The following is a 51,331-nucleotide window of genomic DNA, read 5'->3' as shown; positions in this document are numbered from 1 at the left end:
GGAACTCCGGAGGGTGTGGCGAGGGCATGGGGACATCCTTCCTGATGATCAAGGGTGACCTCAGGTCAAGTGTCCGGAGAACGGGGGGAAGCTCAAACCGAGGCCCGCGACTTCTCGCGATGGATCCAGATCACCGACAAGCCTGCACACTCCGGCGGCGCAGCGATGGCCTCACCGAATCCGGTGACGGGCAAGTCCAAGCCGGGCCGCAAGTACGCGCCGACCACCCGCGGCCACAGCGAGAGCGTGCTGCGTGGCTTCTACGACTTCCACCGCGACGCGGGCTCGGGTCCGATGGTCAATCCGTTTCCCCTCGTCCGGCCGGGTGGCCGCGCGCATGCGCATCACAATCCGATGGACCCTTTCCGCAAGGAACGCACGGGGCTGTATCGGCCCAGGATCGTGCAGCGGGTGCCGCGCAGTATCCCGGACGAGCGCTTCAACGACTTGTTCGCTCAGCTGGGCTCGCATCGTGACCGGGCGTTGGTGGCCTTCTGGGTGTCGTCGGGAGCCCGGGCCTCGGAACTGCTCGGTGCCCGCTACGCCGACGCCGACGCCGGTCAGCAACTGATCACCGTGGTCAGAAAGGGCACCCGGGCCACCCAGCAGCTGCCGGCGTCCCCCGATGCGTTCGTGTGGCTGCGGCTCTATCAGGCTCAACTCCACGGCCTGGTGCCCACCGGCCGGGACGACCCCTTGTGGTGGACCCTACGCCGACCGTTCCGGCAGCTCAGCTACCACGCCGCTTACCGGATGTTCCAGCGGGCCAACGCCGCGCTGGGCACCAACTGGTCCCTGCATGACCTGCGACATACCGCCGCCTACCGCATGGCGCGCGACCCTGATATACCGCTCACCGACGTGCAATGGGTCCTCGGCCACGCTCACCTCAGCACCACCGAGATCTATCTGACGCCCGTCCCTCCGGAAGTGATCGCAGGCGTGCTCGCGCACTTCACCCGCCGATCGCAAGAGACGGCATCGCCACGCCAACCCGACCCCGGCTCCTACCGGCCCGAAACGCTCAACATCCTGTTCGGCGAGGGCACCGCATGAGCTCCACCCCCTCCACCGCAGCCCGATCCCGCCGCGAACGCCGCCTCAGCTCGGCGGCGGCAGCCTTGTTGGAGCAGTTCCCGCCCCGACCCGGCGCAATCAACTGGCCAGGGGCGGAGCAACCTCAGGAGGTGATCCTGGACCGGCTGCTCAAGGCTCCGTTCGTCCTGAAAGCGGAAAGCACCCAGTCCAAACGCAGGGTCGGCCTGCGTAAGATCCTTGCCTGGCTGGAACAGCACCCCGGCGATACCTGGCAAGACCGCTGGATCGCCAGCGGCGCCGACGCCGCCGGCAACATCGCCTGGCGGCACCTCGCGATGACGTGGCTGCAGTCCACCGGCTGGGCCTATCGAACCCCGAAGAACGACTTCAACGCCCTCGGCAGCGGGCTGCTGCCGTTGATCAGCGGCGACGTGATCAGACCTAGCCTGTCCTGGCTCCTGACGCCCGGCACGGTGCAGATGCTGACCGCGGAAATGGCACGCAGCCGAGACCCCGACGGATTCGCCGCACTGGCCGCACTCTGCCAGGACGACCCGGCCAACCATCAAACCAAGGAAGGCGCCTTGCACAGGATCGCCACCCTGATCGCGGCCAAAGGCGGCCGGGTGCGTGACATCACTGTCGGCGACTGCGTGGAGCTGGCCGCCGTGCTCCCCCTTGCGGGCAGGGCCGACACCAGCGCGTACTTCTACCAGCTGCTGCACGCCCTGGGCATCTTCCCTGCAACAGCGCCGCCCTCGGTGCGCTTATTCACCGGCAACACCAGAGGACAGGTCAGCATTGAGCAGATGATCGACCAATACCAGTTGTCCCATCGCCCGATGCGGGACCTCCTGGTCGACTATCTGCGCGAACGGCAGATGTCCATCGACTACACCTCGCTGCGCGCCCTGGCCTTCGCCCTGGGCAAGCTGTTCTGGAAGGACCTGGAGACCCACCATCCGGGCATCGACTCACTGCGCCTGACCCCCGACGTCGCGGCCGCCTGGAAACAACGGATCGCCCTGAAGAAGAGGCGCATCACGACGCCCACCGGCGAGATCGCTGAGACGGCGACGCCGCGCGCCGACCGCGGCCTCAACTACCTGGCCATCGTGCGGGCCTTCTACCTCGACCTGGCCGAATGGGCCATGGACGACCCGACCCGGTGGGGCATCTGGGCATCCCCCTGCCCCATCCGCGAAGAGGAAATGTCCCGCAGAAAGGAACACGCCAGCCGCAAGTCCCGCATGGACCAGCGCACCCGAGAACGCCTCCTCGTGCTGCCAACCCTGGTGCGCACCGTCGATGAGCACCGCCGCCAAGCCGCCGAACGGCTGCACGCCGCGCAAGCAGCCGCCCCCGGCAGCCGGTTCACCGCGGCCGGACAGACCTGGTGCCGGTCGGTCACCAAGAACCCCGCGGCCAAGGTCTGGGCCGACGACCCCGACACCGACCACCGCCGCGATCTCACCATGGAGGAGCACAAAGCGTTCTGGGCCTGGGCGATCGTCGAAACCCTCCGCCACACCGGCATCCGGGTCGAGGAACTGACCGAACTGTCGCATCACAGCCTGGTCCAATACCGGCTGCCCGGCACCGGCGAACTCATCCCGCTCCTGCACATCGCGCCATCCAAGACCGACGCCGAAAGGCTGCTGGTCATCAGCCCCGAGCTGGCCGACGTGCTCAGCACCATCATCTGCCGCGTCCGGGACTCCAGCGGCGCCGTCCCGCTCGTGGTCTCCTACGACTTCCACGAGCGCGTATGGAATCCACCCATGCCTCTGCTGTTTCAGCGGCCCGTCGGGGTGGAGAATCGGCCGATCCCCATCTCCGGCATCCGGATTCTGCTCAACGAGGCCCTGGCCCGCACTGGCCTCACCAACGTCAGCAACCAGCCGCTGACGTTCACCCCACACGACTTCCGGCGGCTGTTCATCACCGACGCGATCATGAACGGGATGCCGCCGCACATTGCCCAGCTCGTGGTCGGTCATCGCGACATCAACACCACGATGGGCTACAAGGCCGTCTATCCGGAGGAGGTCTTCACGGTCACCGCGCCTTCATCACCCGCCGCCGCGCAACCCGCCCCAGTGAGGAATACCGCACCCCCACCGACCAGGAATGGGAGGAGTTTCTCGGCCACTTCGAGCGTCGGCGCGTCGCGCTGGGCGACTGCGGCCGCGCCTATGGCACCGGGTGCGTTCACGAGCACAGTTGTTTACGCTGCAGCCTCCTTCGGCCGGACCCGGGGCAGCGTCAGCGCATCGTGGAGATCCGTGACAACCTGCTCGCCCGCATCGCCGAAGCCGAACGTGGGAACTGGCTGGGCGAAGTCGAAGGACTCAAGGTCAGCCTCGCCGGAGCGGAACAGAAACTCGCCCAGCTCGACGAGCGCGCCCGCCGCGCCGCCACCGTGAACCTCGGCATCCCGACATTCCGTGAAATCGCGAGCGAAACGATCATCGGGAACGAACGCCCAAGCCCTTGACCCGGCTCAGCCGGGTTCCGGTGGGGTCTACTCAGGACACCGATCGCGTGTCACGCATACGGCCGCCCCGTGAGCCGCCTCTTACTCCCACCGGTTCGGTCCGGAGACCTCGGGCGCCCCGGCAGCGCCTGTTGACGGGACATCCTGATCCTTGCACGGGTGCCCCCAAGGCAGCGAACTGATTCTCCGACCAAGATCAGACTGAAGTTCAGAGAACACCATGACGAGCGAGGCCTGCAAGACCCGAAGACACAGGGCGGTCATCTCCACCTCATCGCGCCGATTGGTGGAAATCTCGCCCCCGCGGGCGTAGCAGATCACCGAGTTGGCGCGATTCCACGCCTCGACCACGTTGAGCCCTTCCTCGATCTCCCGCTGCAGGTCGCGGTCATACAAGTAGCGGGCGACGAACGTGGTGCGCGCCGCACGGCCGATCTCCAGCATCGCCTGATAGGCCGGGTGCGAGGCGGTACGGGTGAAGCGCGACAAGATGGCCTCGGTGGAGGCGGTGCGGGTGCGGATCGCGGTGGCGTACTTGACGACCTGGTCGTAGTTCTTGGCGATGATGTCCCACCGGACCGGCCTGGTCATCGCCGGCGCCAGGTTCGTATACCGGGCCAGGTCTCCGTAATCGGCCTGGTGAAGCTTGACCCGGTTGATCTGCTTGATGCGCGGCAGCAGGTCCACATTCAGCAACCGGGTGACTCCGAAACCAGGCTCCGACTCCCCATGCGAGTCCACGTAGTTGCCCTCGACCTTCATGGTGGTGCCGTGCCGGATGGCACCCTCCGCCATGGCGGCCACCTCGGAGGCCGACGCCTTCAGCGTCTGCGAGTGCACGACCACCGACCCGCGTTCGACGTGCCAGTACACCAAGATTCCCCGGCCGCCGTAGCGGGAGTGCCACTCGGTGAACAGGTTCTGATCCCACGCGCGGAAGTGGGTGGAGTCGGAGGCGACCGCAGTTGAGCCCTGCCCCCACAGGCCGGTGTCGCGGGCGGTGAAGGTGGCGTTGGCGATCTCGACCGCGATGGTACGCGCCACCTCCGGGGTCAGGTAGCGCCGACGAACGTAGCGCAGGTCCTCCTCGCCGTGAGCGTGCGCGCCGGAGATCATCTGCCGGATGCCGCAGTTGGTGCCGTAGGCGTAGATGACCAGCATGAGCTGTTCGGCGAGCACCTCGGGGCTCATGTGGCCTGTGCCGGTCGCCGCGGTCACCTTGGCCAGGCAGCCGGTGCGCAGGATCGCTTCCTTGAGGATGTCGATCAGCGGGACGGCGCTCCAGCGGCGGGCCACCTCGTTCTTGATCCGGCGCAGGTTGCGCGGCTCGGGGGCGGCCTCGATCGGGGTTAGCTTGATCGCTCCCGCCTTGCGGTCGCTGATCTGGACCCAGTCCAGGGAGGGCAAGGCGTCGTTCAGCTTCGCCAGGGCGCTGGTCATCTCCTCGCGCAGGTTGTCGCAGAACTCGGTCGGGTCCAGGGGCTTGCGCAGCTCGCGGTAGTGCTCGGCGCGGCGGGACTCGAAGTCGGTGGGCCGGTCCTCGTCCGGGTTGCGCCACCGGTCGGCGCCGACGACCCAGATCTCCTTGCAGCGCAGCTGCTCGCGCAGGGTCTGGAAGGTGGCCACCTCGTACACCATGCGCGCCACCCGGCGCCGGCCGCGGGTGTCGGTGCGATAGACCAGGTCGGCCCAGTCCTTGAGGGTGCCCTTGTGCTCGGGCGTGGTCTCGCCGAGCGGGTAGTAGGTGGTGTTGCCGGCCTTGGCGTAGCGCATGACCAGCTTGAGAGCGTCGATGACGGGCTGGTGGGCGGTGTTGTTGGAGCGAAACTCCAGCACCTGAAGCAGCTCGATCAGGCCGCGCCGGTAGTGGTTGGTGTAGGAGGCCTTCAATGTGGACTGCACGGTGCGCCGGTAGACCGGGCCCTTGGTCTTGAACTCGTGCACCAGCTCGCGCAGCGTCTGCTCGCCGCCCCGCACCGCGGGGAAGACGACCTCACGGCACCGTGCCGTCCGGCGCAGCCAGCGCGGCGTCGGCGATGGTGAACAACAGGTTCTCCTTGCCTGAGACCCGCTTGAAGGCGTTGATGAGCTCCTCGGTGACCTTGCGCTCAGCACGCGCGCCCACCCGGCGCACCGTGGCGATCAGCAGGTCGACCAGGGCGTCGGTGACCTCCCGCTCCCGCTCCACCAGCAGCACGGCCAGTAAGGTGACCGTCGCCTCCGGTGCGTTGCGGGCCCGCCGGCGCAGGTGCGAGGGAGACTCCACCGCGGCGCGGAAGCGCCACTCGCCCAGCACCTTCGGCGCCACGTCGGCGAACAAAGCGGCCGGTAGTTCGATGGCCCGGATCGCGTTCAGCTTGCGGATCTCCGTCAGCATCGAGTCCAGGCTCACGTTGCCCGGCATCGCCTTGATCAGCGACAGGACGGAGCCCTCATCCTCGTCCAGATCGTCATTGCTTCCCTCGGTCTCCGCCGCGGTGGTGTCGGCGGCCACCAGGGCGAGCACCCGGGCCGCCGTCGCCGCATTCAGCCGTGCGGCGATCCGGTGAAACCAGGTTTGCTCCGCGTTGTGCAGTGCCGACCGTACGATCCGAGTGATCCGCCCCGGCGAGGGCGGCTCGATCCGCTCCTGGTGGCACTGCTTGAGCAGTTCCTCGCGGACCCGGTCGGGCCCCCGTTCGACGTGCGCGACGTTCACGGCCAGCCAGTCGGTCAGCTTGTCCGCGTCGGCGACCGAGCACTCCCGGAAGCCGAGATGATCGCGGATCTCGCCGCGATGACGCTCGATCGTCCGGCCTGACTAGTCATACAGGCCCAAACTGCTGGCCGGCGTCTTGGTCTGCTTCGCTACGTAGTCGACCACCTCGTCAGGAAACTCCGCCCGCCCGCGCGGGAAGCGCCCGTGCTGCGTGAAGTACTTCAGCAGCAGCGCGAAGGCCAGACGGGTACCTTCCTGCTTCGCACTGACCAGGCCGACCTCATCGTTCAGCACGGTCCAGCGCTCGATGAGTTCATCCATGCCGAGCGGCGGACGTTCCATACTCATAGATCCGTGCCGGGCCCTTCGGTATTACAGAAGGTCAGGCCAAGGATCTTCGAGGTTTGGCGGCCTATGACAAGTTGGTTAACGGCACCCCAAGACGGACAACCGGCAAGGTGCACACCGGTAACGGCTCGGCCAGCATGGATGCAGAGGGGTTGGCCGATGCTGCGCCGAGCCCGGTGTTCCTTGACGGCTGGGGCGTTATGATCTGCGGTCAGGCCTTCGGCAGGGTGAGGCCCAAGGCGACCATAGCCGGCGATGGCGGTCCGCCTTCGGAGCGCTCGGTCTTGTGACCCGGTGTGCCGGGTCCCAGTGTCCGCGGGTCGACTGACTCCAGGGGGGCTCCTGTGCTGTACTCCCCATCAGGCAGGGTGTCGCGGTCGTGGGGGGCGAGCCAGAAGACCCGGCGGTGGAAAGTGCCGGAAGCAGGGGCGGCTTTGGCCGTCCGGCCGAGTACGGCATAGCCGACCATGCGGCCGTCGCGGTGGTAGGCGGGTTTGCCTCGGCGGGTGGGGAGTCGGTCGAGGCTTTGCCGGACGTAGTCGAGACCGCTGATGTCTTCCAGCCACACCAGTTCGACTTCGTGGCTGAGGCTGGATTCGTTGATCAGGCTCATCGACGAGGCTCCTCGCCATGGAATTCGGAGCGCAGGCCGATGCCCGGATAGAACTTGCGCGAGTTGGACAGAATCATATCCTTCGGCGATGCCATCTTCAGTGTGTCCCGGATGCGTGCTGCGAAGTTACGCGCTGAGACGGGGGTGGCACCTTCGGAACCGCACCAGCGCATGTAGGCCGCGTACAGACTCGTCTGTTCGGCACGCAGGCCTGCTTCCAGTACACAAGCGTCGCCGATGAAACGCCCCACCACATCCTCCGTCGCTTCGTAGGCATCTGTCGCTAGACGTACCCGTTGAGGGCCCGACAAGTCCTTTTCTCCCGCGAGATATCGGCGAGCTCCGTCGACCAACCAGGCGAGGATTCCAGGTCCCTCCTCATCCACCAAGATGCGCGCCAGGTTGTCAATCTTATGTTCTTCGGCCACCACGCGTTCGAAGGGGATAAGCCGAAGCCGTCGCCAGAAGGCGAAACCACCGGTGCTCACTTCGGGGCGGTGGTTGCCCAGCAGCCACAGATGGTGGGTGGGGTCGAAGCTGAAGAAGTCCTGGCGCATCCGCCGCGCCTTGATCTTGTCTCCGCCGGTGAGGAGCTTGACGCGGGCCTCGTCGAAGCGGTCACCGGGTTTGAGCTCGGAGCAGACGATGACCCGGCGGCCGTGTAGTTCGGCCAGGTCGGTGGGATGCCCGTCGAAGGATTTGGCCATCAGGAATCCGGGTGGGGCCGCGTCGGCATAGTCGCCGAGCAGTTGCAGCATGACCTCCAGCAGGACAGACTTGCCGTTCTTTCCTGCGCCGAACAGGAACGGCAGGACCTGGGCGCCGACGTCTCCGGAGATGGAGTAGCCGAGCAGCAGATGCAGGAAGTCGATGGTCTCCTTGCCGTCCGCGTCGTCGCCGAAGGTGTCGGTGAGGAAGCGCTCCCAGCGCGGGACCGGGGCCGTCTGGGGGGCCAGAGTGGTGGAGCGGGAGTGCAGGTGATGTTCGGGATTGGGCGCGGCGATGAGGCCGGTGCGCAGGTCGACCACTCCGGCGGGGGTGCACATGGCGTAGGGGTCGGCGTCCAGCATGGCAGCGTTGAGTGCCATGCCCGGGGCCGCTTTGGCCTGCACCAGCATCGCATGGATACCGGAGGTTGACAGTGCTCGTTTTTTATGTCGGCGTAGGTCGGCGGCGGAGTGGCGGTGGTAGGGGTCGAAGCCGGCGAGTTGGTCGGCCATCTCACCGGCAGCCCACAGGACCGCGTCGCTCTCGTCGGGGATCCAGCGATATTCGTCCCACCGGTACCAGCCGAGGCCGGGCACGTGTTTGAAGTCGCGGCTGTACATACTCACAAACAATTTGGCGTTGCCGCGGTCTGTCAGCGACTCGGGCAGCAGCCCATCGCTGGTCGCGGGCGGGGGCGGCTGCGCGGGGGCGGCTGGAGAGAGTTCGGCGAGCTCGAGCATCTGCTGGGCGGCGGCTTGGGCGTTGAAGCCGCCGAATGATGGCCCGGATGTCATGGGCGCTCCTGAAGGTGCAGAGGGCGGGCGGCGCCTCGGCTCAGCCCACTGCTGATGATCTTATGGGAGCGGTGGTCCTGGCCAGGCCGGGCATGATCGGCAGCTTGGGCCAGCTTGGTCTGAGCTTCGTGCACGGACAGGTATCCTCCTGCGACCAGGCCTCCAGCTGTGTATGCCGCTCGATTGAGCTTGGCTGTGAAGCCAGCCCCCTGCGGCACGGTGGAGCATTCTTCGACCTCATCCAGGAGACGGCGCAGGAGACGTTCGGCTGAGCTGCGACCGCCGCCGGCCTGGATGACGGCCTGACGGGCTCGTGGCGGGACTGGGGCTGCGGGCTGAAGGCCGCTTGCGCGGGCGGGGGGCGGCGTGTGTCCGGTGCGGGCGAGGTCTTGGGCCAGCCAGCGCGGGAGCACAGCCGGGACCCGACAGTCCCCCACGAGCGTGTAGGCGCCGTCCTTGGTACGGGTTCCGGGGGCGACAATGTAGCCGCCGTGGGCGCGTACGTCGACCTGCCAGGCCAGGGCGCGGGTGGGGCTGGAGCCGGTGGAGCACAGGAATGTGTGGCCGGGCTCTGGGCGGTACCAGACGTGCAGGCCGCCCGAGGGCGTCCGGACTCGCAGCGTCGAGACGTCCTCGGCCGGATGGGGGGCGCCGCGGAACGCGGCCAGCAATGCCAAGGTGTCGAAACCGGTGGCGAGTCCAGTCAGGTCAATCCTGGCGTCGATGGGGATGCCGGGCAGCAGACGCTGCCGGTCAGGTAGGGGCGTGGGATGGATGTCGATGTCGATGACCACGAGGTGGGCTGGGCCGCAAGCCACGCCCACGCCGAAGCCGGGGCGCTCGCTCCACCAGGTGTCGATCCGGGCCGGGTCGACGGTCGCTGCGTGGAAGCCGTGGCACCAGCGACCCTGGCGCAGGCACGCACATCCGTCGGCGTTGTGGGAGGGCTCGTGGCAGGCGTCGCAATTGCGCGCCGGGGTCTTTCTACCGGGAGTCAGCGGGTGGACAGGCCAGCCCTGCGAGGCACACCAGTGGGCGATCTCAGCCGGCTGGGAAGGCCAAGGTGGGCAGGGGTGGGTTTCCTCGAGAGGGGCGTGCAGAGTCACGTTGTCCCTTCTCGTCAAGCGACTCGGGCAGGCGGGCGGCGGGGTGGGGTGCTTGCTTGTCGCGGCGCGGCGGCGGGGCTGAGCGACTGAAGCGACCGAGCCTTGAACATGGCACAACAGGCTAGCGGACCTTGAGCCGCTTGCGGGGGATGGTTCCCGCGTGGCGGAAAAAGGCGGCGGGAATCGGCTGGCCCCTGCGAAGACAGCGACCGAAGCGACTCTACTGAGCGCTTATGACCATGGCACAGCGGAGTGCGTTACGACAACATATGCTGGAGGGAAAGTCGCTTCGGTCGCTGCTTTGGCCAGGCGTATGGGCCTCACCTGCGGTTTCAGGCGACGACGCAATCAGCGACTGATGGCTGTGGTGGGTCGCTCCGCGCGCGACCGGCCCTATTGACCTCTCACAGACCATGAAACGCGGAGCGACCGAAGGCTAGTGCGCCACTTGCACGCCCGCGATGAGCGACTGAAGCGACGATGACGTGAACACGCTCCAGCAAGCGATACCTGCATAGGGGAGTCATGTCTCGAGGTTCGGTCGCTTGGGTCGCTTGGGTCGTTTCCGCCCCCCAACGACCGAGGACTTCCTCGCCTCGCCAGCCCAGCCCGGAGCGCGACCCAAGCGCCCGTCAGGACTGCTGGAAGAAATGGCGTGATCGCCCCGCGCGAGGAGCCGCGGTGCCTGTTGCGGCTCGCTGGCGTGGCCGGCCCTCGACTGACGTCCCCCACTGGGTCTTGACTGCGCCTTCAAGCTCCCTGCGGACAGAAACTGAGGGCAGTAAGCAACAGCTGCCTCACCCCTCTGCTGACGTCTCCCCGCCGCGCGGCGGGGAGACCACCCCAGCCCGTGTGTCGCTTGAGTCGCTGCGCTGTCGGGTTGCGGTGTTCTCGCCCTGTCAGCAATCAAGGGGAGCCCCCAGCAGGGCGATCGCCCTGAATCCACGCCCGTTGCCAGTCGAGGACTGGCAATGACGAAAGCGACCAGGCTCAGTACAAGAGCCTCGCCGCCCGTGACGCCTACGGTGCGCTGTTGTGGGTACGAGGTGGGCACCGGGCGTTTTCGCGGTGTCGCAGCATCGAACTCTTGCGCTGCAGTCAGTCGCTTGAGTCGCTGCGGGAAGTCAATCGCGCCCCGAAACCATTAGCTCTGGCTCCACTTCTGTTTTGACGCCCTGCTGGACGTCCACAAGTGCAGCGGGGTCCCGTTGCCCTGGTGGCCTTGCCATTGGTTTCGACGCATTTGTGAGCTGCCAGTTAGACCAGGTCGTAAGAGCTGTTCAGCACGAAGTGCTGGCTGCCGCCGCCGTTACAGGTGGAGAGTTGGGTGGCGGCGCCGTGGGCGGACGAGCCGCTGGCGAGTTGCGTGCACAGGCCGAGAAATCGTACGGTCCCGTCCGGCACAGGATCGCTGTGGCGTCAGAACTTCACGGACAGGTGGAAGAGCCCCCTCCGATGTGACCGCCGGTGTTTGGCGTTGTCTTCCCCCTGGACGAGTAAGTCCTAAGTCGGATTAGTGGTCGTAGGCGATCAGTGATCGGGTGACGGGCTGGCCGGTGTGGCGGTTGTGCCAGATGGCGGCGGTCAGGGCCAGGATGCGCTGGGCGATGCGGTGGCCAACCCCGGTGACGGTCCTGGCGCCGTGGAGTTCCAGGTCGAGCTGGCCTTTGAGGGTGTCGTTTACGGATTCGATGAGCTGGCGGATCGGCTTCAGCAGGTGTTCGCCGCGGCGTGGGGTGTGGTTGCGGTAGGAGGGGCGCAGCAGCTGCACGCCGTGCTCGGCCAGAAAGGCGTCCAGTTCCGCGGAGACGTAGCCCTTGTCAGCGATGATCAGCAGTCCGGGCCGGTCGGCGGTGAGGTGTGGGTCGTGCTCGCAGATGGCCATCAGCACTTGGCGTTCGTCGATGTTCGGGGTGGCCAGGGCCCAGGTAATCGGTAAGCCTGCGGGCGTGCAGATCAGGTGCAGCCGCAGGCCCCAGAAGTAGCGGGAGTGGGAGCGGCAGTAGCCGTAGCCGGCCCAGCCGGCCAGGTTCGAGCGTTGGGTGGTGGGCCGGGAGCGGCCGCACTCGATCGGGGTGGAGTCGGCCACCCACACGGGGTCGGCCCACAGGTCGGTGTCTTGCGCCAGCGCCCGGATGGCCCGTTTGAGTAGTGGCAGGGCCTTGTGTAGGCGCTTGTTGTAGCCGGACTGGCCGGGTAGGTAGGGGAAGGCGCCGGGCAGATGTTCGGGGACGTAGCGCAGCCAGCGCGCCTCGGAGTGGATGCCGAGCAGTACCTGGGCCACCGCCAGAGTGAGCAGCTCGGCGTCGGTCAGCTTCGGTTTGCGTCCCAGACGTGGCCGGTGCCCGAGCCAGTTGTCGATGCTGACGTACAGTGCCGTGAGAAGGGTGTTGAGGTCTGTCTTCACAAACCGATCGTCAACACCCTTCGTTACGTCCACACTCCACTCTGCAGGGACTTAGGACTTACTCGTCTAGGCCCGCAGCAGGGGTCTTCCTACCCGTCTTCGGTGCGGGACGACGAGGCCGGTGTCGAGGTGGGCGCCGTCGATCAGGTCCGTGATATCGCCTGCGACGCCGCGAGGGCGGGGCGTTCACGTATGGCACGGACCAGGGGTGAAGTGAAGACTGAGACGGTCGCTTCCCGACTTGCCTGTGATCGTTTCCCGGGCTCGGAGGCACTTTCCAGGCTCCCCTGGCGATTGTATGGCGTCTCCCAACCGAGCGGCACAACGTCGATCAGGAACGTCGGTGCTCGCTGGAAGCGTGACGTCCGCACCGTCGAACACAGCTACCACCGATCGAGTGAGGCCATTCGTGACACGTGCGACAACGCAGGATTGCCTGTGGTGGGAGGAGTTCCGAAGCAGCCTTGGCGTCTCGGGGTTCTGCTTCACCCTTGTTGCCGGCTTGCAGCCCGCGCAGGTGTTGGAGCGCCTCGCGGTCAAACCGGACGAACCTCTACAGGCAGAAGGCTACATCGAGGTGGGCCCTGCTCGACACGAATCCTGGAGCGTGCTGTGACCGCCGGGCTGCTGCGAGTCGGGGCCGGCAGCGAACCGACTCCCCCATGTGCTCATGGCCATGCGCACGATGAATCGGCTGGGGCAGATGCATGAAACGGCGCGCGCCGCGCTCCCCCCGCTGGCCGCCGCAGCCCCCGACTGGCTGCTGGCCCAGGCCGAACCCGGATGGTTCGAGCGTTACGAGGCCCACGTTGAGGACTATCAACTGCCCAAGAACAGGGCCAAGCGCATCCAGCTCGGCCACGAGATCGGCGCCGACGGGAACGTATCCTGCGCGCGGTCTACTTGCCGGCCGCTCCTGGCTGGCTGCGCAACATCCCCGCGGTGCAGGCCCTACGCCACGTATGGATCAGCAGTACGTCCCCATCGACGATCAACTGCGCTGGCGAACCCCGGACGAGCAGCCGCCGGGCATGATCCGCCAGAGCTCGCCCTACGACGGCGACGCGCGAGCCGGAACCAAGCGCGACTCGCACTGGGACGGCTACAAGGTGCACCTCACCGAGACCTGCGACACCGACGCGCCACATTTGATCACCAACGTGGTCACCGCCCCGTCGCCCGGCAGCGACCAAGAGGCCACTGACCTGGTTCAGGAGGCCGTGGCGGCGCGTGGACTGACGCCGGCGGTGCATCCGGCCGACAAGGGCTACATGAGCGCGCACAACCTCACGCGCGCCGATCGCCGCGGCATCGAACTGCTGGGACCGATGATGCCCGACAACGCCTGGCAAAGCGCCGAGGGCAACAGCTTCGCCGTCAGCGACTGCACCATCGACTGGGACAACCGCGTCATGACCTGTCCCACCGGAGCCACGAGCTTGCCCTGGGCCAACGAAATCGATCAAGGCGGAACTCCGGTCGTCCGCGTGCGCTTTTCCATGCGTAGCTGCAAGGACTGTCCCAGCCGGGACCTGTGCACCTGCGGGGCCAAAGGCCGGGGCGTCACCCTGCGTCCGCAGGAGGAGCATGAAGCTCTGCAACGCGCACGAGCGAGGCAAAGCACCGACGAGTGGCAGCAACGCTATGCCCACAGGGCAGGCGTGGAGGGCACCATCGCCAAGGCGTCAAAGGCTTTGGCCTGCGCAAATCCCGCTACCGCGGGACCACCAAGACCCATCTCCAGCACCTGCTCATCGCCGCGGCTGAACCTCACCAGGCTCGATGCCTGGCTGACAGGGACCCTTCTGGCTCCAACCCGCACTTCGCAGCCTTACACCCTGCGGCATGACCGAATGGTCGGCGTAGCAGAAGTGCAGCGGTTCACTCTTACGATGAGCGCCGCAAACCAGGAGAATCGGTACCCGACATGATCTTTCAGCGGGTTGGTGCTCGTGGTGGTGGATGCTGTTGTGAGCACGTTCGGTTGATCAATCACTCCAAATTCGTTGGACGTCTGTCGGACATTCCTGCGACCATCCGTACGGTGACAGATGAAGCCGATCGCCAGACGTCGTTCCCCACCAGTTCGAAGCATGTGCGCTTTGTCGAGTTGTCGAGCACTGCGATGTCTGCTCTGCTCGATGGGGATCTTCCCACCGCCAGCAACACGGCTGGGGTCGCTCTGACTGAATACTTTGTGACAGACAGCGCACGGTGGCTGTGGCGGTTTCGGATCGACCAGATGGCCGCCGATCCCGGCCACGCACGGTGGATGGTGCGGCAGGTGGTAACCGGGCCTGAAGGTGTCGTCATCGGTCATGCCGGGTTTCACGGACCGCCCGATGAGGCGGGCATGGTCGAGATCGGCTACTCGGTTGCTCCTGACTTCCGTCGCCAGGGGTATGGCCGAGCCATCCTGATCGAGTTGCTGCGTCGGGCCGCGGCCGAACCGGCGGTCAAGACCGTACGGGCGACGATTGGTCCCGATAATGTGGCGTCCCTGGCCACGATCGCCGGCTTCGGCTTCGTCGAGGTCGGAGAACAGTGGGACGAAGAGGACGGTCTCGAACTCATCTTTGAAGTCCCTGCCAACCGCAGCTGCTAGGTGCAACCAACCCGGTGAAGGTACCGGTCACAGCATTAGCAGCCAAGGGTTGGCATTGGCGGCGGACCCGCCTGGGCTTGTCGTTGATCAGTACTGCTGTGCATGGTGGAAGCCGGCCTCGGTGTCGGGATCATCCCGTCCCTGGCGGCGAGCATGTTGTCCGAGCCCCTCACCCTGATCCCTCTGCGACGCGCCTGGAACGCCGGCTTGTCCTGACCGGCCCGACCGGCCGACCCTGGCACCCGAACGTGACCGCGATCCGGGATCTGTGCGAGAAGCACCCCACCGGCCCTTCGTCCCCTGCGGCAAGCCTGCGGTAGAACCAGCCCCAGCGGGCTTGCCTTTGCCGGGGCACGCGTCCAGCTGCGCGGTCACGCGGGTGCCACCGGCCGGGTCGTCCTCGGGGATCTCCCGGAGCAGCGCGGCCTGCGGTCAGAACAGCGCGATGGGCGGCGGCGGAGCAAAGATCGGCGTCGGGTCCCGGATCGCCCAGCGCATCCTGGCCCCGACTGCCGTCATCTGGCACAACCGCACCGCCGGTCGGCCCATTTACTCGTCCGGCACGCAAGCCGTGGCGGCCGGGCGCGATCCGGGCGGATACGCGTCGCCAGGTCCGGCCCGGCCGACTCCCGGATCAGACGAAGGAGACCGAACCGGTGTCGTGGGCGTCGTGGAGGACGCAGGCCAGTTCGTCGGCCAGGTCGGGGGTGGCGGCCACGACACCGCTCCAGCGTCTGGTGAGGTCGGTGTCCAGCTCGACGGCGCGCCCGAACACATCCCTGATCGCGCCGCCGGCCACGTCGGCCAGCACGACCGCGGCTGCGATGTCCATCAGGCGATGTGTGTCGGTGGCGGCGTCGGCGAAGGCATCGGTCGCGCCCTGCGCCACGAGCGCCGCCTCCAGGCAGCTCGTGGACAGGATCCGCACGCGGGCCACCCGCCGTGCCACCGCCCACCAGGCCGCGGTCGCCCGGGGATTGGCCGGGTGGGGCCGCAGGAGGGAGACGGCCGCGCCGTCGAGCGTCCGGCGGCCGCTCGTACGCAGCGGCGACGGCACCCCGGACCGAGCCCACCAGCTCCGGCCCGTGTCCAGCCAGACGGTCAGCGCCTCGGTGAAGACGCCGTCCTCGGCCACGGCCGCCGAGAAGGCCGACAGCGGGACCCCGGCCGCGGCGTTGGCCGAGCCGTCCACCGGGTCCATGACCAGGGTCAGCGCCGACCCGCGGTCCACCCAGCCGCTCTCCTCGGTCAAGACGTTGACCGGATGTCGTGACAGCGCGGCCAGGATGGCGTCCTCCACGAGCACGTCGATGCGCATGGTGGGGGTGCCGTCCGCCCCGTCCGCGACGATGGCCGCCAGACTGGCGCGGTCGTGCTCGGCGGTGGCGACGGTGTACGCCTCCAGCGCGGCCGCCGCTGCGGCGGCGAGGGCCGGATGCGTCTCCGCCGGCACCCCCTGCCCGCTCTGCCGCACCGTCATCGTCCGACCCCCGCGAGCAGCACCGGGTCACCTGCCGCGACGGTCATGCGCACGGTCGGCCACCCCCGTTCGACGGTCACCACGGTCAGATCCCCGCGCTGCCCTTCGACCAGGGCGCCCCGGTCCGTCAGCCCGGCCACGGCGGCCGGGCCCGAGGTGACCAGCGCCACCGCCCCCGGCAGCGGCACGACGCCCCGCGCGGCCAGCAGCAGCGCCGCCGCCAGCGGGGCGGAGGGCAGGTAGTCGCTGGACAGGCCGTCCACCAGCCCCGCCGCCACCAGCTCGGCCGCCGACACGTTGCCCGAGTGGGAGCCGCCGCGCAGGACGTTCGGCGCCCCGGCCACCACCCGCAGCCCGCGTTCCCTGGCCGCCCGCGCGGCCTCCGGCGTGGTCGGGAACTCCGCGACCGCGACCCCGTTGGCCACCGCCACGTCGATCTCGGCCGCGGTCACCGGGTCGTGCGCGAGCAACCTGGCCCGGCCCAGCGCCGCCAGCTCCGCCAGCCGGCCGAGCGAGATCTCCCGGTGCCCGATGCGCGTGTCGCGCTCGGCCACGAGCGTCTCGACCCGCCGCTGCGCCTCCTCCGCGGAGATGCCCTCGGTGCCCTCCAGCCAACGCCGGTACACGGCCGAGTCCCGGTACTGCCCCTGCCCCGGCGTGTGGTCCTCGAAGGACACCAGCGGCGGCGGCACGGGCGCGTCGAAGTCAGACAGGCAGGCGTCCAGGGCGGCCAGGCCGTCGGGGTCGCGGGCGTCGAGCCGGTAGAGGACGCGGTGGTCCACCAGCGCATGCCCGGAGGCACCACGCTCACGCAGCGCGGCGTCCAGGCGGCAGGCCCGCTCGACGGTACGGCCCTTGCGGTAGTGCGATTCGAACGCCACCCCGTGGAACACGGTCGTGACCCCGGCCGCCCGTACCCGCCCCTCGAAGCTGGACACCCCGAACTCCACCTCGAACTCTGCCCCCGGCCGGGGCCGCAGCTCGGTCTCCAGCCCGTCGGAGTGGGTGTCGACGATGCCGGGCAGCAGCAGCGCGCCCCGCAGATCCACGGCCTCCGCCGGCACCGCGCCGGGCCGGGCGGGCCCGACGTGGGTGATCAACCCGCCCTCGGTGACGACCAGCGCGTCGTCGATGACGCGGTCGGGCAGTACGGCCTGAGCATGCGCCAGCACCCTCATCGGGCCACCTCCAGGTTCAGTTCGGATTCACGCAGGACGGCGCCGGGCGGCCCGTCGGCGGCCACCCGGCCGTCCTTCAGCACCACGACCCGGGTGGCCAGCCGCTCGATGGCGTCGAGGTCGTGGAAGACGGAGAGCACGGCCACGCCCGCCCCCGTCAAGTCGGCGATCATGGACAGCACGGCCTCCCGGTTGACCGGGTCGAGCGCGGAGACCGGCTCGTCGAGCAGCAGCAGCCTGGGGGGTGAGATGGTGCCGGCGGCCAGGTTCACGCGCTGCTTCTGGCCGCCCGACAGGACGGTGGTGTGCATGGCCCACAGCCGCTCCTCGATGCCCAGCCGGCGCAGGGCGGCCGCGGCGGCATCGCGGGCCGCGTCGAGGTCCAGGCCGCGGGCGGCCCCGGCACGCGCCACCACGTCGAGCACGGCCCGGCGCGGCTCGGCCCGCAGGAACTGCGAGACGTAGCCCAGCTCCCGTCCGCGCAGGTCGGCGACCTGCGCGTCGGGCAGTGCCGCCAGGTCCACGCTCTGGCCCGACGAGGTACGCAGCAGGATCCGCCCGGCCGTCGGCACGTACGTGCGGTGGACGCAGCGCAGCAGCGACGACTTCCCGGCTCCGGACGCACCGGCCAGGGCGACGTGCTCGCCAGCGGCCACGTCCAGGTCCACGCCGTGCAGCGCCCCCACGGTGCGCCCGTCGATCGTGTGCAGGGTGAACGACTTGACCAGCCCCCTGATCTCCAGAACGTTCATCCGCGCGCCGCCGCCACCAGTCGCTGGCTGTAGGGGTGCTGCGGATCCTCCAGAAGCTGGTCGGTCAGACCGGTCTCGACGACACGGCCGTGTTGCATCACCATCACCCTCCTGGTCAGCATCTCGATGACGCCGAAATCATGGGAGACGACCACGGCGGCCACGCCGAGCCGTTCGAGCAGGTTGCGGAGCAGGTCGAGCACGCCGGCCGCGACCGAGGCGTCCAGTCCCGTCGTGGGCTCGTCGAGCAGCAGCACCGGCGGCCGGTTGGCCAGCGCCTTGGCGATCTGCACGCGCTGGCGCATGCCGCCGGAGAAGGTGCGTACGGGGTCGTCCATGCGCGACAGCGGCACCTCGGTCAGCTCCAGCAGCTCGGCGGCCCGCTCCCGGATGCGGCCGAAGTGCCGGCCGCCGGCGGCGGTGAGCCGCTCGGCGATGTTGCCGCCCGCGCTCGTGTCCAGGTCGAGCCCGGCGGCCGGGTCCTGGTAGACGACCGAGACACGGTCGACGCGCAGCCGCCGCCGCTCGCCGTCGCCGAGCGCCAGCACGTCGGTCCGCCCGTCGTCGTAACCGCGCAGGTACGCGCTGCCCCGGCTGGGCCGCTCGTCACCGGCCACGCAGCGCATGACCGTGGACTTGCCAGACCCCGACTCGCCGACGATGCCCAGCGCCTCGCCCGGCTCCACCTCGAAGCCGACGTCCCAGACCGCCACGACGGCACCGGTCGCGGGCGAGACCGAGGTGCCGTGCTCGGGCCCGGTGCCGGGCAGCGACCGCGCCCCCGGGTCGCCGTAGACCCTGCCGAGCCCCTCCACCTTCAACGCCCAGCTCATTGATCCTTCTCCCTGTTACGCGCGCAGAAGTCCGTGTCGCTGCACACCCAGGCCACTGTGCCGGGCGCTGGGCCGGCCACGGACGGCACCTCCACCAGGTACGACTCCTGCGAGCCGCAGTGCCGGCAGGCCGCGCCGGGTGTGTGCTCGACCTCGAACGGGATGTCCTCGAACACCAGCGGCTCCACCACGGTGTGCGGCGGCACCGCGTAGATCCGCTTCTCCCGCCCCGCCCCGAACAACGTCAGCTGCTCGGCCCGATCCAGCTTCGGCACGTCGAACCTGGGGATCGGCGTGGGCGAGATCAGGTAGCGGCCGTTCACCATGCACGGGTAGCCGGCCGTCTTGGTGACGACGCCGTTGCGGACGACGTCCTCGTACAGGCCGACCCACATGCGCGAGTAGTCGGCCTCGGCGTGCATCCTGCGCTGCTCGCGCACGTCGTGCTCGACCGCGCGCAGCGGCTCGGGCACCGGAACCTGGAGCACCAGCACCTGGTCGGCGCGCAGCGGCGTCTCGGGGATGCGGTGCCTGGACTGGATCAGGCTCGCCTCGCGGGTGTCGCTCTCCTCCGCGCATCCGACGTGGTTCACGACCAGGCGGCGCAGGTTGGAGGCGTTCACGCCGCCGTCGTCGCCCTGGTCGATGACCTTGAGCCGGTCCTGCGGGCCGACGAGCGCCAGCGTCACCTGCAGCCCGCCCGAGCCCCAGCCGCGGGCCACCGGCATCTCGCGCGAGCCGAACGGCACCTGGTAGCCCGGCACGGCCACGGCGGTGAGCGCGGCCCGGCGTACCTCGCGCTTGGACAGCTCGTCGAAGATGCCCCGGGGGCCGCCGTCGCCGGCGAGGTCCGTGATCGTCCTCATCGGGCGACCGCCTCCCGCGCCGCGGCCCGTACCGCCCGCTTGCGGTCGAGCACCGACCGGAAGTCCACGTAGTGGGGCAGCTTGAGGTGCTCGAGGAAGCCGGACGCCTCGATGCCGTCGAGGGTCAGCAGCACCTCCTGTTCCAGCTCCGTACGGCCGCCGTCGCGGTGGACCAGCAGGTCGAGCCCGGCCATGGCGATGGCCTTGCGCTCGTTGTGGCCGAAGCACATGCCGTAGCCGAGGTCGAGGCGGCTGCGGTCCTCCTCGGCCCGGTCGAGGTCGTCGATCGTCTCGACCTCGGTCACCCGCACCTCGGTCACGGTGACCGGGGCGCCGGTGAGCGGGTGGCGGACCCGGACGGGGAGGGTGCCGTGGCGGACCTCGCCGGGGAACTCGTGGTTGTGGCGGCCCGGCCGGAAGGTGTGCGAGTACCACAGGTGCACCAGGGCGCCGGTCTCGGCCCTGGCCATCGCGGTCAGGCGGGCCGAGCGGGGCACTCCGGGGCGGATGGGTGAGCGGGTGATGTCGTACGGCTCGGGGTCGCCGTCCGTGCGCCTGTCCACCAGCAGGTCCATGGAACGGAGCAGGCCGAGCAGGCGCGGCGGGTGGCGCAGGTCCGCGTCGTCCACGTGACCGTGGCCGTTCACCTGGGGCTCGTCGGGTTCCTGGAGGCGGGCCTTGGCCTGCTCCTCCGGCATGAGGTCGAGCAGGCGGCCCACGTAGTCGAGCGTGCGGCCCAGGAGCTGGCTGCCCGGCGGGTTGCGGAAGGCGGGAGAGATGCGGCGCGAGACCTTCAGCTCGTCGGCGTGCACCGGCTCGGAGTAGGCCACCCGGGGCAGCGTCGAGCGGTGTGCCCTGATGAGCTGCGCCGCCTCCTGCACGTCGCCCTCGGACTGGCGCAGCGCCCTGGCCGCCAGCTCGGGGGCCCACAGGCCGCCCTCCCCCATGATCCGGTCCACGGCCAGCCGCAGCCGGCCGGTGATCTGGTCGATGCCGAGCCAGTCGCTGGGCCCGCCGTACCGGCGGCGTTCGACGAGCCGTTCGGCGGCGAGGATGGCCTCGTGGCCGCCGCTGGCACCTGAGTAGCCCATTCAGTGCTCTCCGTTCTCGATCTCGATGCGGGTGCTGCGCGGCAGCCCGGCGACCGTCCCGTCCTGAGCGACGAAGAACGTGTCGATGCCCGCGGGGAAGCCGGCGTTGGCGGCGGCGAGGGCCTCGAACACGTCCCGGGCCAGGCCGGTGACGCGTAGCCGCCGCGTGCCGGGCACACCGGGGCCGCTGAGCGTCAGGACGACCTCGGGCCCGTCCTGACCGGGAACGCTCTCGCCGAGACCCGCGACGACGGCCACCAGGCGCGTGCCGAGCTCAGGGTGCAGAGCGTCGCCCCTGGTCAGCGCGGCGATCTCGGCGGACGTGGGCGGACGCAGCGCGACCACCATGCGGGCCTCGTGCGGCGGGACCGCCGGCGCGGAGGTCGCCAGGTGCAGGGCGCGGGCCCAGTACTCCTCTCCAGGCGTGGTCAGTACGGCCGTCGGCACCTCGACGTCGGCCAGCCCGGCCGCGACGCCCAGCGCGGGAGGCCCGTCGCCGGTCCCGACGGCGTCCAGCACTCCGGGCCTGGACAACACGTTCAGCAGGGCACGGAAGTCGGCCTGCGCCCGCGCCGCCGTCGGCGTCACCGCGCGGACATGGACGCCGATCCCCTGGACGGCGGTGACGGTCATGTCAGCTCCTCGAAGGCCACGCGGGTCAGCGACACCTCGGCCCATTCGGCGGCGTCCTGTCTGGCCCGGCGTTCGGCGACGGCCGCGCACAGGGCGTGCACGTCGCCGGCGGCGGGCAGCCCGGCCGCCGCGGTGGCGTCCAGGAGGGCGGCGGCCAGGGCGGCCACGCGGTCGTCGCCGCCCCGCATGCACCATCCGGCCGTCCCCGCGACCTCGACGGTGCACGAGGTGACCAGCACCTCGCCCAGGTGGAAGCGCTCCTCGGCCACCGGCTCGCGCACGGTGAGCATCACCATGCCCACCTCGGGCGCGTGCAGGACGGTGGGCTCGCCCAGATCGCCCGACTGGAGCAGGCGCTCGGCGAGGGGCAGCAGTTCGTCGGGAGTCGCGGCGGCCAGCAGCTCGGCGCGTTCCTCCCTGGTCATCACGTCGGTCAATGCATTTCCTCTTCGATCTCAAAGGTGACGTCGAGGACGTCGGGCCGCAGGTAGGTGCGGGCGTACTCGACGTACGGGCCGCCGACGGCGCGGTTCACGCTCTCGGCCAGCCAGACGGGGCCGCGGCTGCCGTCGGTCAGGTGCTCGGCGATGCCCTGCGGGGGCACATCGAGGCTGATCCGGTAGCGAGAGCGGACGACGGTGAGCCCGTAGCGGCGGCGCAGGACCTTGTGCAGGGAGACACCGTCGCCGAGCTCCCTGTCCAGGTTCAGCAGGGGGCGCCGGGGCAGGACACTGGTGGCGTACGCGGCGACCTCGCCGTTCACGCTGAACACCCGCTCGACCGTCCACACGGCCGCGCCGGTGGCCAGGGCGAGCCGTGAGCGTTCCTGCTCGACGGCCCGGCGGACGCCGCAGCTGATCAGCCGGGCCCCCGGCTCGGCGCCCGCCAGCCGCACGGTCTCGCTGAACGACGGCGGGAAGTGGCCGGAGATCACATACTCCACGCGTCCGCGCCTGAAGGTGCCGACACCCTGGACGCGGCGCACCAGCAACCGCCGCTCCAGCTCCTGCAGGGCGGCGCGGGCGGCCGGCCTGCTGACCTGGAAACGTTCGGCCAGCACGTGCTCGCTCGGCACCTGCGCTCCCACGGGAACGTGCGCCAGCTCCGCCTCCAGGATGTCGGCCATCTCCAGGTAGCGCTGCGTGCTTGTCATGACAAGCAGCCTCGGCCGCGTTCCCGACCAGGAGGTGAACGGCGGGCGACGCCGCACGAGCGCACAGGTCATCAACGCAGAACGGATCTGAGCCCGGCCGAGACCGCCTCCACGGCCAGGACCAGCGCGAACACCGGCAGCACGATCGCGGTGACCACGTCGTGGTTGAGTGCCCTGATGTGCTGGCTGAGCGCGTACCCAAGCTCTCCGGCGCCGACGATGCCGAGGATGAAGAAGGCCCGCAGGTTGACGTCGAGCGCGTACAGGGTGGTGGCCACCAGACGGGGCGTGAGCTGGCCGAACACGGCCACGGTCAGCTCCTGGACCGGCCGCGCCCCGGCCGAGAGTGCGGCCTCGCGCGGCCCCGCGCGCAGCTCCTCGGCATCGTCGGAGACGAGTTTGGCGACCAGGGCGGTGGTGAAGACGGCCAGCGCCAGCGTCCCGGCGACCGGGCCGTCCATGAGGCCGAACGCCGCCACGAACACCAGCACCAGCAGCAGGTCGGGGATGGAGCGCAGGCCGACGAGGAAGGTGCGCGCGGCCAGCCGTACACCGGCGTTGGGGGCGACGGCGCGGGCGGCGGCCAGGCCGAGCGGGATGCCGGCCAGGACGCCGAGGAAGGTGGCGCCGAGCGCGATCGAGGCCGTCTCCAGCAGGCCGCCGCCGAGGAGGTCCGCGACCGGGGCGAAGTCGGGCGGGAAGAAGTCGCCGAACGCCCGCACGGAGCCCGCCGCCGCCTCGGCCAGCGCGGCGGGGCTCGCGCCGACCCGCCAGAACGCCGTCACCGCCAGCGCCAGCGCGCCCCATCCGGCCAGGTGCGCGGCCAGCCTCGACCGGGTCCACGGCACGCGCTGCCCGCGTACGGGAGGCAATGCCACACCGCGTTCGGCGCCCAGGAGCCGCCCGCGCAGCGCCATCGAGACCGTCTCGACGAGCAGCACGACCGCCACCGTCACCAGCGCGATGCCGGTCGCCTCCCGGTAGTCGGTGAAGCCGAACGCGGTCTTCAGATCCAGCCCGACGCCGCCCGCGCCGACGGCGCCGAGCAGCACGGAGCCGCGGAAGTTGATGTCCAGCCGGTACAGGATGGCCGCGATCCAGGCGGGCGCCACCTGCGGCAACACCCCGGCCAGCAGCCGCTGGACGGGCCCGGCGCCGGTGCCCGCGACGGCCTCGCGCACGCCGGCGTCCGCATGCTCGACCGCCTCGGCGAACAGCTTGCCCAGCATGCCCACCGAGTGCAGGCCCAGCGCCAGCACGCCGGGCAGCGGGCCGATGCCGATCGCGGCCACGAAGAAGACGGCGAACACGATGTCGGGAACGGCCCGGCAGGCGACGATCACGCCCAGCGCGACCGACCTGACGGCCCTGGCCGGTGCGCGCCCGCCCCGGGCGGCGGCCAGGACACCGAGCACGGCGGCCAGCAGCGTGGCCAGCGCGGTTCCGGCGACGGCCATCCAGAGCGTGTCGAGCATGTGGATGAACGTCGTGGCCGGATCGCTGATCGTCGGCGGCCAGGCTCTGGCCAGCAGCCCGGCGACCTCGCCGAACCCGGCCACCATCCCGCCGACCCCGACGCCCAGGTGCTGGAGCGCGACGACTCCGAGCGTCACCAAGACGATCGGGAACGACCACGCCGCCAGGCGCCGGGCACTGCGCGGCGGCCGGCCCCCTGCCCCGCTCGCCGCTCCTCCGCCACCACGGCCCGGTCGCGGGGCCCCGCCTCCGCCTCCTCCTGCTCCTCCTCCTGAGGCTCCGGAACCGCCGCCGGCGGCCGTTCTCCGAGGCGAGACCCTGGGCCTGTCCCGGGACGGCCGGGCGCCGGTCGTCGCCTGGGCCATCATGGGATCGTCACGGGGTCGGACAGGTACAGCCCCCGCAACCGCACCGCGTCGAGCAGTTCGGTGGGCTCGTCCAGCCGGATCTCCCCCAGCCGCAGCCCCACCACCCGCCGCGTCCACCGCAACGCCAGCTCGATCTGGTGCAGCGTGCACACCATGGTCAGCCCGTCCTCGTGGCACACCCGTACCAGCAGGTCCATGACCGAGGCGGCGGTCTCGGGGTCGAGGGAGGCCACGGGCTCGTCGGCGAGCACCAGTTCGGGGCGCTGCAACAGGGCCCGCGCGATGGCCACGCGCTGCTGTTGCCCGCCCGACAGGCTCCCGGCCCGCTGGTAGGCCCGCTCCGCCAGCCCGACCCGGTCGAGGTGTTCGAGCGCCTCCGCCCGTACGGACCTGGGCCAGGTGACGATGCCGTACCGGGGGCCGCGGACCCGCCCCAGCGCGCCGTGCAGCACGTTCTCCATCACGGTGAGCCGTCCGACCAGGTTGAACTGCTGGAAGACGACCCCGACCCGGCGGCGCAGCGCCCGCAGCTCGGCGCCCCTGGCGTCGACCACGTCGACGCCCAGAACCTCGACCTCGCCCGAGTCCGGCCGGGCCAGGCCGTTGAGGTGGCGCAGCAGCGTGGACTTGCCCGAGCCCGACGGGCCGAGCAGCGCGACGATCTCGCCGCGCCGCACGGTCAGGTCGATCCCCGCGCACGCCCTCACCACGCCGAACGTCTTGACCAGGCCCTTCGTCCGTACGACCGCCGTCATGCCGTGGCGCACTTGTCGTTATGGGTGGCCGCGCACACCTCGCGTACGGGGTTGAAGGTCGCATCGCTCACCGTCTGGAAGCCCCAGACGGAGGAGTCGGCCGTCACCCGGCAGGAGGCTTCGTCCTTGCAGATGCCCAGCTGCACCAGACGGTCCTTGGTGGCGTCTTTGGTGAAGGTCTGCACCAGCTTGGCCTTCACGTCGGCGGGCAGCGCGTCACGCATGGCGACGGGCGACATGGGGATCGGCGCCGACTTCCACACCACCTTCACCTGACCGGCCTTGAGCTTGCCCTTGTCGATGAGGATGTGGTCGACCATGGCGTTCTCGGCGAACCCGGCCTCGCACTTGCCGGCGGCCACCGACAGCACGGAGTTGTCGTGCCCGCCCGCCATGATCGGCTGCACGCCGGTCTTCGGGTCGATGCCCGCGCCGAGCAGGCCCTGGCTCGGGAAGAGATAACCGGAGGTCGAGCCCGGGTCGACGAAGCAGACCTTGGCGCCCTTGAACCCGTCGATTCCGGTGATCTTGCTGTTGGCGGGCACGATGCCGTAGCTCTGGTAGGTGGGCGTGCCGCCCTTCTCGACCATCGAGGCGATGGGCGTGATCTTGGCGCCGTTGCTCTTGGCGAGCACGTACGACAGCGGCCCGAACTCGGCCAGATCGATCTTGCCCGACACCATGCCCTCGATGACCGCGTTGTAGTCGGTCGAGCGCACGAACTCCACCTTCTTGCCGGTGTTCTTCTCGATGAGCGCGATGATGTCCTTGTATTCGGCGGTGGGGTCGATGTTCTGCTCTACCGGCACGGCGGCGAACCGGAGCACGTCGCCGCCGGTGCTGCCGCTGGCGGAAGAGCAGCCCGTCGCGAGGACGCCGAGCACGACCAGGGCGGTCAGGGAACGTTTCACAGTGAGATCTCCGAGCGTGTGGAACCAGATCCGGCTCGCCACGCTGCTCGCCGCCAGTGATGTCCGGGTCAGACACGTCTGACGATGCACGAACCGAGGGGTTAACTCGGAGCGAACCCACCCGCCCGTCGCCGCACCGGAGGTGCATGTTCACCAACTGGTCAACGGAAGGTCATCCGGAGCGACCCATCATGGCGCAGTTGCGACAAATCCCCATAAAGGAGGACAGGTCATGCTTTCTCGCGATGAGCTCGTCGGCCTCTTCGAGGGCCTCGCCGGCCTCCCGTACGGAGGCGAGGTGGTCGACCAGCGCACCCACGCCCTCCAGGCCGCCGCCCACGCCGCCGCCGCCGCGGCCGACGACGAACTGGTCCTGGCCGCCGCCTTCCACGACGTCGGCCGCGCCCGCCCCGTCGCCGAGCGGCACCGGGGGATGCCGCACGAGCAGGCCGGCGCCACCTACGCCCGCGACCACCTGACCGCCCGCTCCGCCTGGACGATCGAGCAGCACGTGGCCGCCAAGCGGTACCTGGTGGCGGTGGACCCGTCCTACCATGACACGCTGAGCCCGGCGTCGGTGCGCTCGCTGCGCGCCCAGGGCGGGCCGATGTCGGGAGAGGAGGTCGCGGCGTTCGAGTCTCACCCGTGGCACGCGGACGCGATCTCACTCCGCCTGTGGGACGACCTGGCCAAGGACCCTCAGGGCCCGGTGCTGCCCATGGACGACCTGATCACCGCGTACGAACGGGTGATGGGCGGCTGAAGCTCAGCGATCCCCCGTACGAGGGCCCTTGCCGGTTGAGCCGGCGCCGGTAACCCCGCTGATTCAGTTGCGGTCGGTGGGTGGGGCGGCTAACGACGGGCGTATGTCGGCTTCGAGAGCCGCCCGGACAAGAGCGCCTTCGAGCGCATCTACCCGTCAGAAGAGCTTGTCGATCGTGATGGGTAGCGAGCGGATGCGCCTGCCGGTGGCGTGGTGGACCGCGTTGGCGATGGCGGCGCCCATGCCGACGAGGCCGATCTCGCCGACGCCTTTGACCCCGACGGGGTTGAACCTGTCGGGCCGGCCGACGAAGCTCACCTGCATGTCGGGGATGTCGGCGTTGACGGGGATCAGGTAGTCGCCGAAGGTGGCGTTGGCGATGCGCCCGGATCCCGGATCGGTGACCGTCTCCTCGAACATGGCCATGCCGATGCCGCCGACCGTGCCGCCGATGATCTGGCTGGTGGCTGTCTTCTCGTTCAGGATGCGGCCTGCGTCGATCACCGAGACGACCCTGGCCACCCGCAGCAGTCCGAGATCCGGGTCGACCCGCACCTCCACGAACTTCGCGCCGAAGGGTCCCGCGGGCGCCAGGCCCAGCTCCCGCGAGTCGGCCGGGGTGCTGGCGCCGTGGGCGCTGAGCTCCGTCAGCCCGTGCGCGACGAGGATGTCGGTGTAGGCCTCGCCGCGCTCGGGCGATCCCGTCCGGTGGATGCGACCGCGGCCGATGCTGACCTCGTCGACGGCAAAGGCGACCGACTCGGCAGGGCTCTCGCCGACCAGCCGAAACCCGGGCGCCGCCATCAAGGCCGCGATGTAGATCGCCGTCCACACCCCACCGGCCGATTGCAGGTGAACCTCACTGCCGCTCTGACCGACTACCTGGTGGCGTTCGTCGTGGAACCACACCCACGCGCCCATCACCAGCCGCCGACCGGATGCCTCGCCGCCTCCGCTCACTGCCGCGCCCCAGCGCCCCTGCTCACCGCAGTGGCCTGAACCAGACTGGTGTCCTCCAGCAGCCGGGTCAGGTCCACCGTCAGTTCTCCGGTCCAGCACAGAGGCAGCACGACCGCTCGGGCCACCAGCGGTTCGGCGGTGAAGCCGATCAACTGCCCCAGCGGCACCGGCTCACCGGCCAGGGCCAGCAGCTGCGCGCGGTAGTCGCTCACCCCCACCATCTCGCGGCGCAGCCCACCAACGCCAGCACGTTAATCGTGCGCTGCCGCCCGGGCGGCTCGCCGACCAGCTGACAATCCCAGCCCGCCAGCGCGCAGCAGGCCGCGACCCGCTCAGCGGTCGCCTTCACCTTCGCATCGCCCAGCCAGGCGGGATTCTTCACTTCCATCACCGTCGCCAAGCCGTCAAGCCGGCGGACGAACAGTCAGGCGTGGCCTTCCAGGTGCCGCGATCATCGACTCCGAACAGTTGCATCGGCTGGCCGGAGAAGCCGCTCACCTCGGGGTCGAAATCCAACAGCGTCATCCAGACGCTCTCCAGATACGACTCGCATTCGATCACCCAGTTCGTCGTGGAGAACCAGTGCGTGCTCGGCGTGTGCGCCTGATCAGCCCGGTGCGGGATCCGCCGAATCGCGCCGCAGTTCTCGAAGGCCACCCAGGCGGCATCTTCCAGCGAGCGCTGCTCTTCCTGCCAGTCCGGATGCAGAAAGCGGACCGGGACGCTGCGTAATTGCAGGTCGGCAGCCTTCATCGCGCCTCCCGAGACAGTAAGAAGCGGCGGCTCGCATTCATCCAGAGCGTCGGCATGCGGCAAAGAATCATGTGACGAAGGTCACGTTAGCGCCCCATAGTTGACTTCGTCCTCACTTTCCGGGCCAACGTCAGGCCACCCCGTTGGCCCACTCACTGCCGGCGAGCTTGCCCACCGAGCACGGCATCCAAGGCTGCTGTGAAAACCGATGGCAGAGCCCCCTGTGTCGGCAGATCTGGCCGCCGCTCCTTCCATCTCATCCGCGCGGCGGCGGCCAGCGGCATCAACCGGGCCACCGGCTCCGACTCCCCTTCCGCCGCGGCCACCTCCAAAGCCACCGCCAGCAGTCCCGCAGCTACCAACGCCGTTCGCGGAGCCATCCCGAAGTGGTCCACGGGCCCCGCCCGATTCCACCGCTGTCCACCAACCTCTGCGGCCAGCGCGCCCTGACCATCCAGAGTCACATCCAACAGAGGGAGAACCTCCGGCACCCAAGCCGGACCAGCATCGCCGTCGCTTTCAAGACCGCGAACCGCTGACCGGCACTCACCATCTGGCCCGCGATCAGCGCAGGCCGGCGGTGCATCGCCACCTCAAGCACGAGTTGTTGCTGATCAGCGAGTTTGCTACTCACCGAGCTCGTGCTGATCTGCGGGATCGGCTGATCGCATACGGCCCCGCTGAGAAGCGCGCCGCACCGCAACGGGGCCGGCATTCGTGAGCGAGAAAGACGCGCAGGCTGGCCGGCGGGACCTCGTCGCACGGAAACGCGGCATCTCGGGCAGAGATCCACCAGCAGAGTCCTATGCTCGGACAAACCGTGGCCCAGCCCAGCTTCCACCAGGCCAGCCACACTCCGCCCGAAGCCGCCAGGCATGCCCGGTTGCCGAAGAACTGCACCCACTCACGGCCCTCTGCCCGGCGGACTGACTCCCTGTCGCCCACGCGGACACCTGCCAGATCCAGGACCGAGCCGTCAAACACTTCCAAGTGCATCCCACGCACGACCTCGGAGCTCACACCTGTTGCAGCCTCGATCGCCCTGCACGTCTCCGGCGTCGTAACGACGCCGTAGGCCAGTGAACGGACGTCACTCGACGCGCGTACATCCAGCCCCAACGCCTCGACCATCGCCCACGGCGGACACCCGTTCCGCAGGGCCATCCGATCAACCCACGACGCGAACGACTCGCCGGACGCTGGTGCCACCACCAACGCCAGCCGACGGAGCCAGACCGTCGCCATCTCCAGAGCCGAACCTCCTGCCATACACGCCGCTACTGCCAACTCCGATTGCGCACTTCCATGTCCACTTCCAGTTGCCGTGACGGACTGTCGTCTTCAAGGCCGCCAGACAACATCTGTCTGGAGCCACTGAACATGACAGTGAGGCCTGCGGCTGACCTGGGCACTGCTATTTCGACGGGCGTCGAAATAGCAGCATTCGCGTCATCGAGGTTGACAGTACCCAGCCGAAGATCATGCGTGCGTGGGTTGAGGGCAATAGCTCCAGGCTGCGAAGTGTCTGGCCGAAAGTTGCCGGCGCAGCCTCCAGACGGGTGTCTCTATCTGTTCTCCTCACCGCGAGCGGCAGCGTAGGAAAGTTCGGATGCGGCAGACCCGTCGAGCCATCGGCTGAGCGCGGTTGCGGCGTCGGTGATGTCGTCGGCGCCCATCCTCCAGCACAGAGCGGTTCCTCCCCGCTCTCGGAAGGCGGCGCAGTTGTTCGCTGAGTCATCAATGAGCAGCGCGTCTTGGAAGGACATGCCGTGCCGGCTCAGCCAAGGTCCGAAGAAGTGGACGATACCTTCGCTCTTGAGCACTGCGACGTCGCTGGAACAGATCATGTCGTCGCAGACGAAGGCCCACTCGGCCAACGTTGCCGGACGGTGGCCAGCTGGGCGCTGGGTCTTGCGTACCCGCCTGAAAGTGTCGGCGAAGCAGTCCGCGTTGTCGGTGGACACGACGATCGACGCACTCGTCTTGAGCTCGCGGAGCATCTCGAACAACGGAACGTTGACCCGCATCCGGGCGCAGTCGGCCAGTAGCCGGCGCTGGAGGAAGTCGTCGCGGAACCGGCGGTCCAGCTTGATGCCCATGCCTGCGATCACCTGAGCGGAGGACACCTGGCCCTTCATCCAGGCGTGGGCCCCCTCGCCCGTGAAGATCCGCACAAGGCTCTCCACGAGTTGCGAGTGAAGCGGATGCCGGGCGTTGTCTCGGATGGACGCCCAGAAGGGATCGCAGGAAAGCACGCCATGCCAGTCAACGAATACCACTCGGTCGGGGTGTGGCACCTGCTTCATCCCTTGGTTCCTCCTGTTGGTGAGCATGTTGCGGCGACTTCAGTGAGTCTGAACGCCGTGTGCTCGAAGCCGCGAGATGATCAGCTCCCGGAGTTCGCGTTCTTGCGCGGCTGTGTCATGACGCCCGGTGCGATCGGCGGCTGCGGCCCAGCGTTCGAGGACGTCGGTCGTGAGAAGCCATTGAGCGATCGTGAGCTTGGGTTTCACGATCTCGTCCGGCGGCGGCCACGAACCGGAGCCCGGAACGCCCGGTGTCCAGTGGGCGATCTGATCCCGACCGGCCCTTCGGATGCTGCGCGCGAGGTCGGCCCGTCGGCGATTGCCGTTCACTGTTTCGACGCTGGCGTCGTTGTCCATGGATGCGTCGATGAGCCCCCACTGGCGGAGAGGCATCGCCATGATCAGGCCAGCACTCATGTCGGCATGGTGCCGAGATCACGAAGGGTGGTCAAGGTGATCAGTAGGCCCCGGGTATGGCGGCGCCAAGGGCAGGGCGGCGCAGGTGCTGTGGGGTGATCATGACATTGGTGATCCGACTGGCAATTGCCAGGGCCGCCGGGATGGCGTTCTCGATGCGGTCATCGGCAGCTGGATCAATGCCGAGCTCACGAAGGTGTCGATTGAGCCGGTCAGGATCTGCGCCATGCCGTCGTCTGGGGAAGGTCGGGTCGATGTCGGTGAGGTATGCGCCGTCGACGGCGTAGGCAAGACGGTGCCGGGCGGCGTAATCATGTCGCATTACCGCCACCGCCTGTCCGCCGTCGCGGGAAAGAGGGCAGAGGGCCTCCATGTGCGAGGCTCGCCAGCCGCAGTCCTCGATGGCGATCGTCCAGTCCTCGATTCGCCTCACGGTGATGATCTCCGGCCCTTCCGGCTGAGAGTAGTCCTCGTCCGTGATGAGCCGAATGTCGTCGTCTGCGGCCCCGATCCGGCGAAGCACCTCATGCTCGTCGAGCCCGCGGACGAAGACGATGGTGTAGATGTCGCCGAGCCCGCTGCCTTTTTCCCACCCGTAATCTTCTGGCGACGCGCCGGGAGTTCTCGCGGTGGCGCGGACCATCTCGAACGTGCTCGCCTGCTCGAGGATCTCGGGATGGGCGGCGAAGAAGGCCTCGGTGATTTCTGGAGCTATCCGGCCACGCTCACTGACCGGATAGCCGTTCGCTCTCGCCCAGTCCTGGATCTGGGTGCGGCCGAGCTTGGGCGTCCGGTAGGTGACGCGGAGGGGGGTGAAGTCGGCATCGGACATGATCAGAAACTACCGATAGGTTTGATGCCCTGTCTGCCCTGCGCTTCTCCCGGCGGGCCCGACCTGGGGAGATGTAACCCTCTCCCAGGGGCGTAGTCCTTCGCCTGCCAGGAGCAGCGCTGCCTCGGGCAAGTCCAGGTCTTCGACGGTCTCGGGCGGGTGCAGGTGATGAGGCGCGCCTGGTTCCCAGAGGGCAAGCGGTTTGAGCAGTGTGACTGAGCGCTTCAGTTCGGGAATCGCCCGCTGAAAACGCTCAGTCACCACAATTGATCGTTACGAGGCGCCTAGCTGGCTTCGAGAACGAAGAACAAGAAGCACAAGAACCTCGTGCGGGTGGGCTCGAACTCGCGGAGCTCCTCGGGGAACAGGTCGCGGGCTTCCGGCACAAACGGCGGTTCGCTGATGACGCTGATGCGAAAGCCCGCCGCGGTGAAGGCCTCGGTCATCGCGTGCAGCGGCCGGTTCCAGAACCTCATCTGGACGGCCTGCCCACCCATGACCCATTCTTCAGTCCGGCTGCGGGTCTCGAAGTACTTGGGCTTCTCCCCCGCCATGTGCTGAAAGAGAACGACGCTGAAAGGATGGTCGACCGAGACGAGGAGTCTGCCACCAGGCCTCAGCACGCGTCTCAGCTCGGCCAGTGTCGGTCCCCAGTCTTCCAGGTAGTGCAGCACCAGCGACGCGATGACGTCGTCAAACGCCTCGTCGGGAAAAGGCAGCGGGCTGGCCAGGTCGGCGACCTGCAGATCCGCGTCGGCGCCCAGCCGCTGCCGGGCCTGCTCCAGCATCCCGGCGCTCGCGTCGACGCCGGTCACGATGGCGCCTCGATCGCGCAGCTCGGCGAACAGGGGACCCGAGCCGCAGCCGGCGTCGAGGATGCGCCTTCCGGCCACATTCCCGGCAAGCTCCAGCATCGCGGGCCGCTCATAGTACGCGTTGAGGAGACTGGTTTCGTTCTCGGCCGCGTAACCCTCAGCCATCCTGTCGTAGTCGTTGAGTGGGGAGGGGTTTGCGGTCTTAACGTGATCTTCGGGCATGGTAGACATGCGGGCCATTTTGGCCCAGTAGTCTCGGCGGCGCTCGCGTCATCGACATTGACGGCAGTCGGCCGAAGATCGTTCTTCTTGGTCCGCGCAGGGACCACGCGACGGTCAGATGCCCCAGGCTGGGCAAGCCGGAGCCTCTCGGCGTCAATGGCCCGGCGACCTCAGGAGCATCAGGAAGGTTCGAGGTGGTCGGCGAGGCGGCGGAGGGTGACCGCGAACCGACCGCGGAGGCGTAGAAGAACGCGCTTGCGTGAGTGCGGCGGGATCATGCGTAATCGTTCGGCCTCGGCTTGCTGTTCAGCGAGGTGAGCGCGGCCCCACTCCTCATGCATGAAAGACATGGAAGGCTCCTCAGGGCTCTTCGGGGAACGCGTGGTAGAAGATAAAAACCGGGCGTGTATCCGGTGGAGACTCGCTTGATTCGACGCGCGATTTGGTCCGCTCGCGCCATGGCTGCAACACGGCGTTGAGCTGCTCGGCGAGCTGCCAGAGTTCATCCCTGGTGAGCCGTAGGTGGTGGCTGCCTCCAAAGGACGCCTCTTGCCATTCCTCGGGAAGCGTCATGTGGGTGCGTTCGAAGTCACGCAGCCGCTCGAACTGGTCGATCACCCACTGTGAAGTCCACGCCTGCAGCACGGCTCTGGCCTCCGGGGCTTCGAAGTCCCTCACCAAGGCCCATCCGCTCAAAGCTGCCCGCACCCAGCGTTCCCGGCTGTCCCGGGCGAGCTCCGGCACGTCCTCGACCAACCCATATGGCTGCATTTGCCGCAGGTGATAGCTCACCTGGCCGGGGTCGGCCTCCATCCGCCTGGCGAGCTCGCTCACCGTGACCGGGCCGATCCGGAACAGGAGGCTGAAGAGCTTCATCCGGAACCGGCTGGTCATGACCTTGAGCACGTCCACGTCGTCGATCTGGCGCATGGTCACGACGGTAAGACCAGCAGGTAAAGATACTCAAGACACCTACTGGATCTTGAAACCGTGGTCGTGGCGTGCGGAGCTGAAGATCAACTGTTATGCCCGTACTCGCTTCAGGGATGCCCGGGCGGCTGAGGCGGTTTGCCAGGGTCGAATGCCTTCGCCGGCCCGTCGCTCGACACGCGTACATCCAGCCCTAACGCCTCGGCGATCGTCCAGGGTGGGGATCCGTTCCGCAGGGCCATCCGATCGACCCACGATAGTTGGCACCTGGCCAGGCTGGTTGGCACCGTCCTCGGTCATCTATGCCAAGATTCGAGGGTGGAGATGACCGACATCACGCGCGCGATCGCGGCAGCGACTTCGGTCGCCGCATCGCTCGACCTGCCGGCCGGCGACGCAATCGTTCTCCACAACTCGAACAGGCTGGCGCTGCGGCTGACGCCGTGCGACGTCCTTGCCCGGGTCGCCCCCGTGCGACATGAGGCTGCACAATTTGAGGTCGAGCTCGCTCAACGGCTCGCCCAGGTCGGATGCCCGACGGGCCTCCTGGACCCTCGGGTGGACCCACTTGTGTACACGCGCGATGGCTTCAGAGTGACGCTGTGGACCTACTACGAACCCGTGACACCTCACACCTCACCAGTCGACTACGCCAAGGCGCTGGAGCAGTTGCACGTCGGCATGCGCAAGGTTGACGTGCCGAGCCCGCGGTTCACGGATCGCATCGCGGGGGCGGAAGACGTCGTTGCCAACCCGAATCTCTCGCCAGAGCTCGCCGACGCGGACCGCGCGTTCCTCAGCACCAGACTGGGAAGCCTGCGACGGGCGATCGAGGACCGCGGCGCCGTAGAGCAGCTGCTGCACGGCGAGCCGCATCCAGGCAATGTGCTAGGCACGAAGGACGGCCCGCTGTTCATCGACCTTGAGACATGCTGCCGTGGACCCGTCGAGTTCGATCTCGCCCATGTCCCCGAGTCGGTCTGCGAGCACTATCCGAACGTTGACCAAGGACTGCTGGACGAGTGTCGGCAGCTCGTTCTCGCGATGGTCGCAGCCTGGCGTTGGGAACTTGGCGACCAGCTTCCGAACGGGCGGCGATTCGGAGAGGAATTCTTGCGCTCGCTGCGCAAGGGTCCTCCTTGGCCGACACTCGACACGGTCACCAGGCGACTGGATGGTCCGTAGAAATCGCCGAAGGTCACGTGTGAAAGCGGCAAGGAACCAAGCGACGCTACCGTCGCCGTTGCAACCCCATGCGCGCCACCTGTAGCTGGGGGTCGCAATGACTGGGTGATGGCCCCGCCCATCGTGGCCACCTATCGCTCTCAACGGCCATCTATCGTTCACAGCCTCACACGGGCTGAACCTCCTGCCGTACACGCGTCTACTGCCATCCCCGATGGCCCACTGCCAAGTCCACTGACAACTCGTGTGCCGTACTGACATCTGCAAGAGCCCCAGACATCTGGGAGTCTCAACAAGTGTGACTCCCAGAGATAACTGTCATTGAGCGGTGGGCCTGTGCTGGTGGCTCGATGATCGCTCCCAGCGGTAGCTGTCACCGATGCCCAGGGGTAACTGTCACTGGCGGAGTTCTTGCCAGTGTTGTTGTCACCATGATCGTCTCAGTACCCTCGACCGGTGGCGAATGATCTCGGATTCACGTGTTCATGCTGTGGGCAGCGGCATGATGGTCTGCCTTTGGCCTACTCAACGGAGGCGCCCGTCTACTGGACGTCCGAGATGGCGGATGACCCGGACTGCGAGCTTAGCTCCGATCAGTGCGTGATCCAGGGAGAGGCGTTCTTCGTACGTGGGCTGATCGAGATTCCCGTGACCGATCTCGATGAGGTCTTCAGCTGGGGCGTCTGGATCTCACTCAGCCGCGAGAAGTTCGCCCGCGTCGCAAAACTCTGGAAGACCACCGGCAGAGAAAATGAACCGCCCTACTTCGGCTGGCTGTCGACAGAACTGCCTATCCATTCACCGTCGACGATCAACCTCAAGACCAACCTGCACACCCGCCCAGTGGGACAGCGCCCGCTCATCGAGTTGGAGTCGACCGGCCACCCGCTGGCCATCGAGCAGCGCAGTGGGATCACTCTGTCCCGGGTCCAGCAGATCGCCGAGGCGGTACTACATCCAGGCCAGTAGGCCGCATGGAATGCCGTGCATCGCTCCCCCGGCGACATCGGATAACTGTCCTTGGATCTGAGGATTCACATTTGTCGCCTTAGGCCAGTCGCCGATCACATAACTGTTGCTCTGCGTATATAGAGCTGAACGTTTCGTGATTTCTACCGTGGTGCGATGGTGCCGCTGGGACGGTGTGACACAAGCGAGGTTCTCTCGCATTGCTGTGACCTCCTGGACCTGATCGTCGGAGATCCGGGGGCGGTGTCCTGGGCCGAACTGGGCTGGAGCATGAGCCCGGACTGGGCCCGGAAATGGACGACGTCGTGGCGGGTCAACGGCGCGGAAGTGGTCTGCCCCGTCCGTGACATGACCTCATTCGAGGTCCAGCGGGCCGAGCCGGTGCGCCGGTTCACCTGGCGGACGAGCCAAAGGCACCGGCCCGGGCTGGCCTTCATGGTCAGTACGGGACTGCAGGTGGGATTTGAGAGTCTGGAAGAGGCCAAGCTCCTGCTCGCGCTGGACTTCCTGGGCGGGATCACCACGCTGCTGTGTCAGCCGTTCTGGCTGCACTTCGTCACGCCAGACGGGACTGCGAAGCATGCCCCCGATGTCCTGGCGATCACGACGTCGGGGACCTGGCTGATCGATGTCCGCCCTCGGGGCCGGATCGGTCCGGACGACCGGGTCAAGTTCGCCGCCACGGCGGAGGTCGCGCTGGCCTGCGGGTGGCGGTATCTGGTGGTGGCCAGCTGGCGGCAGCAGGTCATGACGACGCTGGACGGTATCTCCTCCCAGCGTCGGTCGTCGTCTGATCCGTTGAAGCTGCGGCCGCTCATCCTGGACAGGCTGCAATCCGGGCCCTGTCCTTTCGGCACGCTGGTGGCCGGCACGGTCGCACCGGCTGTCGCTCGCGCTTAGTTGCTGCATCTGTTGTGGTGGCGGCGGGCAGGCGTTGACCTGGCCTGCCCGCTCACCGACGACTCGATCGTTTACCCCGTCGAGGAGGCCGGGCAATGAGTGCCGGATTACTGAACCTTGCGGTCGGCTCGGCCCTGGAGATGCACGGCATGCGCTGGGTGGTCGACCAGCTCGAGCCTCAGCACAGCCGGGTCATGCTGACCAGCGAGAACGGGCTGCGGGAGCGCACGAACATCCGGTATCTGCTCACTCACGCAGGCTTCGGCCCGGAACCGGAGGCGGCGGGATCGCCGGCCCAGGGAAGCCGTCAGCCGGCCGTGCTCGACGATCTGACACCCCATCAGCAGGACCTGGTCGCCTTGCGGATGGCGCACCTGCTGGAAGTCGAAACCGGGTTCCGCGGCGGCGATCCCACCCGGCCCGATCCGGGCGAGCCGAAGTCGGCCTACGACCCGGCAGCCACCACGCTCACCCAGCGGCGCCATGCGAAGGTCGCCGAACTGCGCGCGCTCGATCGTGAGCACGCCAGGCTGCTGGCCTTGAACAAGGTCGGCTATCGGACCTTGATCAGGTGGGAGGTCCGTAAGCGACGTCTTGGCGCGCTGGGCTGCGCGGACGGCCGGTGGCTCCGGCCAGGAGGCGGCCATCCCAGCGTCAGCGACCTGGTCCTGGAAGCGATCTATGAGGTTCGGCAGGAGTCGCTGCGGCGCTCGCGGATGAGCATGGCCTCGCGTGAGGTGCTGCTGCGGCAGCTGGTCCTGGAGAAGCATGGCCCGCAGATTCCGGTGCCCTCCCGGGAGACGCTGCGGCTGGTCTGGAAAGAGCTGTTCGGGCACGGTGGAGCTCGTCAGCGTTACGCCGCCTCATCACATAAGCCCTCCGGGCAGCACGTGATCGTGCATCGGCCGGGCCAGGTGGTGGTCCTGGACACCACGATTTTGCCGGTGAAGGTGCTGGACGGCGTGTTCGGCGAACCGGTGTCGGTGCATCTGACCACGGGGCTGGACGCCTACACGCATTCGGCGGTGGCGTTCCGGCTGACGCTGGTCTCCGACTCCTCGATCGATGTCGCGATGCTGCTGCGCGACATGATGATGCCCCTGCCGCTGCGGGAGGACTGGGGCGAGGAGTTGGAGTGGCCCTATCCCGGGTTGCCGTCTGCCGTGGTGGCGGAGTTCGCCGGGCACAAGGTGGCCGCGCTGCCGTTCTTCACGCCGGAGACGGTGACCACTGATCACGGATCGGTTTATCGCAACCACCATCTGGTGGAGGTCCAGCGCGTGATCGGGACGAACATCCTGCCGTCCCGGGTGCTGCGGCCGACTGACAAACAGGCCATCGAGCGGGCCTTCGGCGCGTTCCGGTCGCTGCTGTTCGAGCGGCTGCTCGGTTACACCGGCGTTGATGTCGCCGACCGCGGATCCGATCCTGAAGAGGACGCGGTGCTGACCATCGAGCAGATGGAACACAAGATCGCCACCTGGATCGTGAAGGTCTGGCAGAACCGCAAACTCGGCGGTCACGCTCCGGCCTGGGGGCCGGGCGAGGAGCACAGTCCCAACAGCCTGATGGCGGTGGCCATGGGCCAGGGCGGGTTCGCGATGCAGATCCCCGCCCCGGAGTTGTTCTTCGAGCTTTTGCCCATCACCTACGTCCGGCGCATCGACCCGGGGCGTGGGGTGAAGGTCCGCGGCCTGTTCTATGACGATCCGGCCCTGGACGACTTCCGCAACCAGCCGTCGGCCAGGGGCGGCCGGCACAAGCGCGGCTGGGTGATCCGCCGTGACCCCCGCGATCGGCGCTACACCTTCTTCCAAGATCCCCGCACGGAGGAGTGGCACACGCTGCGGTGGACCGGGCTGCCACCCGAGGGGGAGGTACCCTGCTTCGGCGACGCCCGGGTCACCGAACTGCTGCGGGAGGCCAAACGGGCAGGGCTGGCTCCCCGGTCCGACGCCGAACTGCTGCCGGTGCTGCTGGAACTCATCGGCGGCCTCATCCCGGCCGCGTCCTGGCCGACGCAGATGCCGAAGAAGAAGCGGGCCGAGCACGCGCGCGAAGCCTTGCAAGGACAGGCCGCGGCCGCTGACCGGCCCCCGGCCGCCGCCGCCACCGGTCAAGAGCGGCCGGTGCCGGCCGAGAACATCGTCACGGCTTTGCCCTCAGCACAGCGTCCCGTTCAAGCAGTTCAGGCGGTCGACGCGGAACGGCGGCGCCGACGTGAGGCCACGACAGCCGAGCAGCCGAACCTGCCCGCCCGCCTGGGAGACAGCTACCGGCGCGGCAACCTGTTCCTGCTGCCCGCCGCCGACGAGACGGACAATCCGGAGGGCGATGAGCATGGTCCAGCCTGAGCCTGCCGGACAGCCGACCAGCCCGTTCGTGCTCCCAGTGACGCAGCCGCCGGATCGCGAAACCCTCGCAGGCTGGCAGCAGTATCGGCGCACCCGGACGTCGTTTCAGCCGGCGCCGCGGCTGACGCTCGCCGACTACCGTCGGTTCAGCCCGCGCCGCAAGGCGCTGCATGACCTGCACCGCACCGCCACGCACGTCAACCTGCCGCTGCTGGAGACGCCGATGAGCGCGGCCGTCGACCGGCTGATGCGCTTCCGGATGCAGAACAACGCGTTGAAGACCAAGGCGAGCACGCAGTCCGGCCTGATGGTCTCCGGCGGCGGGTTCCAGGGCAAGACGGAAACGGTCTGCGACTGCGCGGCCGCCTTCGAGGACTTCCTGCGCGATCTCCATCAGGAGCTCAATCCCGATGCCGTCGTGGGAACCCGCGATCTGCACGCGCCCGTCGCCTACGTCCAGACACCGGTGACGGCCAAGCCCAAGAGCGTCTGCGAGGCCATCCTCGACTTCTTCGGCGCCCCGATCGCCCGGGGCGCGACCCTGCCCCAGCTCTGCCGGCTGGTCCGCGCGTCACTGCGCGATCACGGCACCCGCGTCCTGATCCTGGACGACGTGACCCGGTTGAAGATGCACCGCGAGGCCGATCAGGACGCCCTCGACCTGATGCGCGGGCTGATGAGCATGAACGTCACGCTTGTCCTGGTGGGTGTCGGCATCCGGCAATCCGGGCTGCTGACCGGCGGGCACTACGACGCGGCCTCCGGCCAATGGCGCTTCCTGCCTCGAAAGGACGGCAAGAGCTACTTCAACGACGAGGCGGGAACGCAGACCGACCGGCGCTTCGACCTGATCGACCTCGACCCGTTCCGCTACGACACCCCGGCCGGTATCGCCGCCTGGACCAGCCACCTGGCCGGCCTCGAAGACTGCCTGCGCCTGTTCCGCGCCGAGCCCGGCATGCTGACCACGGGTAACATGCCGGAATACCTATTCCGCCGCACCCAGGGAGTCGTCGGCCTCCTGGAGCGGCTCATCGAGGACGGATGCGCCGCCGCGATCGACAACGGCACCGAGAAGCTCACCGTCAGCCTCCTGGACGGCATTCACATCGACCTTCGGGATGTCCCCGGACGCGACCTGCAAGCCGGAGAGATCCCCGAGGTCCCCCAGCCGCCCAGGCCCTCACCGGCGTCCAAGCGCGGCCGCAACACGGTGTTCGACGATCGTGGGCCGGCCAGCAGTTCCTCAGCGAGCTAAGACAGGGGATGACATGGACGTTGACCCCCTTCCCCGAAGTCTTGACCCGCTGCCGGGCGAATCGCTGCGCGGCTATGTCCTGCGGCTGTCCTACCGGCTGGAGATCTCCCCTGCACAACTCACCGTTCTGACCGGACTCATGCCGGCCGTCAGGCGGCTCGGCCTCCCAGCTCACCTTCCTCATCAGATCCCCAGCTGCAGGCTCGCCTTCTTCGACGATGCTTCCGCTCTCGGCGACTTCGCCGAAAGCACCCGTATGACCAGGCAAGAAGCCGAGAACCTGCAGATGAGGTCCTTCTCTCCTCTCCAGCTCCCCGACCGCGGCAAGGGTGCCTCTGACGATCTCCGCCGCGCTGCCTTCGAGACCCCGTGGGTCTTCACCGCTGCCAGCCGCTGGTGCCCGCAATGCCTGGCCGGCGACGGGAGTCCCATCCAGACGGAGTTCGGCGGCTCTTGGCGCAAGCAGTGGCACCTGCCGGTGGTCTTCATCTGCCCAGAGCACATGACGGTCCTCGCCGCCCGCTGCGGCGTCTGCGGACACACCACCAGCGCGCAGTCCCCGCCCTGCGCGGTCGGCCGGGCCACCGACCCGAGCCTGCACCCCCTGCGATGCCGCGCCACCGTCGCAACCGTCCCGCAGAAGGTCCCTTACTCGCTCCGGCCACGCACGCCGGCCTGCGCGGCAACACTGACCGACCTGGCAACGCCTCCCTTGGAAGTCGCTGACCTGCGCCGCCTGCTCAAGCTACAGACCCGGCTCCTACAACACATCGAACCCGGGCAGCCGACGACAGAACCACCCACCGTGCTGGGCCGGGCCGTCGACCCCCTGCAATACCTCACCGACACCGCCCTCACCGCCGGCCTGATCCTGCTCTCCTGGCCGGCGACGCGGCGGCTCTGCCCCTCCCGCACGCTCGCCGCCGCGATCGACACCGAAGTGGAGCTGCGCCTCCGACAGTCGGACGCCTCGTCCGCAGCGGCCAGGCGAGGTTTCCGCTCTCCCTGGGCCGCCCCGCCGACCGATGCCCTGGCCTGCGCCGCGCTGCTCTGCATCACGCACAAACTGCTCGGCAAACCGTCCCCCGACAGCGCCCGGGATACCTTCCAAGAGCTTATCGACCGCGCCAAGCACGACCCGCGGACGGCCAACGCCATCCGCACCAGTTCACGGCGCTCCAGCACGCTCGCCGAGGTCTTCCGACGCGCTCCGATGCGAGGCAACATGCACCCACCACCACCTCCTCCACGCGCCCGATCGGCCACATCGCCGCTGACCGGCCTGGAACTGCTCACCGACCGCTACGCCACGGGACCGGCAGCGCTGGCTTGGCACGAACGCGGTGAACTCCTTCCCCTGGAAGCCGCCCTGGCCGCCGCCCGCGCCGACCCGAGCCCCACACCGGATATCGCGCTCGCGCTCGTGAAGCTGACCATGGAACGCAGGAAACGCATCCTCCGTGAGCTGGACAGGGACGAGTACGAAGCGCTCACCATCGCGCGGAACCTGCCCAAGCCGGTGAGCTGGGCCGAGCTCGGAGCAGCCGTCGGCATGTCCACCCAGGGCATCCACCAGCAATACGCCCGCCAGCAACTCTTTGTCACCCGAAGCTATCGCCGGACGGTCTAGTCACCAGGCGCCGTCGACAGTTCCCGTTCAGCGAGAAACTCATCCAGCAGCGTGAAGAGGACCTCGATAACCTTGGCTTCCTCTTCGCGGGACAGATCCCACCGCTCCCACCCATCAGGGAGAGCGATATGACGCACTTGGCCATGCCAGCCGTGGTTGCAGTCCTGGCCTCGCCGGGCTACCAGCCACTCCCGCCAGCCACGCAGGCCAGGACCTCCATGCCGCAGCGCGTGCTGATCATAGCCGTCCAGAAACCCTTCCACCCCAGCGAGTCTCGACCCCGCCACGAACATGCCCAACCGCTTGGCCACGAAGGCGAAGTACTCGCGTTCAGTCATTGCCGCCACGTCCGCCGTCACCGATTCGCCTCCCGACGCCACCACCAACCTGATCTTGGTGACAAGTATGGCTGGGATGTGACAACTATCTCTGGGAGCCTCAACAAGCCAGGACGTCGCTATAGATCATCTACGTCAATACACTATTGACATGCCTAAGCGAGCACTCCCTCAAGTCAGCAAAACCGCAGGTCAGGAGGCCATTGAGCGGATCGTACAGCGTCGCAGAGAAGTACGCGACCCCGATCTTGCGGTACTGGAGAGCCGGGATCCGGCCGAACATCCTTTTGCTGTCATCCAGCATGTTCTCAGCTGCCACAGAGTTCCGGACTGGGTGACGTCGAACGACGTCCTGGACGCGCTGTGGGTTTTGGCCTACGTGCGTCTCCATTGCCCACACCGCCCTGGTGAGGCTGAGCATCTTGAGCATGAACTGTTGGAACTGGGTCGTGTCATGCAGATCGCGATGATCCGCATGGCGCCGCCACTCAATGTGCAAAGCAGGCAGGCGGTTGAACACCGACTCCTTCGTCATCGCGCATCTCGATTGGGGCTTGGCCGGAGTGAGCGGCTCGAACGAGCACATCGATTGGCCAAGACCCAACCGCAGAGCACCTCCTCTGAAGCCCTCTGGTACGACCGACACGCCTTGGCGTTGTGGGAGGCGGCCGCGCAGTTGGTCACCTCACGTGCCGAGTTCGACCACCTCATTGATGATGAGATGGCCGAGTGTCTCATCGGCCTACGACGCGCAGTGCGGGAGATGCAGTGGCCACTGTCGTCGGCTCACTACTCCACCTTGCGAGAGATCGGCTGGTGGATGGAGGAGATCGTGGACTCACTGCGAGAGGTTCGTTATGCAGCCTTTCGCGAGCAGTTGGGCGACCTGCATGCCACAGCCGCCACGCTCTCGGCGGCCTATCATCGCGCGCGCTTCGGCGACGCGTGAACCTTTACTGTCTGTAGCCTGCAGCGGACTCTGGGCAGTGAATCAACGGTGTGCGTCAGAGGCGGCACGATGGACGTCTCCCCTGTGCAGGAGGCGATTCCCCGTGATGATGAGCATGAGCCCTGGTGTCCACAGGAGTGCCGAGCATCCGGCGGACCGTGAGGTCGGTGGCCGACGACCAGCCGCTGAAGTCGGCATATGGCAGTCGATGGAGCCATCGAGCCATTCAGAGAAGCCGGCTGAGGGTGTGTGATGCACGCTGGTCCGCATTCGCCCTGTTCTTTCCTACGACTCTCCGGCGAGCAGCACTCCCGCTGCGTACCAGCTCGCCCTCGACGCTGACGGGTTGCCGAAGGATCACGCGATGGCCGTCTTCATTTCACGACGCCACGCCCGTGACCAGGGCAAACTCATACACCACTTCCGTGGACGCAACCTTGCCTGACCGATCTCGGTTCCCGGCTCCCCCGGATGAAACGGATTGAGGCACGTTGTACACGTGCGCCCTTCACTCAATAGGGCGATGCTGCTGGAGTAGGCATACGCCATCACCACCCGCACAAAGTCGACGTCATGTGGGCGGGTTGGACCTCACCTGTCGAACCCATCCGGTTTCTGAGCAGTACGAGCCAGCCCGAGCAGATGCCGTCCCACCGTTGCAGGTAGATGCGCTGACACAGCTTTCTGGCCTGAATGCGGAGACCAGCTGACAGCCCGCCGCCGCGGTGGTCGGTGGGGTTAGCGGTGCACCGACTCGGCGCTGTTGAGTGCTCCGTGATGTGGCATGCCGAGCGGCGTTGGGCTGGAGGCAGTTGACGGTGCAGTCAGTTCCATTGGCGCCAGGAGTGGTTCCTGTCCGACCTTGACCCTTGACCGCAACGCTGCTGGGCTCGGCAAGGGATGGTGCGAGCCATCCAGAGGTCGGATGGAGGGCGCCAGTACTCGCTTGAGTTGAGACGCCCAACAGTGAGGCCCGGCCCTGAGTGGTGTCGACACCAGGGTTGGGGCACCGATGTGGGAAGAACGCGGTTGTGGGTGGACACGTGATCACCAGCGCTGACCGGCCTCCTGCGTGCGGGGCTGTAGAGCCTCTGGAGCGACGCAACCCCCTTCTCGGTATCCGTTATCCAGGGGGTGCCTGTTCGGGCCTTAGGCGCGTTTCCGCAGTTAAAGGAGTGTTACTCGTGAGTAACTTAGGCCATGGTGGCGCGAGTGACGCCTGAGCAGCGCTGTTGGTCGGACGCATGTGATCGGAGAGCGCTTTGATAGGCGAAATCCTCCCGTCACTGGCTATTTTGAGCCCCGATAGCCAGCCCTCCCGCATGACATCCAAACGTCAAAAGGGCCTCTGACCTGGAGTTTCACAAATGAACTTGCAGCAACACACACAGCAACACAACCTAAGAGCTCTGCTGCGCATGCGCTTAGCTGTAGCCATGTCTTCAGACACGTTCATCTCAACTCCACGCGCCGACGGGTTACCTGAGGAGGAGGGCAGCAAATATGGGCGACACGCCCGGCTCTCGACCGGCGTCGCCGGGATGACGTACAGCGACCGCCTCAGCCTTGCATCCCGCTCCCCTGCCGGATCTCTGAATGTGCGGAGTAGACAGGAGCTCGCTGCCTCAGCGCTCGTCGAAGCAGACCTCGTGATCCACCCGACCTAAGTCGTGGCGCCCAAGACCCTTGCGCCAGACGCCAACCTGGATGGAATAGCTCGCCGACGAAGGAGCAGCCTGACGACCTCACTGCATCGCTTGCCCCACAGGAGATTGATTTCGCACAGGAGTCCCTCTGCGGAGAGGATGAGCACAGTCCGCTTCCCCTGCACTTTTCTCAGGCATCCTTGCGAGTTTTCTCCCCAAGAGGCTGACGCCATGGTTAAGATCGGCGACGTGATACCTCTAAGCAGATTTGGGAGTCCCCTGTGACATCAACGGTTCACTCCTCCACGTCCGGGAACGCAGACGAGCCGACAGCCGAGCAGATCGCCGGGGTAGAGCAGGTCATCTCGGAATGGATGCGCCGAGGCGTCACGACCATGAAGAACGTGGTCGCCATGATGATGCGAAAGGGAGGGGCAGGCAAGACCACGGAGACGCTCCTGATTGCCGATGCACTGTCCCGCTTTGGGCTCAACGTCCTCGTGATCGACATGGACCCGCAAGGAAACGCTTCTCTCGGCTTCGGCCGGCCCGTCATGATGGTCGCTGTCGAGGCTCGGATCGGCAAGTCCAAGCTAGAAGAGCCCGATGTCCTTACCGTGATCGAGGTGATCAACTCCGGCGAGGCCGGTGTCGCTGACGAGGCGATCATCATTATTGACACGCCCGGCTGGACCTACGACGTAGACGTGCCGTTCAACCGCGGTGGCCCTCTGCGCCCCGGCAAGATCGGCACCATCGGACTCATCCCTGCGTACGAGGCGCTGGAGGACCTGCCCGGCTCATGGAAGCCTGCCGACTTCGAGCGACTCGCGCACACGCTGCTGCTGCCAGCCGAGCAGGGCGGCACCTCGCCGAACCACCGCTGGGACGTCGTACTTATCGACACGGCCATCAACCAACGTCTTGGCGTCCAGGCAGCCAAGGCCGCGTACTACGCGCTGTTCGTGACGAACGCCGAGAAGTTCGGCGTTGATGCCATTCCCAAGACCATGCGCCTGATCAAGGACGTGCGCGAAAACTACTATCACGACGGCATCGACGTCATGGGGCTGGTCTGGAACGCCTACGTACCTCGCCAGAACACCGCTCGGGCACTCACCTCCGATGCCACGCAGTACCACGAAGCCGGCCTGGAGCATTGGGAGGCTCCGATCTGGCCGTACGAGATCCCCAAGACCACCGTCATCAGTGACTCGCACGACATGGCAGCTCCCGTCTCGGCGTTCCTTACCACATCGGAGAGAAGAGAAATGGCCACCCGGGTCTGCCAGGTGGCCGAGGCGACCACGCTACGGATGCTCGAGGAGATCGGTCACCCGCTGGCGAGCGAACTGCGTACTGCCTGGCACCAGGCATGGCCGCAGAAGGAAAAGACCGACGTGATGTCGAAGGACGTGGCGTAGTGGCGGGGGGCAAGCGGACAGGGCGGCTGCAACGGCAGCCTGTAGCGGGTTTCGGGCACCTGCAACCGGCGCCAGAGCAGCAGGCGCCGAAAGAGTCGCCGGTCGTGGTGGCCGACGCGCCAGCCGAGGCGGTCCGAGAAGAGCCGCGCGACACGGTCGCGCCACCAGCAGACCGCCAGCCGAATACGGTGCCAGCAGCGCCATCGCCCGAGCCTGCCAAGGCGACCGAAACCGTACCTACGGTTGTGGCGCCCGCCGCCCCAGCGGCAAGGCCAGCTGTGGAGGACCAGGTTCAGGCGCCCGGACCAGAAGCAGCCGGTCCTGCTCGGGTACCCCAAACCGCACCTGCGCCCGGGGCGCCGCCCGCTGTCGAGAGGCCGGAAGAGGGGCACCAGGTCCAGACGCCTGGACCAGAAGCAGCCGCCCCAGCCGACCACGGCTCCACGCCGATTAATCAACCAACAGAATCGGTGCAGAAGGCTAGCCGAGTTCTGAGCCAACCCAGAACAGACAGGGACGAGCCCAGGGATCAGAGCATCGCCGGGACGGTGACGGCGCCCAGGCGTCGGACGTCTCCCGCTCGTTCGTCCTCTGGGTACTTCCAGCCGCGGCCGGCTGAGCTTCCCGCTCCTATCAAAGAGAAGCTCGCGTCTCTGCCGCCCAACTATCTCCGCCTTTATCAGAGCTTCAGCGACGCCGCCGATCGAGCCGTCGGTAGCGCTCAGCGGAATGTACGACTGAACGCAAACCTCGCGTCCCGTCTGACCAGGCAGTCGGTGGCCGACAAGAGACGGCTGACCGCTGGGCGTCGGCCTGCCCTAGCCGTCAGTCACTACATTGACGCTGCTCTCCGACAGGCGCGCCAGCAACCCCTTGAGGTGCTTGTCCAGATGGGGCAGAGCTTCAGGATTCGGACGTCCCATGAAGATCTGCCGCGACCCAATACCTACTCGCTCACCTCGGACGTGGGTCAGTGGATCGACGACCTCAAAGACGAGCTGAGCATGGTTGATGCCTACAGAGGCATGCTCGGGCACATTCTCAACGCGTGCGTCGAGGCGTTCCTCGACGGTTTGGAGCATGAAGCCACGAATTCAGCCTGATCAGTTGTGCGCGTCCCGATCTTCTCCGGAGCTCTGCGAAGTGGGAGAGAAGGACGGCGGGAGGTCGAAGGCGTGATGCGCGCGTTCCCTGGGCAAATCGGCGCATCACGCCACCGCCGAGCGTTACACAAATGCACGAGGTCTGCGGCAGGGGTAGCACCCTGGCGTCACGACGCGCGACCAGGAACAGCCCGTCGACAGGGGGACCAGGAGCGAGGCGAGATCCTCGATTCGGGAGACGTTGGATGATGAGGCAGCGGCAGTGCCTTCGGACGCTCGCGCGTTGGCCGTGCAGAACGTCGGTGTCGGAGACGGATCGTGGTTCGACGCCGAACTGTTCGAGAGGGCGAGCAAGTTGCACGGTGCTGTCGGCTCGAGTCCCACCCACATCACGCCGTCGCGATAGGTGGCTCGGGCCTCGTCATGAGCGGCCAACTGGTGAGCGAGGATCGTCTTGCCGCCACCCATGCCGACGAGGCCAGATGTGCGCCCTGCTTCACGCCCACGGGCCGCAGCCTGAGCCCTGATCAGCGGTGTGGCCTCGGCCTCCAGAGCAGGATGTGCGACCACCGGCACGCCGACGAACGGTCCGACCGTGAGCGGGCCCTGCTCTACGGCCTGTTTGCCGGGCGGTGCTCCACGTGGTTCGCGGCGGCCAGCAGCCACCACTGCTCCTCACTGCTGCGGGCTGGTCCACCCCGTCCGGCAGCGGTAGAGCAGCCCGATGCTTTGCGTCCGTGCGATGCCCGCGCCGCTGCACCCGAGGAGCTACTGGTCAAGGACGGCACCGGGCACCGCCCACGAGCTTTGGACTCCTTTGAGCCTTACCTACGTCAGCGCTGGACCGAGAGCTGCACTAACGCCGAACCGCTCTACTAAGAACTCCGCGAACGCGGCTACCGCACCGTTCCCACCACAGTCCGCCAATACTTGCAACCCTGGCGCTCGGACACCGCCGGGAAATCGCCGCTCCCAGCCCCGCCCACAGTGTGGCAAGCCACCGGATGGCTCCTGTGCAACCCCGCCACCCTCACCGTTGACGAACAGCGACACCTGGACACACTCACCACCGCTTGCCCGCCCCTGGCCAGGCTCGACGACCATGTTCGCGCCTTCGCCGACATGATGGCCAGTCGACACCGCCACCACCTCGAACGCTGGATGGCCACATCCGACGCCGACGACCTGCCCGAGCTGCGCTCTTTCATCCACGGGCCTGCGCCGCGATCTCGACGCAGCCCGCGCTGGCCGGAACCTGCACTACAGCTCCGGCCCGGCCGAGGGATACGTCAAGCGCATCATTATGTGAAATCAGATCCGTCAACCTGAGAGCATTTTCCGTTGCTCGGCGGCGGCTGGAGTTAGCCCAGTAGGTTTGTGAGGCGTGGGAGTTTCGCCCGGCGTTGGTCGGTGTCGTCGTAATCCCAGCGCTCGTCCTCGGGGAATGCATCGCAGACGCGGTGGAGGCCCTGCGCTTCGAGGGCGTTGTCGAGTCCGTCCTTTGGCCGGTGGCGCGTTCGTAGGCCTTGAGAGCTATGTAGTTGAGGAGGTCCCATTCAGGCCACTCGTCGTCGCTCCAGTCCGAGCTCGGACGACCAGCGAGGCGACGAACTTGCGGAAGGTCCGCCAAGGAGTCGGGGCTGGCTGCTACCTGCTCGAACGCATCGTGGCCGAGGCCTATCAGCCAGGGTTGGAAGTACCAGAAGCTGTCGTCTGAGCACCAGCCCTGCAGGATGTGCCAGGCAGCGCCCCCCCCATGAGTCGGGTATCCAGGCGTTTCCGCTGGTCGGTGAGGTGGAGTTCGAACTCGATGATCTCTGAAATCGGTAGCTGGGCGAGCTGGGTGGTGAGCCCTTCGGTGCGTTGATCCTGGCTCGCCGTTTCGGCTGCGGAGCGGTGAATGAACGTCCAGAAGTCTTCGAGTTTCACGGCCGCAAGCTATCGGTATCCTGCCGAACATCCACGATCGGGAGGAGCGTCGCCGTTGTGGGGATGCTGAGATCGCGCGGTGTGGGCCCGGCCGGAGTTGGGACGTCGACGAGCTGGTCGAGGAGTCGGTCGAGCGCGGCTTGTCCGTCGTCAGCTGCGGCGAGTTCGTCGTCCATGAGCAGGATGCTAACCGACATGCGTTGAAGGTCTCCTTTGCCTCGAGAAGTTGGGCCTTGGCGGAGTTCTTCGGGGTATAGAAGTTGCATTTGGCGCAGGTCATGCGGTGCTGGCACTGCTCGAAGAACGTGTAGTTGCAGAATCCGTGCCCCAGGACGTAGTACTGCCACGGCTGGCGCGGCCGCCGCCGCGCCATTGGTGACGACGTCCCGGGCGAGGAGAACTTCAATGGTGCGGACGTTGCGGGCGAAGTAGCCCGCGTCGTCGTTCGCCCAGCCTGGCCTCCCGACGGTAGCGATGAGTGGCCCCCCGCCTACTCAGCTGTTTCGCGGTGCCCGTGACCCTGCGGCAATGTGCTCTGGATGCGCTGCGGCTGTATAAGGGAGACAGCGCGGACTCGCCCGCCAGCTGAGCCAGGCGGTCCCCTCCGCACGAACTTGATGGAGGCCAAGACATGTCCGCAGATACAGACCGAGTCAGGACCGAGTCGCCATACTTCCTGCGGGAGCAGGTCGAAAGATCGGCTATCCCTTTTCGGCGCCACCCCTACCGCATGGCATCGGGCACGCAATCGGGAGACACCGCAGGATGTGGCCCGCTGGACAACGAGGAAGTCACTAACAAGAACACACCAGCTGCATCGCCGAGTGGGCCTCTTTTCGATCTCCTGCTGAGTCTGCACGCCCGCACAGGGCGTGCCATGGAAATGATCGACAAGGCGCTCGGTCCGCTCCCGTGACAACCGACCACAGGGTCTTGCGTTCTGCTGCGCCGGACTGGCCCGACGATCTGCTGGAAACGCGCTCACACCACGATCGTGCGTGGTCGCGGTTTCCACAAGGAGCACGATGATCGATACATCCGCCCGTGCGACCGTAGCCAGCCACCGCGACCGAGGAATTCCCTCGGAACGGCCTGAGGTGTTTCGTTGCTTCGCCGCGCGAGGACGCATGTCTTTCGGGGGACCGCTCGTGCGCTTGCTCCAGCGAGGTCGTGCCATTGCCAGTGGACTACGACGTCTCGGCGACAACCACTTGTGATCAGCTTCCCTAGTGCTGCGTTCCTTAAAGGGTGTGGGATTGCCTCTGGCCAGGAGCCTTGAGCAGGCGGATTCTCATGGCAGGAGGGTTCCGCCATGCCGAAGCTACTGTTCGCGCGGGC

At 67.5% G+C, this 51,331-nt stretch carries 46 protein-coding genes and 1 pseudogene; 14 read left to right on the top strand and 33 right to left on the bottom strand.

All coding sequences use genetic code 11. From position 1 onward, the window contains the following. The first annotated feature begins 69 nt into the window (after positions 1 to 69). Positions 70 to 1,056 (top strand): tyrosine-type recombinase/integrase, encoded by a 987-nt coding sequence (locus tag ACWDRB_RS62030; protein WP_449911258.1) that lies wholly within the window; start codon positions 70 to 72, stop codon positions 1,054 to 1,056. Between the two features lie 131 nt (positions 1,057 to 1,187). Next, a complete protein-coding gene (locus ACWDRB_RS62025; protein ID WP_449911257.1) occupies positions 1,188 to 3,464 on the top strand; it encodes a tyrosine-type recombinase/integrase in 2,277 nt (758 codons plus the stop codon). Positions 3,465 to 3,616: 152 nt separating this feature from the next. Here the strand turns inward: ACWDRB_RS62025 and ACWDRB_RS62020 are convergent, their stop codons facing one another. The 6 genes and pseudogenes from ACWDRB_RS62020 to ACWDRB_RS61995 form a co-directional block, all read right to left on the bottom strand. After that, positions 3,617 to 5,512, bottom strand: a complete 1,896-nt coding sequence (locus ACWDRB_RS62020; RefSeq protein WP_449911255.1) for a Tn3 family transposase — start codon at positions 5,510 to 5,512, stop codon at positions 3,617 to 3,619. Positions 5,513 to 5,528: 16 nt separating this feature from the next. Beyond that, positions 5,529 to 6,554, bottom strand: a pseudogene (locus ACWDRB_RS62015) (DUF4158 domain-containing protein). Positions 6,555 to 6,792: 238 nt separating this feature from the next. Then, complete coding sequence (locus ACWDRB_RS62010) at positions 6,793 to 7,194, bottom strand: DUF6009 family protein (RefSeq protein WP_449911253.1); 402 nt, start codon at positions 7,192 to 7,194, stop codon at positions 6,793 to 6,795. After that, a complete protein-coding gene (locus ACWDRB_RS62005) occupies positions 7,191 to 8,696 on the bottom strand; it encodes a DNA primase family protein (RefSeq protein WP_449911251.1) in 1,506 nt (501 codons plus the stop codon). The genes ACWDRB_RS62010 and ACWDRB_RS62005 overlap by 4 nt, the downstream gene beginning before the upstream one ends. After that, positions 8,693 to 9,802, bottom strand: coding sequence for a bifunctional DNA primase/polymerase (locus tag ACWDRB_RS62000; protein WP_449911249.1), 1,110 nt, complete (start codon positions 9,800 to 9,802; stop codon positions 8,693 to 8,695). The genes ACWDRB_RS62005 and ACWDRB_RS62000 overlap by 4 nt, the downstream gene beginning before the upstream one ends. A 1,513-nt stretch (positions 9,803 to 11,315) precedes the next feature. Continuing rightward, positions 11,316 to 12,209, bottom strand: a complete 894-nt coding sequence (locus ACWDRB_RS61995; protein WP_449911247.1) for an IS982 family transposase — start codon at positions 12,207 to 12,209, stop codon at positions 11,316 to 11,318. A gap of 298 nt (positions 12,210 to 12,507) precedes the next feature. On the opposite strand from ACWDRB_RS61995, the gene ACWDRB_RS61990 reads away from it, so the two are divergent. The 3 genes from ACWDRB_RS61990 to ACWDRB_RS61980 all read left to right on the top strand — a co-directional run bounded on the left by ACWDRB_RS61990 (position 12,508) and on the right by ACWDRB_RS61980 (position 14,814). Beyond that, the gene (locus ACWDRB_RS61990) at positions 12,508 to 12,825 is read left to right on the top strand and encodes a DUF6461 domain-containing protein (protein WP_449911246.1); all 318 of its coding nucleotides are present in this window, start codon (positions 12,508 to 12,510) and stop codon (positions 12,823 to 12,825) included. A gap of 346 nt (positions 12,826 to 13,171) precedes the next feature. Then, a complete protein-coding gene (locus ACWDRB_RS61985; protein ID WP_449911244.1) occupies positions 13,172 to 14,140 on the top strand; it encodes a transposase in 969 nt (322 codons plus the stop codon). Positions 14,141 to 14,253: 113 nt separating this feature from the next. Further along, on the top strand, positions 14,254 to 14,814 hold the full coding sequence (locus ACWDRB_RS61980) for a GNAT family N-acetyltransferase (protein ID WP_449911242.1): 561 nt from the start codon (positions 14,254 to 14,256) through the stop codon (positions 14,812 to 14,814). 634 nt (positions 14,815 to 15,448) lie between these two features. On the opposite strand, the gene ACWDRB_RS61975 is transcribed toward ACWDRB_RS61980, so the two are convergent. The 12 genes from ACWDRB_RS61975 to ACWDRB_RS61920 all read right to left on the bottom strand — a co-directional run bounded on the left by ACWDRB_RS61975 (position 15,449) and on the right by ACWDRB_RS61920 (position 26,310). Then, positions 15,449 to 16,294 (bottom strand): inositol monophosphatase family protein, encoded by an 846-nt coding sequence (locus ACWDRB_RS61975; protein ID WP_449911241.1) that lies wholly within the window; start codon positions 16,292 to 16,294, stop codon positions 15,449 to 15,451. Beyond that, positions 16,291 to 17,472, bottom strand: a complete 1,182-nt coding sequence (locus ACWDRB_RS61970) for an alpha-D-ribose 1-methylphosphonate 5-triphosphate diphosphatase (RefSeq protein ID WP_449911239.1) — start codon at positions 17,470 to 17,472, stop codon at positions 16,291 to 16,293. The genes ACWDRB_RS61975 and ACWDRB_RS61970 overlap by 4 nt, the downstream gene beginning before the upstream one ends. Continuing rightward, entirely contained in the window at positions 17,469 to 18,224 is a 756-nt protein-coding gene (locus ACWDRB_RS61965; RefSeq protein WP_449911237.1) for an ATP-binding cassette domain-containing protein, read from the bottom strand. The genes ACWDRB_RS61970 and ACWDRB_RS61965 overlap by 4 nt, the downstream gene beginning before the upstream one ends. After that, entirely contained in the window at positions 18,221 to 19,057 is an 837-nt protein-coding gene (locus tag ACWDRB_RS61960; protein WP_449911236.1) for an ATP-binding cassette domain-containing protein, read from the bottom strand. The genes ACWDRB_RS61965 and ACWDRB_RS61960 overlap by 4 nt, the downstream gene beginning before the upstream one ends. Then, positions 19,054 to 19,923 (bottom strand): alpha-D-ribose 1-methylphosphonate 5-phosphate C-P-lyase PhnJ, encoded by an 870-nt coding sequence (locus ACWDRB_RS61955; RefSeq protein ID WP_449911234.1) that lies wholly within the window; start codon positions 19,921 to 19,923, stop codon positions 19,054 to 19,056. Before ACWDRB_RS61955 ends, ACWDRB_RS61960 begins: the two co-directional genes overlap by 4 nt. Next, positions 19,920 to 21,014, bottom strand: coding sequence for a carbon-phosphorus lyase complex subunit PhnI (locus ACWDRB_RS61950; RefSeq protein ID WP_449911232.1), 1,095 nt, complete (start codon positions 21,012 to 21,014; stop codon positions 19,920 to 19,922). Before ACWDRB_RS61950 ends, ACWDRB_RS61955 begins: the two co-directional genes overlap by 4 nt. Then, positions 21,015 to 21,647: a phosphonate C-P lyase system protein PhnH gene (gene phnH / locus ACWDRB_RS61945; RefSeq protein WP_449911230.1), complete on the bottom strand. Its 633-nt coding sequence runs from the start codon at positions 21,645 to 21,647 to the stop codon at positions 21,015 to 21,017. Continuing rightward, on the bottom strand, positions 21,644 to 22,075 hold the full coding sequence (gene phnG, locus ACWDRB_RS61940; RefSeq protein ID WP_449911266.1) for a phosphonate C-P lyase system protein PhnG: 432 nt from the start codon (positions 22,073 to 22,075) through the stop codon (positions 21,644 to 21,646). The genes phnH and phnG overlap by 4 nt, the downstream gene beginning before the upstream one ends. A 5-nt stretch (positions 22,076 to 22,080) precedes the next feature. Further along, complete coding sequence (locus ACWDRB_RS61935; RefSeq protein ID WP_449911228.1) at positions 22,081 to 22,800, bottom strand: GntR family transcriptional regulator; 720 nt, start codon at positions 22,798 to 22,800, stop codon at positions 22,081 to 22,083. A gap of 71 nt (positions 22,801 to 22,871) precedes the next feature. Then, on the bottom strand, positions 22,872 to 24,641 hold the full coding sequence (gene phnE, locus ACWDRB_RS61930) for a phosphonate ABC transporter, permease protein PhnE (RefSeq protein WP_449911264.1): 1,770 nt from the start codon (positions 24,639 to 24,641) through the stop codon (positions 22,872 to 22,874). Beyond that, positions 24,641 to 25,399 (bottom strand): phosphonate ABC transporter ATP-binding protein, encoded by a 759-nt coding sequence (gene phnC, locus ACWDRB_RS61925; RefSeq protein WP_364262024.1) that lies wholly within the window; start codon positions 25,397 to 25,399, stop codon positions 24,641 to 24,643. Before phnC ends, phnE begins: the two co-directional genes overlap by 1 nt. After that, the gene (locus ACWDRB_RS61920) at positions 25,396 to 26,310 is read right to left on the bottom strand and encodes a phosphate/phosphite/phosphonate ABC transporter substrate-binding protein (protein WP_449911226.1); all 915 of its coding nucleotides are present in this window, start codon (positions 26,308 to 26,310) and stop codon (positions 25,396 to 25,398) included. The genes phnC and ACWDRB_RS61920 overlap by 4 nt, the downstream gene beginning before the upstream one ends. A gap of 232 nt (positions 26,311 to 26,542) precedes the next feature. Between ACWDRB_RS61920 and ACWDRB_RS61915 the strand changes: the two genes are divergently transcribed. Beyond that, positions 26,543 to 27,073: an HD domain-containing protein gene (locus ACWDRB_RS61915; RefSeq protein ID WP_449911224.1), complete on the top strand. Its 531-nt coding sequence runs from the start codon at positions 26,543 to 26,545 to the stop codon at positions 27,071 to 27,073. 156 nt (positions 27,074 to 27,229) lie between these two features. Here the strand turns inward: ACWDRB_RS61915 and ACWDRB_RS61910 are convergent, their stop codons facing one another. From ACWDRB_RS61910 to ACWDRB_RS61865, 10 genes are all read right to left on the bottom strand, one after another. Continuing rightward, the gene (locus tag ACWDRB_RS61910; protein ID WP_449911223.1) at positions 27,230 to 28,033 is read right to left on the bottom strand and encodes a molybdopterin cofactor-binding domain-containing protein; all 804 of its coding nucleotides are present in this window, start codon (positions 28,031 to 28,033) and stop codon (positions 27,230 to 27,232) included. Then, a complete protein-coding gene (locus ACWDRB_RS61905; protein ID WP_449911221.1) occupies positions 28,030 to 28,245 on the bottom strand; it encodes a hypothetical protein in 216 nt (71 codons plus the stop codon). The genes ACWDRB_RS61910 and ACWDRB_RS61905 overlap by 4 nt, the downstream gene beginning before the upstream one ends. Next, entirely contained in the window at positions 28,242 to 28,421 is a 180-nt protein-coding gene (locus ACWDRB_RS61900; protein ID WP_449911219.1) for a hypothetical protein, read from the bottom strand. Before ACWDRB_RS61900 ends, ACWDRB_RS61905 begins: the two co-directional genes overlap by 4 nt. Then, entirely contained in the window at positions 28,421 to 28,786 is a 366-nt protein-coding gene (locus tag ACWDRB_RS61895) for a hypothetical protein (protein WP_449911217.1), read from the bottom strand. The genes ACWDRB_RS61900 and ACWDRB_RS61895 overlap by 1 nt, the downstream gene beginning before the upstream one ends. A gap of 630 nt (positions 28,787 to 29,416) precedes the next feature. Then, a complete protein-coding gene (locus ACWDRB_RS61890; RefSeq protein ID WP_449911216.1) occupies positions 29,417 to 30,031 on the bottom strand; it encodes a TniQ family protein in 615 nt (204 codons plus the stop codon). 320 nt (positions 30,032 to 30,351) lie between these two features. Next, entirely contained in the window at positions 30,352 to 31,092 is a 741-nt protein-coding gene (locus ACWDRB_RS61885) for a hypothetical protein (RefSeq protein WP_449911214.1), read from the bottom strand. 39 nt (positions 31,093 to 31,131) lie between these two features. Next, on the bottom strand, positions 31,132 to 31,509 hold the full coding sequence (locus tag ACWDRB_RS61880; protein ID WP_449911212.1) for a hypothetical protein: 378 nt from the start codon (positions 31,507 to 31,509) through the stop codon (positions 31,132 to 31,134). 40 nt (positions 31,510 to 31,549) lie between these two features. Next, positions 31,550 to 32,341: a DUF6461 domain-containing protein gene (locus tag ACWDRB_RS61875; RefSeq protein WP_449911210.1), complete on the bottom strand. Its 792-nt coding sequence runs from the start codon at positions 32,339 to 32,341 to the stop codon at positions 31,550 to 31,552. A 284-nt stretch (positions 32,342 to 32,625) separates the two neighbouring features. Then, entirely contained in the window at positions 32,626 to 33,396 is a 771-nt protein-coding gene (locus ACWDRB_RS61870) for a class I SAM-dependent methyltransferase (protein ID WP_449911208.1), read from the bottom strand. Positions 33,397 to 33,738: 342 nt separating this feature from the next. Next, positions 33,739 to 34,308, bottom strand: a complete 570-nt coding sequence (locus ACWDRB_RS61865; RefSeq protein WP_449911207.1) for an ArsR/SmtB family transcription factor — start codon at positions 34,306 to 34,308, stop codon at positions 33,739 to 33,741. A 324-nt stretch (positions 34,309 to 34,632) separates the two neighbouring features. Here ACWDRB_RS61865 and ACWDRB_RS61860 point away from each other — a divergent pair, with 324 nt between their 5' ends. From ACWDRB_RS61860 to ACWDRB_RS61835, 6 genes are all read left to right on the top strand, one after another. Continuing rightward, positions 34,633 to 35,493, top strand: coding sequence for a phosphotransferase (locus ACWDRB_RS61860; RefSeq protein WP_449911262.1), 861 nt, complete (start codon positions 34,633 to 34,635; stop codon positions 35,491 to 35,493). 456 nt (positions 35,494 to 35,949) lie between these two features. Further along, positions 35,950 to 36,462 (top strand): DUF2199 domain-containing protein, encoded by a 513-nt coding sequence (locus ACWDRB_RS61855; protein WP_449911205.1) that lies wholly within the window; start codon positions 35,950 to 35,952, stop codon positions 36,460 to 36,462. Between the two features lie 156 nt (positions 36,463 to 36,618). Further along, complete coding sequence (locus tag ACWDRB_RS61850; RefSeq protein ID WP_449911203.1) at positions 36,619 to 37,362, top strand: hypothetical protein; 744 nt, start codon at positions 36,619 to 36,621, stop codon at positions 37,360 to 37,362. A gap of 95 nt (positions 37,363 to 37,457) precedes the next feature. Then, positions 37,458 to 39,716, top strand: coding sequence for a transposase (locus ACWDRB_RS61845; protein ID WP_449911201.1), 2,259 nt, complete (start codon positions 37,458 to 37,460; stop codon positions 39,714 to 39,716). Next, a complete protein-coding gene (locus ACWDRB_RS61840; RefSeq protein ID WP_449911199.1) occupies positions 39,703 to 40,974 on the top strand; it encodes an ATP-binding protein in 1,272 nt (423 codons plus the stop codon). Before ACWDRB_RS61845 ends, ACWDRB_RS61840 begins: the two co-directional genes overlap by 14 nt. Before the next feature lie 13 nt (positions 40,975 to 40,987). Continuing rightward, positions 40,988 to 42,604 (top strand): TniQ family protein, encoded by a 1,617-nt coding sequence (locus ACWDRB_RS61835; RefSeq protein WP_449911197.1) that lies wholly within the window; start codon positions 40,988 to 40,990, stop codon positions 42,602 to 42,604. On the opposite strand, the gene ACWDRB_RS61830 is transcribed toward ACWDRB_RS61835, so the two are convergent. Continuing rightward, the gene (locus ACWDRB_RS61830) at positions 42,601 to 42,963 is read right to left on the bottom strand and encodes a hypothetical protein (RefSeq protein ID WP_449911195.1); all 363 of its coding nucleotides are present in this window, start codon (positions 42,961 to 42,963) and stop codon (positions 42,601 to 42,603) included. The two genes, ACWDRB_RS61835 and ACWDRB_RS61830, sit on opposite strands and share 4 nt — an antisense overlap. 130 nt (positions 42,964 to 43,093) lie before the next feature. Here ACWDRB_RS61830 and ACWDRB_RS61825 point away from each other — a divergent pair, with 130 nt between their 5' ends. Both ACWDRB_RS61825 and ACWDRB_RS61820 read left to right on the top strand, forming a co-directional pair. Next, positions 43,094 to 43,891: a hypothetical protein gene (locus ACWDRB_RS61825; RefSeq protein ID WP_449911193.1), complete on the top strand. Its 798-nt coding sequence runs from the start codon at positions 43,094 to 43,096 to the stop codon at positions 43,889 to 43,891. Between the two features lie 1,927 nt (positions 43,892 to 45,818). Further along, the gene (locus ACWDRB_RS61820) at positions 45,819 to 46,961 is read left to right on the top strand and encodes a ParA family protein (protein ID WP_449911192.1); all 1,143 of its coding nucleotides are present in this window, start codon (positions 45,819 to 45,821) and stop codon (positions 46,959 to 46,961) included. A gap of 818 nt (positions 46,962 to 47,779) precedes the next feature. Here ACWDRB_RS61820 and ACWDRB_RS61815 read toward each other — a convergent pair. From ACWDRB_RS61815 to ACWDRB_RS61800, 4 genes are all read right to left on the bottom strand, one after another. Then, entirely contained in the window at positions 47,780 to 48,043 is a 264-nt protein-coding gene (locus tag ACWDRB_RS61815; protein WP_449911190.1) for a hypothetical protein, read from the bottom strand. A gap of 1,225 nt (positions 48,044 to 49,268) precedes the next feature. Then, entirely contained in the window at positions 49,269 to 49,796 is a 528-nt protein-coding gene (locus tag ACWDRB_RS61810) for a DUF4240 domain-containing protein (protein ID WP_449911260.1), read from the bottom strand. Further along, on the bottom strand, positions 49,745 to 49,993 hold the full coding sequence (locus ACWDRB_RS61805) for a DUF4240 domain-containing protein (RefSeq protein WP_449911188.1): 249 nt from the start codon (positions 49,991 to 49,993) through the stop codon (positions 49,745 to 49,747). The genes ACWDRB_RS61810 and ACWDRB_RS61805 overlap by 52 nt, the downstream gene beginning before the upstream one ends. Next, positions 49,990 to 50,169, bottom strand: a complete 180-nt coding sequence (locus ACWDRB_RS61800) for a hypothetical protein (RefSeq protein WP_449911186.1) — start codon at positions 50,167 to 50,169, stop codon at positions 49,990 to 49,992. Before ACWDRB_RS61800 ends, ACWDRB_RS61805 begins: the two co-directional genes overlap by 4 nt. Positions 50,170 to 51,331: the final 1,162 nt, after the last annotated feature.

The organism is Nonomuraea sp. NPDC003707, assembly GCF_053587055.1.
Note: the sequence above shows the minus strand (reverse complement) of the source record. Positions and strands in the feature narration are given on the sequence as shown.

Coding starts and splice junctions, on each gene's coding strand:
- ACWDRB_RS61990 (WP_449911246.1), top strand. CDS start 12,508: ATGGCGTCTCCCAACCGAGCGGCACAACGTCGATCAGGAACGTCGGTG.
- ACWDRB_RS61840 (WP_449911199.1), top strand. CDS start 39,703: ATGGTCCAGCCTGAGCCTGCCGGACAGCCGACCAGCCCGTTCGTGCTC.
- ACWDRB_RS61845 (WP_449911201.1), top strand. CDS start 37,458: ATGAGTGCCGGATTACTGAACCTTGCGGTCGGCTCGGCCCTGGAGATG.
- ACWDRB_RS61875 (WP_449911210.1), bottom strand. CDS start 32,341: ATGTCCGATGCCGACTTCACCCCCCTCCGCGTCACCTACCGGACGCCC.
- ACWDRB_RS61835 (WP_449911197.1), top strand. CDS start 40,988: ATGGACGTTGACCCCCTTCCCCGAAGTCTTGACCCGCTGCCGGGCGAA.
- phnE (WP_449911264.1), bottom strand. CDS start 24,641: ATGGCCCAGGCGACGACCGGCGCCCGGCCGTCCCGGGACAGGCCCAGG.
- ACWDRB_RS62010 (WP_449911253.1), bottom strand. CDS start 7,194: ATGAGCCTGATCAACGAATCCAGCCTCAGCCACGAAGTCGAACTGGTG.
- ACWDRB_RS61850 (WP_449911203.1), top strand. CDS start 36,619: ATGGTGCCGCTGGGACGGTGTGACACAAGCGAGGTTCTCTCGCATTGC.
- ACWDRB_RS61890 (WP_449911216.1), bottom strand. CDS start 30,031: ATGGCGACGGTCTGGCTCCGTCGGCTGGCGTTGGTGGTGGCACCAGCG.
- ACWDRB_RS61950 (WP_449911232.1), bottom strand. CDS start 21,014: ATGGGCTACTCAGGTGCCAGCGGCGGCCACGAGGCCATCCTCGCCGCC.
- ACWDRB_RS61800 (WP_449911186.1), bottom strand. CDS start 50,169: ATGGACGACGAACTCGCCGCAGCTGACGACGGACAAGCCGCGCTCGAC.
- ACWDRB_RS61900 (WP_449911219.1), bottom strand. CDS start 28,421: ATGGAAGTGAAGAATCCCGCCTGGCTGGGCGATGCGAAGGTGAAGGCG.
- ACWDRB_RS62005 (WP_449911251.1), bottom strand. CDS start 8,696: ATGACATCCGGGCCATCATTCGGCGGCTTCAACGCCCAAGCCGCCGCC.
- ACWDRB_RS61865 (WP_449911207.1), bottom strand. CDS start 34,308: ATGCGCCAGATCGACGACGTGGACGTGCTCAAGGTCATGACCAGCCGG.
- ACWDRB_RS61965 (WP_449911237.1), bottom strand. CDS start 18,224: ATGAACGTTCTGGAGATCAGGGGGCTGGTCAAGTCGTTCACCCTGCAC.
- ACWDRB_RS61970 (WP_449911239.1), bottom strand. CDS start 17,472: ATGAGGGTGCTGGCGCATGCTCAGGCCGTACTGCCCGACCGCGTCATC.
- ACWDRB_RS61825 (WP_449911193.1), top strand. CDS start 43,094: ATGCCTAAGCGAGCACTCCCTCAAGTCAGCAAAACCGCAGGTCAGGAG.
- ACWDRB_RS61915 (WP_449911224.1), top strand. CDS start 26,543: ATGCTTTCTCGCGATGAGCTCGTCGGCCTCTTCGAGGGCCTCGCCGGC.
- ACWDRB_RS61815 (WP_449911190.1), bottom strand. CDS start 48,043: ATGCTCCAAACCGTCGAGGAACGCCTCGACGCACGCGTTGAGAATGTG.
- ACWDRB_RS61885 (WP_449911214.1), bottom strand. CDS start 31,092: ATGAAGCAGGTGCCACACCCCGACCGAGTGGTATTCGTTGACTGGCAT.
- phnH (WP_449911230.1), bottom strand. CDS start 21,647: ATGACCGTCACCGCCGTCCAGGGGATCGGCGTCCATGTCCGCGCGGTG.
- ACWDRB_RS61960 (WP_449911236.1), bottom strand. CDS start 19,057: ATGAGCTGGGCGTTGAAGGTGGAGGGGCTCGGCAGGGTCTACGGCGAC.
- ACWDRB_RS61860 (WP_449911262.1), top strand. CDS start 34,633: ATGACCGACATCACGCGCGCGATCGCGGCAGCGACTTCGGTCGCCGCA.
- ACWDRB_RS61935 (WP_449911228.1), bottom strand. CDS start 22,800: ATGACAAGCACGCAGCGCTACCTGGAGATGGCCGACATCCTGGAGGCG.
- ACWDRB_RS61870 (WP_449911208.1), bottom strand. CDS start 33,396: ATGGCCCGCATGTCTACCATGCCCGAAGATCACGTTAAGACCGCAAAC.
- ACWDRB_RS61955 (WP_449911234.1), bottom strand. CDS start 19,923: ATGAGGACGATCACGGACCTCGCCGGCGACGGCGGCCCCCGGGGCATC.
- ACWDRB_RS61880 (WP_449911212.1), bottom strand. CDS start 31,509: ATGAGTGCTGGCCTGATCATGGCGATGCCTCTCCGCCAGTGGGGGCTC.
- ACWDRB_RS61975 (WP_449911241.1), bottom strand. CDS start 16,294: ATGACGGTGCGGCAGAGCGGGCAGGGGGTGCCGGCGGAGACGCATCCG.
- ACWDRB_RS61895 (WP_449911217.1), bottom strand. CDS start 28,786: ATGAAGGCTGCCGACCTGCAATTACGCAGCGTCCCGGTCCGCTTTCTG.
- phnC (WP_364262024.1), bottom strand. CDS start 25,399: ATGACGGCGGTCGTACGGACGAAGGGCCTGGTCAAGACGTTCGGCGTG.
- ACWDRB_RS61985 (WP_449911244.1), top strand. CDS start 13,172: ATGGATCAGCAGTACGTCCCCATCGACGATCAACTGCGCTGGCGAACC.